The organism is Cocleimonas sp. KMM 6892, from assembly GCF_035798195.1.
In the GTDB taxonomy this organism is placed as follows: domain Bacteria; phylum Pseudomonadota; class Gammaproteobacteria; order Thiotrichales; family Thiotrichaceae; genus Cocleimonas; species Cocleimonas flava.
On the sequence record NZ_JAPFBV010000001.1, the window covers coordinates 461,372 to 519,042 of the forward strand.

Here is a 57,671-nt window from a genome sequence, read left to right on the forward strand (position 1 = left end):
TCCATTTATCGATATTATGTTGGTACTTCTTGCTATTGTCCTAACCACCGCAACGTTTGTGGTGTCTAGTAAATTGAATATTGATGTTCCAAAGTCTTCAACAAATGAAGTGGTAAATGACGATAAAGTGATCGAAATAGCCATCGATAAAGATTCGATTATGTATTTTGATGACGTCGAAATACCGTCTGAACAACTTGAAGACAAACTATCTGGCATCGATAAAATGACACCGATCAATCTGCGTGTTGATCACAGTGTTGAGTTTGGCCAGTTTGTTACCGTCATTGATACATTCAAAGAACTTGAGTTAGCCAAGTTCTCCATCATCACAAAACAGAAATAAGTCCCTTGTTTACCTTCCGCTCTATTATTGGCCTTGCCTTGTCACTTCTCGTTCACGGAGCAGCGGCAAGTTATTTCCTGTATCAGAAGACCCCACCGCCTCCTGCGGAGCCTGAAAGCATAAGCATGGAAATGACCATGTTTAAAACAGAGACTCCGACGCCACCTGTCGTTGAACCTGTCGTTGAACCTGTCGTTGAACCTGTCGTTGAACCTGTCGTTGAACCTGTCGTTGAACCTGTTGTTGAACCTGTTGCTGAACCTGTTGTTGAACCTGTTGTTGAACCTGTTGTTGAACCTGTTGTTGAGCCTGTTGTTGAGCCTGTTGTTGAGCCTGTTGTTGAGCCTGTCGTTGAGCCTGTTGTTGAGCCTGTTGTTGAGCCCGTTGTAGAAACGGTCAAACCAACCCCTGCTCCCCCAATTAAGAAAAAGATCATTAAAAAGGAAGTTAAGAAAAAGAAGATCGTTAAAAAGAAGGTTATCAAAAAGAAAGTCGTCAAAAAAAGACCGCCGCCAAAAAAGAAGCCCGTTGTTAAAAAGAAACCTGTGGTAAAGAAAAAGGTCGTTGTTCAAAAAAAGCCAGTCGCCCAAAAGAAACCACCGGTTCGCCAGGCAGTGAAAAAAGCGCCACCTAAAAAAGTGGTTCGCAAACCAACGCCACCGCGTCCGGCACAACAACAAGCTGTTAAACAGGCTACCAATCAACGCCCATCACAAGCTTCTGCATCAGCGAACCCTAACCTCGAGAAAAGCTATCAGAGAACAATTAGACTTAAGATTGAAAGAAAGAAAATATACCCAAGAAAGGCCAAAAGAAGACGCGACGAAGGTGTGGTAAAAGTCTCATTTACGATCAATAAAAATGGCAGTATTTCTAGCTTACGCATACATCAATCTTCAGGGGTAAAAAGACTGGATGAAGCGGCTTTGTCTGCAGTGAAAAAAGTAGGTCGCTTCCCACCTATTCCGGATGCTTTGAGGAAAAACTCTCTGAGCTATATCATACCTATCGCCTATCGACTTAGGTAAATCACTAGCCCATGAAGCAAATATTCAGCACCCTTTGACCCTTTGCCGTACCTATGATCAACAGATGAAATTTGCTTGAATCCAACATCAGAATTCATATTCATATTTCATATTCATATTTCATATTCAGAATATAGTTAAATAAAAAAGTGCCTATAAGTAGGGGGGTGCCCAAAGAAGTTTGAAGTACCCCTTATTCAGACGTAAATGATAGATTAGTTGATTCGATCTCAAGCAATTTACTATATGCGTCAATTCAAATATGGCTTTATTCCAATTCAGCTTGCGCTGGCAAACCCAGTGATAAAATAGCCGCCATCAGAATAAAAGCAGCGGAAATCCACAAGCAACCTACCAGACCATAGCTTTGATAAACCAAGCCCGACAATACTGTCCCTGCAAGGCGACCACCCGCATTTGCCATATAGTAAAAACCTACATTCATCGAAACTTTGTCGTTATCTGAATAAGCAAGAATCAGGTAAGAATGTACGGCAGAATTAATCGCAAACGCGACACCGAAAACCAACAGACCAATAACCACTATCCACGTTACATTGCTGAGATTATCCGCACTGGACGGAGAAAAAGATGAGCTCATTGCCAATGCTATTGCCGCTGGAATTGAAGCTAAAATTAATGCTAACCATAATGCTGTTCGACCAGTTGGATGATGCCCTTTTAATATCATCGGCGCACTTGCCTGAACAATACCATAACCAATCACCCACAGCGCCATGAAGCCACCGATTTTCATAAAGTCCCAATGCAGCACTTCATAGAAAAATACCGGCAAAGCGACAACAAACCAAACATCACGAGAACCAAACAGAAAGAATCGTGCCGCAGACAACCAGTTTATTGCGGCGATATTAGAGAATACCTGAGTAAATTTAGGCTTTGCTTTTGCTTTACCAATTTCATTCGGTAGCATTATCCAGGTGATGATTAAAATGATAAATAACCCACCCGCGAGTATTGCCAAAGCAACACGAAAACCGGCAATTTCAAGCAATAAAGCACCAAGAAAAAAGCCGACACCTTTGAGCGCATTTTTAGAGCCCGTTAAAATAGCGACCCATTTAAACAGCTTTGAATTTGTATCTGTACCCGAAGACACGAGTGTTTTCACGCTGGCTTTGGCCGACATTTTATTCAAATCTTTAGCGATGCCAGATAACGCCTGTGCTGCCATTACATAAGCTACGGATAACCAGGCGTCGGGCACTGTCAGCATCAGCAACGCTACGACTTGCATTGCCATACCAAGATGCATCGTGACATTTAACCCTAGGCGAGCGGCCATCCAGCCACCAACCAGATTGGTGACAATGCCAAAGAACTCATAAAACAAAAATAGCATTGCCACTTCAAATGGCGAATAACCGAGCATGTGAAAGTACAACACCACCAACATGCGGATTGCGCCATCTGTTAGTGTAAACGCCCAGTACCCTGCCGTAACGACCAGATAGTTTTTAAGATCAGTATTCATGTTATCTGTAATCTATAAGTACTTTTTTATAAATGACTCGCCACTTTATTCGCTATATCCATCATGCGATTCACATAGCCCCATTCATTGTCATACCAGATTAAAACTTTAAGCTGCGTGCCATCTATAACCATTGTCGAAGGCGCATCAACAATGCCAGAGCGCGGATCGTTTTTATAATCTACCGATACCAGCGGGCGTACTTCGTAGCCCAAAATACCTTTTAATTCACCTTCTGCCGCTTCTTTGAAATAGTCATTAACTTCTTCTGCAGTGACCGCGCGAGAAGCTTCTATAACGAGATCAGTCAATGATGCGTTTAACAAGGGAACGCGTACCGCCATTCCGTTCAACTTGCCTTCAAGTTCGGGGAAAATCTGAATAATGGCTTTTGCAGAACCTGAAGTCGTAGGGATTAACGACTCGCCGCAGGCACGCGCACGACGTAAGTCTTTATGGCCTTTATCGATAATGGTCTGCGTATTGGTTATATCGTGAATGGTCGTCATGGAGCCATGAACAATGCCCACTTTTTCATGCAAGACTTTAATCACTGGCGCGAGGCAGTTGGTGGTGCAGGAAGCTGCCGTGATTAAATCATGTTCATTCGGATCATATAAATCATCGTTAACACCATAAACAATATTCAGAGCGCCAGTAACGGGAGCAGCAACAATGACTTTTTTAACACCCTGATCAAAGTACGCTTGTAATTGCTCTACTGTTTTAAACTTACCCGTCGCCTCAATGACAATCTCACACCCTGACCAATCGGTATCCGCGATCGCCTGATTGGAGCTATAAGCAATGGTTGATTCATTAATACTTATGCTCCCAGTACCGCTACTATTGCATTCTGGCCCCCATATTCCATGTACCGAGTCGAACTTGAGCAAGTGTGCCGAGGTTGCAGCATCACAACTAATTTCGTTGATGTGAACAAAGTTAAAATTTAGATTTTCCCAGCCAGCACGAAGACCAAGACGCCCCATTCTGCCAAAACCATTAATTCCGATGCTTGTTGTCATAGTATTACTCCGTCAATAATGCATATAAAAGTGATACATAGTATATTCGCCAAAACAGATATATGCATTAACATATATACTATTGTCATAAAAATTTAATAATCGCGACTATTTACGTCAAGAGTTGCAGCTCTTTACACTATTCTTATCTCACTCTTTATTTAACTGAATGTTACACTCTTGCCACTATGATGACTTCACAGATTACTTCACAAATAACTCCGGAAGAATTTACCAAAGCGCTTTCTGACCCTACCCGTCTGCGCGTTTTAATGTTGCTGATTGAAGAAGACGAATTGTGTGTCTGCCAGTTAACAGAGGCACTGGATATGGTGCAACCGAAGATTTCACGACATCTTGCAGTATTACGAGAAAAGAAAATTTTGCTGGATAATCGCAAAGGACTCTGGATATTTTATCGACTGCATCCTGAAATGCCGACATGGTGTCATAAAACATTACTCGCCTTGTCTTCAGGCTGTTTTGATAACGAACCCTATAAAGCGGATTTAGCAAAAATCAAAAAGACGCTTTTACCCGATGGCGCTAGTGTTTGCATTTAGAGGCAGAGAAAGAAGAAGCACCTGACTCGTCATAAATGTAACTTGTTAAAAAAACTCGCCCAAAGTAGGGGGGTGGCTTTACCCTAATTAATACAGACTAAAACGTACGAATACACAAATATAAGGAGCGGATTTTATGAAGAATCTGGATGACTTCATCAACGCTAGCGTAGCTGCTGCACATTCTGCAAAGCCACTAGAGGCGTTGACAGAATTACTGGAAAAGACTGTAAGTAAGCCAGATTGGTTTGCTGAGATTCTGCCAGTAACAGATGACGACGAAATACTGCTGCATGCGTCAAACGAGCTGACCATCTATTCCATCAAACTAACGCCAGGTTTGCAGTTTCCGCCCCACTCACATGAAATGCCGGTAGTCATTGGTTTTTACGAAGGTTGTGAAACGAATCTGATCTACAAGAAACAGTCAAATGGTGAATTGCTACAAACTGAGCGCATTGATTTTGAAGCACCGTGTGTTGGGCAACTGGATACAGACGTCATTCACTCGATTACCAATTATGGGCAAGCGACTTCACGCGCGATTCACTATTATCTGGGGGATTTGATTAACCAACCCCGAAGCTTATGGAATCCTGAATCTAACGAAAGTATGCTGTTTGATAATTCAAAATATTTTGAATACGCAAAGCCTAATCTGGAATAAATGCCTGATTAGTAGACTAGATTCACCCGATCATCACCCAGGGCTTTTTTCAGTAACTTGATATCTTCGTCTGCCAATGGCGCGCTGACATCAGGCCCAAGGCGCAATTCTGCCTTTTCACTATCCGTTTCGTAGCTAATGAAAACAGGGCACTGACCACCAGCTTCACCATCGTGCGTTTTCGTTGGCAACAACTCATCGAGCTTGTCCAGCAGTCCGTTGGCGGTCTGGCTTTTATCGACACTCAAGGTGAGTCGACGCAAAAAGCTATTTCTCGCACTCTGGATATCGTGCAAGGCCTCGATACGCAAACGTACTGCGCCAGTGGCATAATCGGAATTTAATGAGCCCTCGACAACCAGCACTTCTTCTTTTTTGATCAGATCTTCGTATTGCTCATAGACATTACTGAAGATAAAGATTTCGTAGTAGGAGGTTTTATCATCCAGAGTAACAAAGGCGCGCTTGCCTCTATCTGTAGTTTGAGTACGAATGGCAGAAACCAGACCAACCAGAGTGATTGGTTTTTTCGAATAACGGGTACGCCCGTCGTCTTCCGCCATTTGCTTTAGACTTCGCGAACGAAGCTGCTCAACTTCTTCTTGATACGCATTGATTGGATGACCCGTAATGTACAAACCAATCGCGTCTTTTTCGTAACGAAGTCGAATTTTCTCGTCCCACTCTTCCAGGTGCGGCGTCACTTTTTCATCTTGCTCTACGGCTATCGAACCACCAAACAGATCGTTTTGACCGACATCATCATCGCGATGTTGCTGACTGGCGATACGTACGATTTCTGGTAATCCTTCCATCAAACTACGACGGTTAGTGCCTAATTTGTCAAACGCTCCCGCACGGATTAGCGTTTCTAAAATACGCTTTGAGATCTTTCTCGATTTAACACGCTGGCACATTTCAGCCATCGATTTGAATGGGCCATTTTTATCTCGCTCTTCGATGATCTCAGCGATAGCGCTTTCACCAGCGCCTTTGATAGCACCCAAGCCGAAAATCACATTGCCTTCATCTTCACTGATAAAACGATAATGCGAGCGATTAATATCCGGCGCCACAACATCCAAACCAAATTGCAGACAGTCATCGACGAAGGTCACAACCTTCTCGGTGTTATCCATATCTGCCGACAATACCGCCGCCATAAATGCCGCAGGATAATGCGCTTTCAACCAAATCGTTTGATACGAAACTAAAGCGTATGCTGCCGAGTGAGATTTGTTGAAACCATACTCAGCGAATAACTCCATCAAATCGAATATTTCTGTCGCGTTGGCTGGCTCAACGTTATTTTTGGCCGAACCTTCCATGAAGATTTCACGCTGTTTAGCCATTTCTTCGGGTTTCTTCTTACCCATCGCACGACGCAACATATCAGCGCCACCGAGCGAGTAACCTGCAAGCACCTGTGCGATCTGCATTACCTGTTCCTGGTATACGATTACGCCGTAAGTTGTGTTCAGGAGCGGCTCTAAATCAGGGTGCTGATAGGTAACTTTCTGGTCACCTTTTTTACGCGCAACGAAGTCATCTACCATGCCCGACTGCAATGGCCCCGGACGATACAACGCCACCAATGCGATGATATCTTCAAACACATCTGGCTGAAGTCGCTTGATCAGCTCCTTCATTCCGTGTGACTCCAGCTGGAAAACCGCGGTGGTTTTTGCCGCACGTAATAAGTCAAATGATGCCTGATCATCCAGTGGAATATCTTCTATGCGAATCGGTGCTTCGCCTTTCTTCTCTTTAAGAGTATTAATACTCTTTACTGCCCAGTCGATGATTGTCAGGTTTCTTAGACCCAAGAAATCGAACTTAACCAGGCCCACCGCTTCTACGTCATCTTTATCGAATTGCGAAACAATGCTTCCGCCTTCTTCACAATACAGCGGGGTAAAATCGACCAGACTGCTTGGCGAGATCAAAACACCACCCGCATGTTTACCCGCGTTTCGGGTTAAACCTTCGAGCTTTAATGCCAGATCCATCAGGGCTTTAACTTCTTCATCCTGTTCGTACAGATCTTTTAAGTCTGGCTCTTGATCCATCGCTTTGGTAAGCGTCATCTTCATTTCGAATGGAATCAATTTGGCGATGCGATCGACAAAACCGTAAGGATGATTCAGGATTCGACCACAATCACGTACCACCGCTTTTGCCGCCATCGAACCATAGGTGATGATTTGCGATACTTTATCTCGACCGTATTTTTCGGCCACATATTCTATCGTCTTTTCGCGTTTATCCATGCAGAAGTCGATATCAAAATCGGGCATTGAGACACGCTCAGGGTTCAAGAAACGCTCGAACAGCAAATCATATAAAAGTGGATCAATATCTGTAATTTTTAAGGCATAAGCGACAAGTGAACCCGCACCAGAACCACGACCCGGGCCGACAGGAATATCATTGTCTTTAGACCATTGAATAAAGTCGGCAACGATTAAGAAATAACCGGGGAAACCCATACCATTGATAACGTCTAGCTCAACCTGCAGACGCTCATCATAAGGTTTACGTTTTTCGGCAAACTCTTCAGGGTTGTTTAGTACGCTTTCATCAAAGATATGTGGCCAGCGTTCTTCCAGGCCTTTTACTGATTCTTGTGCAAAGAATTCGCCTTCTGTCATTCCCTCAGGAATCGGGAATTCTGGTAAATAGTTTTTACCCAGAGTCAGCTCAACATTACAGCGCTTAGCGATTTCAATGGTGTTTTCCAGCGCTTCGGGAATATCCGAAAACAACTCTTCCATTTCCGCCGCACTACGCAGGTATTGCTGATCGCTATAGTGTTTCGGACGCGTCTTGTCGTCCAAGGTATAACCGCTGTTAATACACACACGTGCTTCGTGCGCTTCAAAATCATCCTGAGTCAGAAAACGCGCATCATTGGTCGCGACCACAGGAAGTTCGTTTTCAGCAGCAAGCGCTACGGCAGCATGCAAATACTCATTTTCACCCGCTCTGCCGGTGCGCTGTAATTCCACATAATAACGATCGGGGAAAACACTTTTCCAATCATTGATTAGCTTCTGCGCCAGCTCTTTATTACCCGCTAATAGTGCATGTCCCACATCGCCCTGACGACCGCCTGAAAGCATAATAACGCCGTCGCTGGTTTCTTTAATCCAGTCGCGTTGTACACGTGGCACGCCGAGTTTTTGGCCTTCCATATAGGCACGGGAAATCAGCTTCGTAACATTTTTGTAACCCGCATCGTTCTGGCACAGCAGGATCATGTGATAAGTCAAAGTATCGTCTTCTTCATCGACAAGCATCACATCCACGCCGAAGATTGGCTTAATACCAGCCCCACGTGCCGCACGATAAAACTTAACCATACCGAACAAGTTATTCTGATCCGTCATCGCCACCGCAGGCATACCGCCCTCTTCCACGACGGGCATCAACTGTTTGATGCGAATGGTACTATCGACTAGTGAATATTCGGTGTGTAAACGAAGATGGACAAAGGACATTAAATAACTATACCAGCAAAAAAAGGGCTATAAGTAGGGGGGTGTGTTTAGGGAGATAGTATATCTAATTTTAAGTAATTTTAGGATATTAAAAATGACACCCCCCTACTTTTAGGCAGTTTTTATTCGAAAAAAACTGAAACAATCAGGGCTTATATGCTTGATAATAATAACAAACATTAGATCAGGTAAGCGCTATGTCTTTGCTGGAAACTGTTAAACAATTTTTTACCCGATTATTTGGCTTAAACGACACCGCGGTTGACTTAAAACCTCTGAGTAATGAGCTACGAACCTTCCTCTCCCAAAATGTTTCTTTTTACGCTGCCTTGAATGAGACAGAAAAAAGCGTATTCGAACAACGAGCCGGGATATTTTTACAAACCACTCAAATTATAGGTCACGATGTTGAGGTAACTGAGCAAGATAAGTTGCTGGTTGCATCTGCCGCTATCATGCTCGTTTGGCGTTTTCCTGATTGGTATTATGTGAACTTACACACGGTGTCTTTGGTGTCTGGTTCGTTTAATGAGCATTCACAATTCGGTCAACCGGATTCGGGCATTCAAGGCATGGTCGGAACTGGTGCAATGAGAGGGCAGATGATTTTAAGCAAGCCCGCTTTGCATTATGGTTTTTCCAACGATCGGGATAAAAAGAATGTGGCGCTGCATGAATTTTCGCATTTACTGGATACTGTCGATGGTGGTCTAGATGGCTTTCCTGAACGCTTATCGGACAATGTGTACTCTGTACCCTGGTTAGATTTAGTTAGAAAAGAAATCGACAAAATTCATCGCAAGCAAAGCAATATCAGAGACTACGGCGGGACAAACCCAATGGAGTTTTTTGCGGTTGCTACAGAATACTTTTTTGAAAGACCCAGTATGTTATGTCGCAAGCACCCTGAGGTTTACGAGACTTTGAAATCTTTCTATCGTCAGGATGTTGCCGCCATTGCAAAACAGATTAAACCCAGAAAAAAAGCGCCTTGCCCATGTGGCAGTGGCAAACGCTATAAGCGATGTTGTTACGTTAGCAGTCATTCCTAGTTTGATTGTGTAAGAGCACGGATATCAAAGCGCAAGATTATCTAAATCGATGAGATAACGGAGAGGAGATAAAAAAGTGCCCCAAAGGTGGGGGGTGCCTTTTGAACGTTAATGACTGTTAATTTTCCATGACTTGCCTGAGATAGGCATTTATTGGCGGTTAACTTAATTTTTATTTAACCATACAGTAAATAAAATCAACCAAAACATATTGCAAATCTGTTAAAATATAAAGTCTAAACAAGCATTGTCATGCTTGCTGATACATCGTTTTAAATACTTTTTGAGGATTTTATGGCGATAAAGCCATTAATTTTTAAGTCCCATAACATTGTTCTCTCTATAGACAAAGTTACGCATTTTAACGCCCACATTCTATCGGGTTAGAAATAGATTCATGAATCACAATCGAATCAGCGAGCTTTAAGTACTATTTGAGTACTACCCTAAACGGTTAACATCTTTGAAGAAATTCAATGACTGCTCGCATTTTTACAAAACGAGTATCAAATCTTTGAAGGTAAACTCCATTGTTTTCAGCATTAAGAAAGTCTCTATCTAGCAAGCCCACTTATTCCGATTTTCAATCAAATATACTTGCCGGCTTAACGGTTGGTGTTATTGCGCTGCCGCTTTCTATGGCACTTGCCATAGCCAGTGGTGTACCGCCGCAACATGGTTTGTACACGGCGATTGTTGCCGGTATTGTGATCGCCATTAGTGGTGGCTCTAAGGTTAATATATCTGGTCCTACTGCGGCATTTGTCGTTGTGTTACTTCCTATTGTTCATCAATTTGGTATTGGCGGATTGCTGGTGAGTGGTTTTATGGCGGGTATTATTTTGATACTCATGGGTGTCGGCAAGCTGGGGAAACTGATTGAAATAGTCCCTTATCCCGTTGTCATAGGCTTCACCGCAGGCATTGGTGTCGTAATTGCCACTTTCCAGATCAAAGATTTTTTAGGGCTCGATATAGAAGCGCTGGATGGCGATTATCTGGAAAAGCTTTCTCTCATCATACATGCCTTGCCGAGTGTTGACTGGCAGGAACTATTGATCGGTGGGCTCACTATTACCACCTTATTGTTGTGGCCGCGCTTGCATTCAAAAATTCCGGGGCACTTGGTAGCGTTACTATTAGGGTCTGTGGTTGCTTGGTTACTCAGTCAAATGAGTCAGGATTTTTCAGTAGCGACGATCGGCAGTCGATTTCATTATGATACCAATGGCGTGACTGGCAATGGTATCCCTCCCTTTCTGCCTGCCTTTGACTGGCCCTGGAACTTGGCCGGAGCAGATGGCAAACCAATTGGCATTAGTTTTGAACTGGTTAAGCTACTGCTACCTTCGGCAATCACTATTGCGATTTTAGGGGCGCTTGAATCACTGCTATGCGCCGTTGTGGCGGATGGCATGTCGGGTAAAAAACATAACCCGAATGATGAATTGATTGGTCAGGGCATTGGTAATTTAATTGCACCTTTATTTGGCGGTATTCCTGCCACGGCAGCGATTGCACGTACCACCGCCAATATAAAAGCAGGCGGCACATTGCCCTTATCTTCAGTTGTGCATGGCTTGTTCATTTTAGCTTCGATACTAGCGCTCACACCCTTGCTTGCTTATATCCCAATGGCTTCGATGGCGGCTTTACTATTGGTCGTTGCATGGAATATGAGTGAAGCGAAGCACTTTATTAGAACCATAAAAATCGGCCCTAGAGATGATGTTATCGTGCTGTTGTTATGCTTTATTCTGACCGTACTGTTTGATATGACGATAGCCGTTGCGGTCGGCATGGGCTTGGCGGCGATGTTATTTATTCGCAGAAGTATTAGCCTGACCAACACTACCCGGGTGGAGAAAAACCATGAAGCGTTTAGAGAGCATGGCGAGCTCCCTGATAATATTTCAGCCTATGATATTAATGGCCCATTATTTTTTGGCTCGGCGCAAAAAGCGCTACAGGTTATTTCACAGGTAACGCCGGATGTACGAGTAATTATTCTCGACATGTCCAAAGTCAACTTGCTTGATATGAGCGCCATTATTGCCATGGAATCTATCAAAGACAGTCTTGAGAAGCAGAAAATAGGTTTGGTCATTAATAACTTACAACCGAGAATGATTCTGAAACTACGACGCGCTGGCATCCGATATAAGCCTGGGAGAATTCAATTCTCGAGGACGTTAACGGATGGCGTTTCAATCGCTAAGCAAATGCTTGAGAGCACTGAAGCCCACTAACGATCAAAAAGTGCTGATAACGATAAAACCGATGTTTATCGAGACAAAAGTATAATTATTTAATGCAGCCCCTAAGGGAAGGCATATCCGCATAAATATCATTCATAAGTAGAGGGGCGTCTTTTTTACTTCCAGTAACAGTGTTTACTGTAGTTTGGTGTATTTAAATGTCACCCCCCTACTTTGGGGCATTTATTTTAGGGCATTATTTCTGGGAGATTTATTTATGCCCTTTTTCATTAGTCTTGCGTTAAATAGCTTTCGTTAGCAACCATTCTTTTCTTCAACAGCTCCTCAAAACCATCGACAATTGAATCCTTAACGCTTTGTCTTTCACGCACTAAGGCTGACCACTGTTGCAATACAGGAAAGTCTTTTAGAATATCGACTTGAAAATGCGTTTTGAAAAAATCAGCGCGGATGAAGAAAGGAGCAGAAGCAATATCAACCAATGAAAACGCTTCACCGTTAAACCAAGGCTCTGCCTGTTTGGCTTTTTGAAACCCTTCTAAATTTTTAGTCATTTCTGCAATGACTTTATCCGAATCTTCTTTGGTTTTTGCCATCAATAATTGAAATGTGCCAGAGTAAAGTCCCGAGCTGTATTCTATCCAGGCACGGTTCTTTGCTTTTGTTAATGGGTCCGCAGGGTGAAGCGATGGTGGGTAAACTTCATCAAGGTATTCACTGATGACTGCCGATTCAAATAAAACCTCATCGCCAACTTGCAATACAGGCACTTTACCAGTCGGAGAAATTTCTAAAAACCACTCTGGTGGATTATAAACATCGATAAATTCAATATCGTATTCAACGCCTTTTTCCTGCATTAAAATGACACTACGTTGCACAAATGGACATACGTTAAAACTAATAAGACGTGGCTTTGACATAAGTGTGTACCTGTATTTTTAGGTTAAGTATTGATAAGTTAAGAAATAATCTGCCGATTATTTTTCATTGTTAGTTCTGCTGAACCCGACATTCCAAAGCCTCTTTAACTGGCTTAAAACTTTTGCGGTGTTCGATTAAAGCGCCATACTTGATCAACGCTTCTCTATGTTGTTTTGTAGGATAACCTTTATGACGAGCAAATCCATATTCTGGATGCAATAGATCAAGCTCTGTCATTTCTTTATCACGGGCTACTTTCGCAATAATCGAAGCCGCACTGATAGAGGCAACTTTAGAATCACCCTTGATAATGGTCTCCATCGAGATATCCATATCAATGCCTTTATTGCCATCGATTTTGACGTGATCAGGCAGAATAGATAACCCTTCAACAGCGCGTTTCATTGCCAGCAGACTTGCCTGAAGGATATTAATATCATCTATTTCGTCGACTTCTGCTCTGCCTAAAGCCCAGCAAAGTGCTTTTTCTCTGATTTCTATATTCAGTTCGTTACGCTTTTTCTCGCTAAGCTTTTTCGAATCGGCGAGGCCTTCTATATGCTTTTTCGGGTCAAGAATAACCGCTGCCGCAACTACTGCTCCGGCTAGAGGACCGCGACCTACTTCATCAACACCTGCTACGAACCTTATACTCAAGAGTTTACTCCTTCGGCTTTTGTGTCTTGCAACAAATTATATATAGCTTGCGCTGCTTTTTTGCTGGCATCTTGTGATAGTTGCTTATGGATTTCATCGAACCGATTGAGCATGTGATTTCTCTGAGCTTCATCTTGCAAAAACTGCTGCTCAACTTCGTGAAAGACCTTATCCGCAGTGATATCTTCCTGTATCAATTCTGGTACCAGAAATTCATTGGCGAGATTATTAGGCAAAGTATAGTACTTCGACTTAATCATCTTGAATAAACGTATTATTTTAGCCGTAGTCGGCGTAACGCGATAAGCCGCCACCATTGGCCTGCCAACCAACATCCCTTCTAATACAGCGGTACCTGAAGCCATTAAAATTTGATCTGCCGCCTGCATCACAAGGCGTGATTGTCCGTCGATATAAATGATCGGCACTTCAGGTGCAATTTCCTGCTTTAAGTTATCGAATTCTTGCTTCACTTTTTCATTGATCAAAGGCGCGACAAATGTCCAATCTGGGTGCTTCTGATAAATCAACTTCAAGCCTTTAAGAAAATCAGGCGCGATTCGTTTTATCTCGCCCATCCTACTCCCGGGGAGAACTGCCAGAATAAATGCATCATTGGCTAAACCTAGTTGCTCTCTGGCAACTATCGGTTCTGCATCAACAGGGATTTCATCAGCCAGTGGATGCCCAGTGAATTCTGCTCTAATACCGTGTTTTTTATAGAAGTCGACTTCGAAAGGGAAAAGGGTGAGCATTAAACTCATCGCATTCACCATTTTCTTTACACGACCCTCACGCCACGCCCAGAAAGATGGGCTTACGTAATGAACCGCTGGAATCCCGGCTTGGTAGAGTTTCTTTTCTATTTTTAGATTGAAGTCTGGCGCGTCGATGCCTACGAATAAATCAGGTGGATTTGCAATCCAGTCCTTTATCAATCCATTGCGTAATTTAGTTAATTCAAGATATCGAGGCAGTACTTCGCTGAATCCCATCAGTGACAATCGATCCATCGCGTACATTGTTGTGCAACCTGCTTGCTGCATTTCCTTGCCCGCAATACCTTCGAATGTGGCTTGCGGGTAATGGACTTTGAGTGCTTCTATTAAACGCGCACCTAGAATATCACCAGATGCCTCGCCGGCTATGATTGCGATCCGCATCAGGACTTAGGATTTAATAATATGCGAAAGTAGACGCTGAATTTTTGTTTCAGCTCGAATAATCGCAAAAGGCGCATAGTTATTCTATGCAACGATTTGAGATCATTCGAACTGGAGCAAAAAGACAAGTTATAGTTTTGCATATAATTAATACCCTCAGTCCTTAACGAATAATTCCACGCCCGGCTTGGCTGCGTTGACAAAATTCAGCCATCAACTTGGTGTGAGAATCGTCAGCACTTTCTAATTCTGCAATAGCGTCCGTTAATGATAAATTTTTCAGGTAGAGTTTTTTATATGCTTGCTTGAGGTTCGCGCGTTCTTCAGAGCTATAGCCATGACGCTTGAGCCCTTCGTTATTGATTCCACGAGGTATTCCTGGCGCACCTGTTGCCATCACAAAAGGCGGTAAGTCTTTGCCCAACGCTGTTCCCATTCCAGTAAATGAATGCTTACCCACATGACAGAATTGATGTACCAGTGTAAAACCACCCAAAATGGCAAAATCATGAATTGTGACATGACCTGCAAGCGTGGTGTTATTCGCAAAAATAGTGCTATTGCCTACGACGCAATCATGAGCAATATGCACATAGGCCATGATCCAGTTATCATCACCAATTTCGGTATAACCAATATCCTGTGCTGTACCGCGATTAATGGTACAGCTTTCACGAATCACATTACGATCACCTATGATCAGTGTCGTATTTTCACCTTTGTATTTTTTGTCTTGTGGCTCAGCACCCACAGAAGCAAACTGGAATATTCGATTTTCTTTACCAATGGTCGTCGGGCCTTCGATAACCGCATGCGGACCAATCCATGTGCCACTATCTATTGTAACGCCTGCCCCAATGACGGCATAAGCGGAAACTTCTACGTCATCGGCTAACTCTGCTGAGGGATCTATTATTGCTGTTGGATGAATGCTCATTACTTTTCTGTTTTCGTTGCTACACATTTAATTTCGGCTGAAGTCACTACAACTCCGTTTACACGTGCTTCTGTTTTATAGATCCACATAGGTCCTTTATGACGGATGATCTCTGCATAAAGTTCCAATTGATCGCCAGGTACAACCTGATGCTTAAATTTGACTTTATCAATCCCTGCCAGGACATACAATAAATCAGGCTGCGGGTCATCACCCATCGTTTTAAAACCTAGCAGACCGGTTGCCTGTGCCATTGCTTCTACAATAAGCACTCCGGGCATTATGGGTTTTTCTGGAAAATGCCCATTAAAAAAAGGTTCGTTAATCGTTACATTCTTAATCGCAGTAATAGATTGCCCAGGTTCAAGTTGAACAACCTTATCGACTAATAGAAAGGGATAACGATGAGCAAGAAACTTTCTAATCTCATTAACATCCATAACGGTTTCTTGTACGCTGCTGTTACTTTCAGTCATGATCAGTTTTACTCGCTTTTTGTCGTTGTTATAGTCAGCCTTTTTTCAAGCTCTTTGATTGTTTTAGCCATCTCATCTAAATGTCTAAATCTGGCAGCATTACGACGCCATTTAGAGTTAGCATCAGATGGTATCCCGGAAGAATACACCCCCCCACTTTTGATCGATTTTATTACCATTGATTTACCAGTGATAACAACATCATCCGCGATTTCTAAATGGCCTGATATGGCTGATGCGCCGCCTATTTGACAACGCTTACCAATAGAAGTACTTCCACCTACTACAGTGCCTGCAGCCATAATCGAAAAATCGTCAATGGTAACGTTGTGTCCAATGTGTATTTGACAATCTAGTTTGACGCCTTCTCCAATGATTGTTGCGCCTAACGCAGCTCGGTCGATTGTGCAATTTGCACCGACTTCTACATCATTTTTAAGGATCACATTTCCAATCTGGGGGATTTTGTACCAGCTTTTATCTTTAGTCGGTGCAAAACCAAATCCATCAGAACCTATGACTGCTCCGGAATGAATGATGCAATCTCTTCCAATATTAGTATCAGAATAGACGGTCACGTTGGGATTAATGAGTACATTTTCCTGTATATGTGAGCCTTCACCGATATAACTACCTGCTCCTATCTGCGTATCTTTTCCTATTGTCACCCCTGACTCTATGATCACATTAGCTGCGATATTCACATCAGCGGCGATTTCGGCGTTTTCATGAATGATGGCAGTAGGATGAATAAAGCCTGCTAACTTTTCTTTTGAGTAAATTATTTTGAGTACTTTAGCAAAAGTAAGATACGGATCACTGTTAATGAGCGAATTACCCTCGTATTCTTTTGCCAGTTCTGGCGAAAGAATCACTGCCGATGCATTGCTACTCTCAAGAGCGGGTATGTACTTGGGATTACTGACAAAACTAATTTGCCCCTGGCCTGCATCTTGCAAAGATGCAACCGCATTGATTTCGAGAAGTTTATCGCCATTAACCTTTGAGTCTGTCAATTCGGCTAGGCGTTCTAAATTAACCTTCATTTCGGCTTGTTTTCCGCAGTACTTCGAGCTTGTGTCCCATCCAGTTTATTCTTTAAATACTCTAGTACCAAAGGAGTGATATCGACTGATTGGCTCGCAGAAACATAATCCTGCAATACGATATCTATATTTTGTTGAATTCTTACTTCATCAATAGCTTTGAATACTTCTTTTTGGACATCATCTAAGGCGGAATCACGAGCGAAACGAAGTTCTTCTCTAAAGTCCTGAAGTGACCGGCTACGGATACGTTTTCTAGAGCGGAGCTCTTGTTCTTTTTGACGCTGCAGATTCAGATTCTTTTTGGATTTCTTTATTTTCTCTAGCTCAATTTCTAACTTATTTAATTCATCAAGCTCTAAAGCCAGCTTTTGTTCTTGAGGAGAAAATTTACTTTTCAATTGGGCACTCGCCACTTCTGACTGAGGTGCTTTTTCCATTAAGAAAGTAACATTGACAACGCCTACCGATACAAATTCTTTCGCAAACAAATTGCTACCGGCAAACAGTTGCGCACAAAAAACAAAGGCAATAAACGCCAAGCGTTTACTGCCTTTATTGATTCTATATATAAGCTTATCTCTTAACATGAGACGAATTGTACTAGGTGTGCATTGTTTTTTACAGAGCAACTCTCATTATTCGTTACTCTGTAAACCAATATGCATCTTACAATGTTGAAATTGTCCTAGCACATGCTCAAAATTCGTTAGAAGCTTGCACCAATTGAGAATTGAATTTCTTGTTCATCATCTCCGTCTTTTGCATTAAGAGGTTTTGCATAACTTAAAGTAAATGGACCTAGTGGAGACATCCATGTAGCAGCTAAACCAGCAGAATAACGAATATCATCGACTTCAAATGCGTCGTAGTCAGTGTACACATTACCTGCATCAACAAACGCACTCATACGTAAACCTTTCACATCTGAAGCAAAAGGTACCGGGAATTGAAGTTCTGCTCTTGCATCTACAGCAAAAGAACCACCCATTGGGTCATCATTCGAGTCACGTGGTCCTAAACTATTATTTTCGAACCCGCGAACTGTACTGATACCACCTGAGTAGAACCTTTCAAAGAAAGGTAGTTCAGAAGAGTCACCATAACCGTCACCGGTTTGAATACCACCTTTTATTGCAAAAGTAATATTTTCACTCACAGGGAAATACGATGAACCACGGTATCTTAACTTATAGTATTCGAGATCACTTCCAGGCAAACCTACTTCAAGAGAAATATTGTGTCTTACACCTGTAGTAGGGAACAAGAAACGATCACGAGTATCATGAATATAGCTCAACTTACCTAGAATATTGTCGTAGCTGTCACCGTTTTTCGCAATGAAATCAGTAACGTGATCAGGTGAAGAATCGGTTGTTTCTATCTCTCTATGCTCACCACCGATACTGAAACGTAATGAGTTTTCTTCAGTAAGTGGAATGGTGTAGTTTATATCTGCACCAAAGGTTTTACTGGTGTAGTCTGAGATATCATCTTCGTCTGCATCATCTTCTTCTAGATACACGTTAAAACCACGACCTACACCATCAACTGTATGGTAAGGATTGTTATAACTTAGACGGAAATTCTTGGTTGAGTCACTCTTAGAACCTGCAACAGAAAGACTCTTACCGGTACCCATAAAGTTGTTTTGCGATACACCAATATTAAATAGCAAACCATTGCTCTGAGAATAACCCAAACCTGCATTAAATTGATTTGAAGATTGCTCACTGATGATTACATCTAAATCAACCTGATCACTTCTACCAGCAACAGGCGATGTATTGATTTTTACGCTTTCAACATAAGGCAAACGCTGAAGTCGCACTTTTGATCGATCTACTTTTTCTTTAGACAAGAAAGAGCTTTCTAACTGGCGCATCTCACGACGAAAAACTTCATCCTTAGTACGGAAATTACCGCGGATATTAATTCTTCTAACGTATGTGCGCTGACCTTTCTCGGCCTGGAAAACTAGGTTAACACGCTTATTTACTTTATCAACTTGTGGTAAAACACCAATTCTTGAGAAAGCAAAACCATCTTCACCCATTCTCTTTTTCAGATTATTACGGGTTTCGGCGAGTTTTGTTTGTGAGAATACCTGACCTTCTTTTAATGAGGTCAATTTACTCAATTCTTTGCTACTGATACCTGAGTTACCAGCCACATTGACTTTACCAATTCGATATTGGTCGCCTTCATTGATATTAATATTTACAAAAACTGCGCTTTTATCTTTAGAAAGTGAAACCTGAGTAGATACAATTTCAAAATTCAAATAACCACGGTCACGATAAAAAGACGTTAATGTATCAATATCACCCACTAGCTTTTCTTTAGCGTATTTATCTTTAGAGCTAAATAAGGCGAACTTACTTTTTGGGCCAGATTCTAATAACTTGGTTAAAGTAGCTTCAGAATATGCTTTATTACCGCTGATTTTAATGCGCTTAATTTTAGCGACAGCACCTTCAGTCACTTTTATTTTAACCGCGACTCTGTTTCTCGGTAATTTTTCTATATTCGTTGCAACATCTGCTCCGTAATTGCCACGAGCAAGATATTGTTGCTTTATTTCATGTTGAATGCGATTAAGCGCAGATTTGTCTAAAGGTCTTCCTTTTGCAACTCCGGCTTGCTTTAAAGCAGCTAGTAAGGCGTCATCTTTAATTGCGTTATTGCCTGTTACAGTGATATCACCAACAGCAGGACGCTCATGCACTTTTACTAAAAGCACATTACCTCTTCGACTGACTTTTACATCATCAAAAAAACCTGTTTTATAAAGAGAACGTACAAGATCAGCAGTCATCCTGTCATCGAATTTTTCACCAACCCGGACAGGAACATTACTTAAAACAGTCCCAGCTGCTATTCTTTCTAAGCCACTTACTTGAACATCGTTAAGAACGAAACTATCAGCCCATGCACCATGACTTATTGCAAATAAACAGCCCGCCAATGAGGCTTGAAGTACCTGTTTTTTCATATTATTAACCCTAATCTTATTTTAATCGGTCTATTTATAATTCGTTTTATAATTAGTTTATAAGTCTACCAATATCATTATATATAGCCACTACCATTAGAACACCTACCACACTCATCCCTATGCGCATTCCAATAGCTTCTACCCGTTCTGAAACTGGACTTCCCTTGACCAGTTCGATGATGTAATAAAGCAAGTGACCACCATCTAACATAGGTATAGGCAATAAATTTAGCACCCCAAGACTTAAACTTACAATAGCTAATAGCGTCAGAAAGGCAGAAAATCCGATTAACGCGCTTTTTCCCGCATAATTGGCTATGGTAATCGGACCAGAGATGTTTTTAAGTGACGCTTCACCCGTGATCAGGCGCCCCATCACTTTTAATGTCATTATCGACATATCCCAGGTTTCTACAACCCCGGATTGCAAAGCTTCAAAGAAAGGCGCTTCTCTAATAAAGAACAGGTCGTTTACTTCTTTCTCATCAAATTCTCGAGCAAGACCTACACCAATCAAAGCACGCTGTTGTCCTTCGATTTCTGTTAACTTAGGCGTAAGGACTAGAGTCTTCTGTTCCCCTTGCCTATCTATCAGTAACTCTACAGATTTATCAGCATGCCCACTAATGTACTTAGAAAAATATTCAGTAGAAACAACTGGATTACCATCAACCTTAATCACTTTGTCTTTTACCATTAAACCAGCCTGCTCTGCAGGCTTACCTGGAATAACCGTATTTATAATGGTTGCGTGCGGAGGCTGCCAAAATCCCATGCCAGTTTTAGCAAAGTAGTCTCCTTCATCCTCTAGCAACAAAGTATCACTTAGGTCCAGGTCTCTTGTTGCCGTACTTCCTGACTCTGTTTTTACATGAACTTTTAATTGAGGGTTCTTAAGGTATTCATTCAATAAGGTTAAACGAACCTGACGCATAGAATCAGTTTGTATATCGTTTATTCCTGTGATTAGATCTTTTTTCTCAAACCCAGATTGTGCGGCAGGGGTACTTGCCTGTATATCACCAACATACGGCTTAACAGACTCAATACCCATCATTTGAATGGCAGCAAATGCGGCAATAGCAAAAAAGAAATTAAACATAGGGCCAGCGAGAACGACTAAAAAACGCTTCCAGACAGGCTGAGTGTTAAAAGCGCGATGCTTTTCTTCTTCAGCTACATCACCTTCTCTCTCATCGAGCATTTTCACATAGCCGCCCATGGGTATTGCCGCTAAAACATACTCTGTTTTATCTTTATCTTTGGATTTGTAAGTCCAGATTGGTTTACCAAAGCCGATGGCAAAACGAATAATTTTGATTCCTAGTTTTCGTGCAACCCAGAAATGTCCGAATTCATGTATCCCTACAAGGATAGCGATAGCAACAAGGAAAGATAAAGCCGAAATTAATATTGTCATAGTTTGTAAACTTAATTCTGTAGAAAAATTATGTAAGGTTAGTCAGTAAAAAAATAGGATAAGTTTCAAGAAAAACATAACTAAAAGGTTTAATTATTTTTTTATTGCAACCCTTTGATGTAGCTCTTTGCATGTTTTCGACTGACTAAATCTTGATCAAGTATATCATTTAAATTAGTTGGTGTCCCCGATGAAGCCTGTTCCAGTGCGTTTTCTATGATGGGCGGTATATCTGTGAATCTGACTTTATTATCCAGAAAAGCCTCAACCGCAATTTCATTCGCTGCATTTAACGCTATTGTCGCATAGCCACCTGCATGATGTGCATCATAAGCCAATTGCAAACAACGATATCGTTCGAAATCAGGTTTTTCAAAATTCAACTGAGCAACATCGAATATATCCAACTGCTCTACGCCCGATTCAATTCTCTCTGGATAACCCAGTGCATAGGCAATGGGGGTGCGCATATCTGGATTTCCAAGCTGAGCAATCACAGACCCATCATTGTATGAAACCATGGAATGTATCGTGCTTTCTGGATGAATAACCACTTGAATTTGATCTTCTTTAACATCAAACAGCCAGCAAGTCTCAATGACTTCCAGACCTTTATTCATCATTGTTGCCGAGTCTACGGATATTTTTCTTCCCATTACCCAGTTAGGGTGAGCTACAGCTTGTTCAGGCGTTACGTTAACCAGAGATTCTAGTGTTTTCTGACGAAACGGCCCCCCAGACCCTGTTAACAATATCTTAGTAACGCCGGATTTTTCGTGCAAACCATTTACCAGAGGAGGCATTGATTGAAAAATGGCATTATGTTCGCTATCTATAGGTAGCAACTCTGCACCATATTTATGCACAGTATCCATAAACAAAGCGCCTGACATTACTAAAGACTCTTTATTCGCAAGCATAATGCGTTTGCCCGCTTTTGCAGCAGCCAAATTAGGCAACAGCCCAGCAGCGCCTACAATTGCTGCCATAACATAATCAACTTCATCTAGCGCTGAAACAACTTCTAAAGAATCTTTACCTGCTAAAACTTTAGTGGAAATACCTGCAGTCGCAAGACGCTTATGCAAGAGCTCAGCTTTCTCTTCATTAACCATGACAGCATAAAGCGGCTGATATTCTATGCACTGTTTCTCTAAATCATCGGTACTTTCGTTAGCAGTAAGAGCAATGACTTGATAATCATCTGAATGTCTTGAGATAACATCTAAAGTATTTACGCCAATAGTTCCTGTAGACCCTAAAATACAAATTCCTTTTTTAGAATTCATACTTGAATTGCGCCCCAGAAAATCCCCATGGCAAATATCGGAAGTGCAGCGAGCAGACCATCGACCCTATCTAGAATACCGCCGTGCCCCGGAAGAATATTCCCCGAATCTTTTTGCCCCACTTCTCGCTTCATTAGACTTTCAAACAAATCGCCAGCGACCGACATAACTGCCACGACCATTGAGAGCAAGATAAAATATACCCAGTCTTGAACAGGCAATTCAAAATACCATGCACCAAAAATAGATAAAGTTGAAGCACCTAAGAGCCCTCCCAACATACCTTCTCTGGTTTTCCCCGGACTTAGCTCAGGAGCGAGTTTATTTTTACCAAATGCTTTTCCTGCGAAATACGCACCACTATCTGCCATAGCTACCAATGCTATGAGATAGATAACCAAAGATGGATGAAGCTGGTGCAAGCTTATTAATGCGACCCAGGCAGGAATCAGCACAAAGAACGCAGCAACTCTTAATAACCATTTATTTTCTTTATAGAGAGTCGTTCCTTGCTCATAAATAGCCAGAAGAACCAGTACAAAGGCCCACCAAACAAGACCAAGTACCATGGCTAACCAACGGAAGTCACTCCAGCGATAGAGGAGATAAGACAGTAATAACAACCAAGCCACATACAAGCCACGATGAAAATTCTCTAAAGAGACTAAACGCGACCATTCCCAACCACTGATACTGACAAAAACCAACAGCCCTACCACTGCAAACCAAACATTTGGTAACAGTAATACACATACAAAAACTGCAGCAATTAATACAAAGGCAGTAATAAGTCGTTGCTTAAGCACTGAATCCATTATTTAACCTCATCAATCTAATCATTTTTTTCAGAGACACTTTTATCAGCACTGTTTTTTTCTGCGATCACTTGCTCGCTTGTTTTACCAAAACGTCTCTGTCGAGAGGAATAATCTTCTATCGCTAAATTTAACTCATTTGCATCAAAGTCTGGCCATAAGACATCTGTAAAATAGAGTTCTGTATAAGCCATTTGCCATATCAAAAAATTACTAATGCGTTTTTCACCACCGGTTCTGATAAATAAGTCAGGGTCTGGAATTCCATACGTAGATATATTTTCACAGACATCGTCTTCGGTAATTTCGTCAATCTTTAGATCTTTATCAACAACCTTCTGAGCAATTGATTTAGTCGCCTGAGTCACATCCCAACGACCACCATAATTAGCAGCAACGATCAGTTTCAAGCCATCACTTTCAGCAGTGAGTTGCTCAACCTGCTTAATTTTTTTCTGTAATTTTTCAGAAAATTGTTCGAGATCGCCAACAATCTGGAGTTTCACATTATTTCTGGCCAAGGCTTTTGCTTCGCGCTCCAATGCCAGCATAAACAAAGACATTAAATTTGAAATTTCTTCTTCCGGGCGCTTCCAGTTTTCACTACTAAAAGCAAATAAGCTCAGACACTCAACCTTTAATTCAGCACACGCTTTTACAATATCACGAACCGCTTCCACACCTTTTTTATGACCCATAAAACGTGGTCGATGCTTTGCTCTTGCCCAGCGGCCATTACCATCCATGACAATGGCAATGTGGCGAGGAATTGTTAATTGATCAGTCATATCAAGGAAATGAAGGCACTAAACCTTCATCAAGTCTTCTTCTTTGATAGCAACCACATCATCAATTTCTTTAACGTACTTATCTGTCAATTTTTGAATTTCTTCCTGACCCCTTCTTTCTTCATCTTCAGATATTTCTTTTTCTTTTTCTAACATCTTAAAATCAGAATTTGCGTCACGACGAATATTACGAACAGCAATTTTACCGTTTTCACCTTCACCCTTAACAACTTTAACCAAGTCACGACGACGCTCTTCTGTTAGCTGAGGCATAGGAATACGAATAACAGTACCTGCTGAATTCGGATTCAAACCCAAATCAGAATTCATTATAGCTTTTTCAACAGCCTGTACCATTGGACGCTCCCACGGCGTTACTGTTAATGTACGCGCATCTTCAACACCAATGCTTGCCACCTGACTTAATGGTGTGTCGCTTCCATAATAATCAACCATGATATGCTCAAGAAGACTTGGATGAGCACGACCGGTTCTCACCTTCGCCAGCTCGCCTCTTAAAGAATCAATACTCTTTTTCATTCTTGTTTCAGCATCTTTGATAATGTCATTAATCATGTTCAGTCCCTACTTGTTCTTTTATCTTCTAATATTTACGATATTTTGTTTTATATTTAAACGCTGTTATTCAGGTATTACAAGTGTGCCAGAGACTTTATCTCCATTCACAATCTTATCCAATGCACCTGTTTCAAACATATTAAACACACATAACGGCATTTTATTCTCTCTACATAATACCATTGCGGTGAGATCCATTACACCTAACTCTTTAGCGATTGCTTCATCAAAACCCAGTTGATCATAGCGTTTCGCATCTGGATTCTTCATCGGATCAGAATCGTAGATACCATCAACCTTAGTCGCTTTTAGCAACAAATCAGCTTCAATCTCAATTGCGCGTAAGCTCGCAGCAGTATCCGTAGTGAAATATGGATTACCCGTTCCTGCAGCGAAAATTACCACTTCACCTTCAGATAAAAACTCACGCGCTTTAAGCGCAGAATACTCTTCACCCAGCTGATCTATCTTTAGCGCAGACATAACACGGCAATTTACACCCTGCTTTTTGATTGCATCCTGCATAGCCAGAGCATTCATTACTGTAGCCAGCATTCCCATCTGATCAGCACTTACACGATCTATTCCACCTTGTGCAAGACCTGCGCCTCTAAAAATGTTACCACCGCCGATAACTAACGCTACCTGTGTACCAGATTGCTGCTGTTTCACAACTTCTGTAGCCGTTTGAGCCAGCACATCGGAATCTATTCCGAATTCATATTGACCCATAAGAGCTTCGCCACTCAGCTTTAGTAAGATTCTTTTATAGTTTTGGTTCATAGTAGCTCAGCTCCTTTTAATTTTTGCATAGACTACACAATTATATGAATAGTTACCATGATGTATTTCTGCACAATTTGTGCAAAAAACGCCTGATAAAATTAGTTTAGTATTTAAGACTTATTTATTAACAATCATTTTCGTATTAGAAAAACAGACGACACCAACTAAACAGGGACTCAAACCTTAAAGACTCGACAAAAAAACCCCTAGTCACCCCCCCTACTTTGAGGCACTTTTTCTAATAATTAACCATAATCAGAAAAAAGCTGTTTAAATACATAAATCTTAGGCAAAAAAAAGGAGCGTAAACGCTCCTTTTCCAACTAATGAAACATTAGTTTAGCTTCCTTTCACCTGCGCCATAACTTCTGCCGCAAAATCTTCCTGTTTTTTCTCTATGCCTTCGCCCACTTCGTAGCGAACAAATGCAGTAACTTCTGCGCCGGCAGCTTTTAATAATTGACCAACAGTTTGATCTGGGTCTTTTACAAATGGCTGACCAACTAAAGTTATTTCAGCCAGATACTTACGCATACGACCTTCAACCATCTTCTCGATGATTTCCATTGGCTTACCACTTCCTTCTGCTTGAGCGATAAGAATCTCTTTCTCTTTCTCAAGCGTTTCAGCAGGAACTTCTTTCTCTGAAACACAAACTGGACGACTTGCTGCGATATGCATAGCAACGTCTTTACCAAGCGCTTCGTCACCACCAGTCATTGCTACTGCAACACCGATACGAACACCGTGGCTGTATGCATATACCTGGCCAGCGTCTGAAGTAAGTACTTCAAAACGACGAACTTGCATATTCTCGCCAATTTTAGCAACTAGGTTTGCACGTACTTCTTCAACAGTCTCGCCTGAATCCAATGGCATTGCAGACAATGCTTCAATATCAGCTGGCTTATCAGCAAGTACACGCGCACCAACTGCATTAGAGAAGTTTACAAAATTCTCATCTTTAGCAACAAAATCAGTTTCACAGTTAACTTCTACGATAGAACCTTCTTTACCATCTTCAGATACTGTTATTACAACCGTACCATCAGCAGCAACGCGACCTGCTTTTTTGTCAGCTTTAGCCGCACCTGATTTACGCATCAAGTCGATTGCAGCTTCCATATCGCCACCTGTTTCGGTAAGCATTTTCTTGCACTCCATCATGCCAGCGCCAGTGCGCTCACGGAGTTCTTTAACCATTGTAGCTGTAATAGCCATGTCTATTTCCTCAGAAATTAAATAGGGGAAATGCATTCACTTCTGAAACATTCCCCCTAAAATCTAAATTTAAACGTATTGAATGTTATCGAGGGGCTTAAAGGCCACCCATAAGCTCATCTTGTAAAGTCTTAAGCTCGTCCCACTTGCCGTCAGCAGCTAATTGTGCTTGTTGAGGCCAAGTTTTAGGCTCTTTAGACTTTAATGTAGCTACAGTATCAAGGATCGCTTTAATTGCATCGCGTTCCATACCTGCTAATTGAGCATAAGTAGTAACACCTGCTTCGCCTAGAACTTCAGCAATCTTTGGACCGATTCCTTCAATTTTCTTTAGGTCATCTGCTTCAGCAGCAGCTTTAGGTGCTTCTTCTTTAGCTGGCGCTTCTTCTTTCGCAGCAGCAGGAGCTTCTTTCTTTGTAACTTTTGCAGCAGGAGCAGCTGGCTTATCAGCAGCTTTAGCTTTAGGAGCTGGCGCAGCAGCTGCCATTTCTTCAGCATTAGTTGCAGCAGCTAAATGACCTTCAACAACTGAATCAGCAATAGCAGAAGTGTAAAGCTGGATTGCGCGAATCGCGTCATCATTTCCAGGGATTACATAATCAATGTTAGCAGCAGTATTATTAGTATCAACAACACCGATCACTGGAATTCCAAGTGTCTTTGCTTCTTTAACAGCGATGCTTTCATGACCTACGTCGATAATGAAAAGCGCATCAGGCAATGAACGCATGTCTTTAATTCCACCAAGACCTTTGTTTAACTTCTCGTATTCACGAGAAAGCATTAATGCTTCTTTTTTACCACCGCGATTGATTGTTCCGTCAGCTTCCATCTTTTCGATTTCTTGCATACGACGAACAGATTGCTTAACAGTCTTGTAGTTTGTAAGCATTCCGCCTAACCAACGTTGGTCAACGAAAGGCATTTTACAACGAGTTGCTTCTTCACGAATTGCAGTTTGTGCTGCACGCTTAGTACCAACGAACATTACCTTGCCACCTTTTGCAGCGATATTGCCAGCAAAGTTCAACGCGTCGTTAAATAACGGCAACGTCTTTTCAAGGTTAATGATATGAATTTTATTTCGGTCACCAAAAATATAAGGTGCCATTTTAGGGTTCCAGTAGCGGGTTTGATGTCCGAAATGAACACCAGCTTCCAGCATTTGGCGCATAGTAACTTTAGCCATAATAATATCCTCTTGGGTTAGGCCTCCACATATCCAATATAACAACCTGAAGACTTAAACATTTAAGCCACAAGCACCCTGCTATATCTTGGTGATATGTGTGTGAATTTGAAATAAAAAGGCACTACCCTCGATATTCCATTGAATTTCGCGAAAATCTACTCATAAATCTAGCAAATTCTGCGCGGCGCACTTTATATCATAAACAGATACTTCTCACAACTGTTTCACTCTCATTAAAAAAGTAGCATAATCCGCGTTTACCTCACTTACTAGATTATTACTAAAGGTTATTATGGCAATTCAGATCAAATCACCCGAGCAAATAGAAAAAATGCGTGTTGCCGGTCGTCTCGCGGCTGACGTATTAGATATGATTGGGCCTTACGTTGTACCGGGCGTAACTACTGAAGAGCTAGACAGGATCTGCCATGACTATATCGTTAACGAGCAGCAGGCCATCCCAGCACCTTTAAATTATCATGGCTTTCCAAAATCAATCTGTACGTCTGTCAATTATCAAGTGTGCCATGGAATCCCTAGTGACAAAAAACTAAAGAAAGGCGATATCATTAATATAGATATCACTGTTATAAAAGATGGCTTCCACGGTGATACCAGCAAGATGTTTTATGCAGGAGAACCTAATGTTGCAACCAAACGTCTTTGTGACGTTGCTCAAAAAGCACTTTATATCGGTATCGACATGGTTAGACCAGGTATTAAACTAGGTGACATTGGCCACGCTATCCAAACCTATTCAGAAGCACAGCATTATTCTATCGTGCGCGAATACTGCGGACATGGCATTGGCGAAGTGTTTCATGAAGAACCTCAGGTACTTCACTACGGCAAACCAGACACAGGCGTGACCTTGGAAGAAGGCATGACTTTCACCATCGAACCGATGGTTAACCAAGGTAAGCGTCATATAAAAACACTGCCTGATAACTGGACAGTAATAACCAAAGACCACAAACTATCTGCACAGTGGGAGCACACGCTTAACGTAACATCAGACGGCGTAGAAATACTCACTTTACGTGACGAAGAAAAAAACTGGCGCGATCTTTTACCGCGCTAGTTGAACACCAATAGCCACAAAACGACCGTTCAGACCGTAAAATAGCCCTCAAAGCCGCTATACTTGACTAAAAACCTTATTTGTTATAAGTTAATATTTGAGTGCAATGTATTTTTCAAGAAACCACTTAAATAAATATAGTTTAAGTGCGTAAACCTCATGAAACATTGCTTATGCTTACACCCGTTAGGGGTGTCGTGATGCCTTCAATTAAGTCATTTTAAAAATGATGTTAATGCAAGAACTATGGGGACTGGCATCCAATAATTTCTAATGTAAATTTCCAGAGCGAAATAATCATTCAAACTAACTAAGCCGTTATTTTTATTAATAAATACCATATAACATCAGCTATAGAGTAATACCTGCATTTCAAGCAGGGGGGACAAAATTTGTCATTTTCAGACTTTAATTTAAATAAAGACTTCATAAAATCGATTGAAGAGTCGGGCTATAAATCGCCGACAGAACTTCAGACACAACTGATTCCTTTAGTTGCAGAACGAAAAAGTGCGCTCATCTGGAGCCAATCCGCATCAGGTAAAACAGGTGCTTTCTTGATTCCTGCAATGAATTATATTCTTGAAAATCCAGCTCCTGAAAAACGTGGCGCGCGTGTATTGATTTTAACTTCACGCCGTGACCGCGTAAGCCAAATCAATTACACCATTAAACGTTTGAGCAATGACCTTGTGATGCGCTTTGGCTTCATCGTCAGCGGTCGTCCTTATCAAACGCAAATGCGTCTAATGCGACGTCCTTTAGATATCATGATTGCCACACCAGGTCGTCTGAATGATTTGATGAATAATGGTAAAGCAGACTTTTCTCAACTTGAAATGTTAATCATTGATGATCTATCGAGTATTTATAAGAAAAACCTTCAAGGTCTGGTAGAAAATATACTACAACAAGCTGGTCCAGACTGCTCCTCAATTACCTTTGTAAGAGGCGATGAAGAAATCACCCCTTACGCCACTGGCCTTTTCCCCGACGCGGTTCAAATTACTGTCGATGAGGAAGAAGAAGAGGAAGAACAAGACTCAACGAATGAGGTTGCGCAACAAGCAAAACACCCTCAACAAAAAACCGAAACAAACACTTCAGAAGATAACAACAAGAATACAAATAAAAACGTGAATAATAATACTAATACAAACAACAACACTGAAAACGTCAAAAAAGTAGACATAAAATCCGTCATGCCGCAAAAAGTCCATATTGCAGACGACTACACGCATAAAATTGCGATGATGGATTATCTCATGGACGAATTTTCAGGTGAGTCGACGCTGATATACACAGCAACCAATAAAGCGGCTAAAACCTTACAAGAAAATTTAGCAAATCATGGACATACTGCCGAGTTAATCAATGAACTCAATGCAGAAGAGTTCGATGAGTGCGACATCCTGATTTATAGTGATCAGGACAATAACTCATTCAGCAATGAAGAACTTCAAACTGCAGACACTAACATCATCAATTTTGACCTGCCACACAAGACTGAGAACTACCTGAAAAGGCTAGAACATCACAATCAAGACAGAGAAAAACCAACATTACTGATTATTGATGGTTACAACTTTAACGAATTAAAACATCTTGAAAAGACCTTCGGTGAAAAGCTTCCGCAAGCGAACATCCCGGGATTGGAACCGCTAAAACCATTTGTAAATTTGAGCAAACCAAAGCCAAAAGCGAAAGCAAATAATCGACCAAACCAGCCTAAAAGAAATCAAAACGGCAAAAAGAACATCAAGGCTAAAAACCCAAAGAATAATACGAGACGTGCTAAGCCAGGCGCAAAACCAAAAACCAATAACAATAACAATAACAGCAACAACAATACGCAAAAGGCCGCAGATGGCGCATCACGCCGCCAACACAAAGGTCCATTTGGCAGATTAAATGGTGGAACGCACAGAAAGAACAACGGTAAAAAAGTGGGTGTTAGCAGAGTCGGCACCGATGCACCTAAAGATAGTGGTAGAGGCTGGCAATCCGACTTTGCAGAACCAAAGGAAAGATCAGCCGACAAAGACAAGCCAGCTGTAGCTATTCGCTATAGTAAAAAACGCTCATTGAGCGTTAAGAGACCAAAAGAAATCGAATCACCTGATCCCGATTAAGCTTAAAGCTCTAAACAACTATTAAACATCATTAAAAAAGCCCCCTATAGTAGGGGGGTGACTTTTAAAGGTTTCGAGTCATCCACAGATCGACTTTGCCCCACAACCATTCTTTAAATCGCTGTATTTTCGAGCGATTAACCCAGAGTTTATAGTGAATTTCTTCGCAGTTCTGGAAGTCGTCTTCCAGAACTTTACGTGCAATCTCTGCACTTTGCTTACTGCGAACTTCCAGATTAGCCTCCAGATTCCAGCGAAAATTCCAGCGATCCACATTTGAAGAACCGATCGTATACCAATCATCGACTAACACCATTTTAGTATGCGTAAAACGCCCCTGGTATTCGTAAATTCGCACTCCAAAGCGTAACAATCTCGCATAATATCGTCTGCTAGCGTAACGCACAGATGGATGATCCGTAATAGGTCCCGGCAGCAATAAACGCACGTCATTGCCTCTTAGTGCAGCACGTCGCAGTGCTTTCCTGACTTTTCTCGAAGGGATAAAATAGGCGGAAGCAAACCAGACGCGGCTCTGGCATTTATTCATGCGGTTAAGTAGCACACGTTTAATTTCTAACTTTTCACCACCGCTGGTGTAGGACAAACGTCCCAGAATGTCATTATCAATCGAGGCTGGTTCTATTGCTGCCGGGACAGGCTGGCCCGACCATTGACTAAACATATCGAGAAACAAGGTATGCCAATCAGAAATCACCTTTCCTTTAATATCTACAACGGTTTCACGCCAGGCGTTATCGCCATAAAAATGATCTGTAATGCCTGCGCCACCGACAAACACACTCTCGCCATCGATAATCAGATACTTTCGATGGGTCCGTTTTAAATTGTTTTTTAGTCCCTTGAGCGTTTTGAAACTGAGCGGGTTATAAAAAGCCAACTGCACACCAGAAGATGTAAGTCGCTCTCTATCCTTCGAAGATAATGCCTTTGCGCCATAACCATCAACAAGCAACTGTACACAGACGCCTCTCAGTGCCGCGTTAGAAAAAGCGTTGATGAATTTATTTGCCACTTCCCCTGATTCAAATAAATACATCTCCATCAACACATAGTTTTCTGCCTTTTCTATGGCTTTCAACATAGCAGGAAAAAACTGCTCACCATCGATGAGAAATTCAATAGAATGTCCTTCACGCCATGGAAAAGTCTCTTGTGAGTGCTTGTGCTTCATTAACTTAAGCTGACATATTCATGAATAAATGCTCTGATTTTAACCTGTATTGAATGCGACTCAAATAGATACCTATTGAATAACTGTAGTCCAACCCAACTATAGTTTAAAAGCCAATAACAATTTAAGCGCATTCTAGAAAATAACCTTAACAGACTGGCCAACTTTTTGGATAACAGTGTTTACGCACTACACGGTAACAATTTCATGTTCGATTTGATTAGAAAATTTAAAGAAGAATTTATCCTGCGAAAACATTTAGTAGATGATGCTTTGTGGCTTAAGACAATCAATAAAATTCAAGTATTAAAATCATTAAAGCCTAGAGAACTCGCACGATTAAAAAGGCTCAGCAGTCTATTTATTTACGAAAAAACCTTCACAGGCATTCGTGGATTTGTCGTCGATGATGAAAAAAAACTGATGATCGCGGCACAGGCCTGTCTTCCAATTCTAAACCTCAATATGAGCTATTACGAAGGCTGGATAGAAGTTGTCGTCTACCCTGATAACTTTGTGGTGTATCGAAACGTCACCGATAATTTTGGGCTAGTTCACGAAACCAGTTCAGCGTTAAGTGGCGAAGCCTGGTCTAAAGGCCCAGTAATACTGGCATGGACCGACGTTGAACGCGATAGCTTACATAATCACCCCGGGCATAATGTTGTGATTCATGAATTCACGCACAAACTCGATATGCTCAATGGGCGCGCCAATGGTATGCCACCGTTGCACCCGAAAATGCACCGCAAGCAATGGACCGATTCACTCAGTCACGCTTACGATATTTTGTTGAATCAAATAGAAAATTTCGAGCCCACAACAATCAACGAATATGCTGCGACCAACCCCGCTGAGTTTTTTGCCGTGATCAGTGAATACTTTTTTACAGCACCCGAAATTCTCTTTGAATATTGTGCTGAGGTTTACAAACAGTTAGTGCTGTTTTATAAGCAGGATTATTTAAAATTAGATAAGTACTAAAAAAGTGCCTATAAGTGGCGGGGTGGCTATATCCATAGCTCATCCTACAGCAATAATTACGGATTAATCAGTCAGTTTTTTAATCTCATCAAGTAGGCATTTCAACTGCAACGGCTTTTCGGTATTCACCGTAACAGCAGACTCAAGCTCCTCGTCATTCAACGGTTTCCATTGAGCTATTTGATGCTCAAGCACCGCAAGATCAGCATCAGACACATCATTTTTTCTCGCAATAATTCGCTCCCGCAACACATCATGAGAAGCAGTGACTTCGACAATAACAAATGACACCCCCCTACTTTGGGCCAGTTTTTTAAAAGGTTCTCTTTGCTGTTGCTTTAAAAATGCGGCATCGACCAAAACGGTATTGCCAGCATTTATGATTGTCGATGCTAGCTCAAGAAGCTTTTCATAAGTTTGTTCAGATGATTCAGACGTGTAAATGCCTTCATCAACAGCATTCGACGTTTTCGCTGTAACATCAAGAGATACATCAAACATGCGCTTGCGCTCGATATCGGAACGTATTCTTATCGCGCCAGTGTTCTCCAGAATTTGCTGGGATACCGTACTTTTACCCGATGCAGATAAACCCCGCATAATGATTAATGCAGGAGATCGTTCTTTGGCATAGCGTAAAGCCAACGCGATGTAAGAATCAAACTCTGCCAGCGCTGTGTTTTTCGAATCATCCGTTATTTGCTGAATACGTAAGGCATCGACTTTAGCCCGCACCATCGCACGATAACTGAGATAAAAAGGCAGGATTGAAAGCCCTTCGTAGTCGCCTGTAATTTCCAGATACGCATTTAAAAAACGATACGCCAGCTGATCTTGCTTGCGGTCTTGTAAATCCATAATCAAAAAAGCGATTTCGCTGATAACATCAATCCAACGCAAGTTTTCGTTGAACTCTATACAATCAAAAGCCAATGCTTTGTCATTCAACCACACTAGATTGCGTAAGTGCATGTCACCATGACATTCTTTGATGAAACCATCGCGTTTACGCTGGGAGAAAACCGGTTGTAACCGGGCAAATTCAGATTCACTCCATTTTTTTAACGCACTCAACTTTTCGTCATAAGCAGATACTTTCAACGCTTCGCTAATGTGCTCAAAATTTTCTTTGACTGGTTGGGAAATTTTTTCAGGCTCACCATAATCCGTGTGAGTGCCTGCTGCCGCTGTATTTTGATGAAACGCTGCAACCATCTGCGCAATGCTATCGATGTGCTTATTCCCGAGTTTTCCTGCGTGAAGCATATTATCGAGTTGTGCCGATTGTGGAAATTGGCGCATTTTCACCGCGTATTCAAACGTATTATTGTCATTTGAAAGCACAGGAGATTCAGGAGTGCCTGAAATAGTAACAACATCCAGGTAAATATCAGGGGCTAATCTGCGATTGAGGCTTAATTCCTGCTCACAGTATTTCTTTCTTTTCTCCAAGGTAGAAAAATCCAGAAAACCAAAATTCACCGGTTTCTTAATTTTATAGGCATAGTCACCGGTTAACACAACCCAAGAGATATGGGTTTCAATTAACTCAATGTTTTTAACAGGATGATCATAAACATCAGGATTCAACAGCTTCTTAATGTTAAAACTCATTTTCAGAACCTTTAAGTATTTTCACCAGTTAAGTGCAGAATTTTCTTTAATTCTCTTGCTAATAAACCCGTCAAAGAGACCTGATTCGTTGGATGTTTGATGCTGTTACAACTCCAGATATTTAGTACCCCCTGATCTTTAAGCACTTCGGTCGAGCCTTCCATGAATAAAGCATGCGTAACCAAAACCGAAATAGAAGCAGGTTGATAACGTTGAAGTTGTTTTGCCGCCTGAATCAGAGTTTGACCGGAACTTGCCACATCATCAACCAGAACCATATTCCGCCCTTGATAATCACCATCGGGCAAATTGATCTCCACGTTTTTGTCACCACGGCGTACTTTAGTGGCGACACTGCTATCCATTTTATTCGGTAAAGCAATCGCCTCGACCCATTGCCGTGATTCTCCATCAGGGCCAAGCAAAAAGGGCTTATCAACATGATGTTTTAGAAATTCTCCCATGGGCTCAGTTGCGGTTAAATTAATCGCATATTCAACCGGGATGGCTTCAGACAGTTTACTGATGCGATGCAAATGTGAATCTACGGTAATCACGCCCTCAAAGCTTTCTGACAATAGTTTGCCAATCACTTTCTGACTGACGACCTCACCCGGATTAAACGCTATGTCCTGGCGCATATAAGCCAGATAAGGAGCTACCAGTATAATCTTCTTAATCCCGAGTTGCCTTGCGCCTTGTGCCGCCATAATTAGCTCCAAGAGTTTATTATTGGGGTGATCGAGACTGCGATATATGACTATCTGAGTTGTAGATTTCAACGCTCCTGCTGGCAAAGTGATTTTGCTTTCACCATCAGGAAAGACATGGATATCAATGTCCGCATACGAAATTCCTGTGAGTTTCGCCAACTCTTGGGCTTGTCGTTTTGACTCAGGAAAGCCTAACAATAAATACGTTGAGGACGATGTCATGTCTGGCCCGATGTCTGACTCGAAGAGTCGATTCGATAACCATTATTCTTATCGCTAGAGTCTTTGGCAAAATTAAAGTCGGCATTAATTTCAGCGTAGATAGTATATAAAGGATCGCCCTGGCTAACTTGATCGCCTATTTTTTTATGCAAATCAACGCCCGCTCCTTTATCCATTGGCGAGCCTGCTAATCTTGCTATCTTCGCCATTTGTAAATTATCTATCGCCTCTACAGCTCCACTCTCCAGCGCTGTCACGGTATGTTTTAATTTTCCCAGCAAAGCCGGCTCAGTATTTTCACCCTGTGCTTTGATAATCGATTGCATTTTATCCAGCGCACGCCCTGATTCGAGTATATTGCAGGCCAGTTTATAGCCTTCACCGCCTCTAACATCAGGATCAAACTCCAGTATACGACCTGCTAATTGCAATGACTTTTCGCGTAAATCACGAGGCGCTTCAGGATCATTCTGCAATATTTGCATCACATCGCGAACCTCGAGCACGGGTCCAATTCCTTTACCTACAGGCTGTTTGCCATCAGTGATCACCACATCTATTTCAAGCCCCATTCGGTCACCGACATATTCAAACATTTTACGAAGTTTTAAGGCATGAGATTGTGACTTCACTTTTGCACTGGGGCCGATAGGAATATCGATGAGTAAATGGGTTGAGCCAGCAGCAACCTTTTTCGACAAAATAGACGCGATCATTTGGCTCGAAGAATCCAGCGAAAGCGGACGCGACACAGAGATAAAAAAGTCATCAGCAGGTGCGAGTTTAGCGGTGCCGCCCCATGCGATAAATGCGCGCTGGTGGCGTAAAATCGAATGCAGTTTATCCAGCGGTAAATCTACATTAGCCAACACCTCCATCGTATCGGCTGTTCCTGCGGGTGATGTAATTGCACGGCTTGATGTCTTTGGCATCAACATTCCATGCGCAGCAATAATGGGAGTGACAATCATGGTGGTGCGATTTCCGGGAATGCCGCCAATACAATGCTTATCAACAACCAGAGACTCTTCCCAATCGAGCGTTTCACCTGTGGCAACCATAGCCTGCGTTAAATAGAGAATTTCTTCGCGCTCCAAACCTGATTCTGCCGTTCCCACTAAAAATGCGGCAATCTCAATTTTAGAATAACGATTCGCTACGATGTCTTTACAAATATTCAAATACTCATCGGCGCTTAAACTATTACCCGCGATTTTACTGTGTACCGCAAGAATAGAAGCAGGAGGTGTCGCGTGATTGATGCTGACAGACTCACCTTCGGTTACGCCAAACTGGCGAAAAGTACGTTCGCACAATCCTAACTCGTCAGGCGCAACAATATTTTCATCATCTACGATATTTAGTACCGCAATGACTGGGGCTCTTCCATCGCCATCCCAAATCTCGATTTTATTCAGCGCCTGAAAACCTTCCGTGTGATAAAGGGGACAATTACGATGCAGATACGCGACATTTTCCTTGTAGGTATCGATGGCAATTTTACGTAATTTTAAAGTGGTCATATTGAGTCCATAAGTAGCTGAAAAACCAGTTTATTGCATAAATAATAGAGGATAAATCTTACAATTTATTTTTAACCCACCCCCCACCTTTGGCGCTTTTTTTTTAAACCAATTTTTCAGCCATCTGTTGTATTTCCATTATTTTCGTTTCGGTTAATTCCTGATCTGGTTTACTTGCTGCCATACCTGTAAATAAAACCCCTACAGGTTTAGCGCCCACCGTTTCTGCTGATTTTTTTAGTTGCCCAATCGTTCCGAAAAACCACCGCCCTATAAAGCCGGGAGCCGCACTCGAAGACACTAAAATGGCTTTCTTTTTTGGGTGAATCTTAGCTTTTCGAAACAGAGGAAACTTCTCACCCCACGGCCAATAACCATAAACGACCAATCTTTCCATGAAGCGTTTGTATAACGCGGTAACAGAGCCAAAATTCGTCGGTGAAGCAAAAATGTAAGCATCTGCGCTTTCTATTTTTTCTACCAGCTCATTTAAGCCATCATCGATGACACATTTGCCAGGCTTCTCTCCGGCTTGTTGCGTGCACTCTCGGCAATTTAGGCAGAAGTCAATGGGATGATCACGCAGATGGATATGCTCCACTTCAACGCCCCGATTCAAGAGCGTTTGAATGAGTATATCTACCGCTTTATCAGTTACACCATCATCCCGATAAGAACCATTCACTGCTAATACTTTAGTCATGATGTTATTCCTATTTTCGACAATAGTTGAAGGTAAACCTGTCTAATGAAAGCTAAAGCTCATACTCCTGACCGCGCTTACCTATACGCACTTCTGTATCTTCTAAAAGCCCTGCAAATACTTCCATCGCATCCACTTCACCATGCACGAGATAGGTGATTTGAGGTTTATTGATCGATTTGTGCCACGCGAGTAACTCACCTTGTCCGGCATGCGCTGAGAAACCACCGATAGTATAAATTTGTGCATTGACTGCGATTTCTTCACCAAAAATTGAAACGGTTTTAGCACCATCAACAATTCGACGCGCCAGTGTTCCTCTGGCAGCAAATCCTACAAAGATAACACTGCATTCTTTTCGCCAGATATTCTTTTTCAGATGGTGACGCACTCGTCCACCGGTACACATGCCAGAACCTGCGAGAATCAGCGCGCCGCTATGAATATTATTCAACGCCATTGAATCTGATGCCTCATGAGAAAAATGCAGCGATGGAAAATCAAACGGATCATGGCCGCTGGCAAATAACTTTTTGGTTTCGTTGTCATAGCATTCAGGATGACGTGCAAAAATATTGGTTGCTGTAATAGCCATCGGTGAATCAAGAAATACCTGCAATCCTCTGGGTAGCTGTTTTTCTTTCCAGCCTTCGTGCAGGTAATACAAAAGCTCTTGCGCTCTTTCTAGCGCAAAGGTTGGAACGATGATATTTCCACCACGTGATACGGTTTTATTAATCGCTTCAAAAAACTCATCAATAGACGGCTCAAGTTCTTTATGCGCCCTATCACCATAAGTCGTTTCCATAACCACAACATCAGCGTGTGGCGGGGTGTCAGGGTCTCGAAGAATAGCTCTACCGTTGGTACCCAAATCACCAGAGAATAATACGGTGCGTTTACGACCTTCCTCTTCCAGTTCCAGAAAAATACAGGCTGAACCGAGAATATGTCCGGCATCGATAAAGGTCGCTTTGATGCCTTTTGCTACTTGAATGGGCTTGTTATAGCTTGCTCTACGACCGAAGTAATTTAGCGCATAAAGTGCATCTTCTGTTGTGTACAAAGGCTCAATCAGTGCTTTAACATGTCTCTTACGCTTCAGTTTACGATTTTTTCGGCGTACGTCTTCTTCATTTAGATGAGCAGAATCCAGCATTACGACACGAGCTAATTCCTGAGTCGCCATGGTCGTAATTATTTCCCCTTCAAACCCCTGCTTAGCGAGTAATGGGATACGACCACAATGATCCAGATGTGCATGAGTCAATAAAAGGTAGTCGATAGCGGCAGGATCAAAGCCGAAAGGTTTGGCATTATCTTCCTCAACCTCTCTGGAACCCTGAAACAAACCGCAGTCTATTAGTAGCTTTTTGCCCGCTACTTGAATAAGGTGACAAGAACCTGTCACACCTTCTGCCGCACCGTGAAAACTTATCTTCATCGACTTGATTCCTTGTGTTTTTGTTTTATAGATATTTAGGCAAGTGTTCCCTAATTTCTTCAGGCTCCATCATGGTTAGGTCTTTATCGAGTTCTAGCGAAACGACGTTCTCAACGTTTTTACTGAGTTCTTTACGCAGTAGACCTAGAAACCGAGGGGCTGCTATTAAATGCAATTTACCAAACGCTTTCGTGCGTAGGCTTTCATCTAAATAATCGCTGATTTCTTTTGCAAACTGAACGGCATATTGTTCTTTATGAACAGAGTTTTCCTCGAAAGCATGTTTGTTCTGACCTGAACCGCTAACGCCCCTGCCGGGCTTATCAGTCACTAAATCTTGCTCTAATAAGTTCGCTTCTGATGAGGTCATTGTCTGAATTTCTACAATCGGATCTACCGGTTTTTCTGCAGCAAAAATTCTAGCCTTTGCTTCATCTGCAACTACAATCCATATCTTGGACATATCAATACTCCTAGTTAGGTTTATGACGAGTCTTTTATAGAATGACTTGTTTATGATACTGACATAAGTGCTCACTAAGCGTCTTGATATCCATCAGTATTCGTCCTGATAAATCCTTCAAATAATCATCTGAGTTTCCCTCAAACAAGTACCCTATTTCACCAAGACAACCGGACATAACAGCTGATGCAGCAGCTTAACAAGAGGCTCTTGCTCCTGATCCAAGGCAAAATCTCTAGGTGCGATTAACATCTTGATTGGCTTTTTACGTAATGTACTCGCGATATGCTGTTTCGATATTGGCTCCACTATTACTGCAATATCCGCATGATTTTTTAATAGTGTGTTTAACTGATTTCTCTGAAATTCTTCGGCAGAAAAATCATCAGCAAGCAGCAAAATCTGTACAGATGACTTATCTTTTTTGGCGATTTTCAACGCAATCTTTAATGCATTTTCTGATGCTACCGACCCATTAAAAAGGGCTATAAGTGGGGGGGTGACCTTTGTGCAAAATTTAAATGCTTCAAACGATGTATCTTTTAACTGATAACCGCCAATAAACAGAATATCGGATGAATGAATATTCTCTTTAATCCAGTTATCTTTTTCACCGCGAATAACAACAAACGAGTATTTGATGTTTTTCTGCGCAGCCACTTTCTCCAGTTCTTTCTTTTGATGACGCGCATGAGCACGCATTGTCCGATGAATACTTTCGCTATTTATATGCCTTTCTTCCGCAGACCAGAGTGACACTTCACAAGATAGGGATAAATCTGCAGCGCGAATCAGATCCTCTTCTTCAATCAACAATCCCTGTAATTGGACGTTTAAATTTTTCGCTAACGATGCTGCCGATAACAGTGATTCAATCTGATTCTTCTGGTTCTCTAACAGGATTTTCACCCCAGTATCTGGACTGTTCTGTATATTTTGATTAACGCTTTTTTCAGACATCACAACGACCTAGCTTTTATCTGTCATGGCGTATTTACCGTGCAGTTGATGCAGCTCTTCCAGACGCTTCATTACCAGATGATTTATCGTGCCCCTGCGGTAATTGCCTTTGCGATTGGCAACGCCCACTTTCTTTCCCATAAGCAATTCAAGCGCATCATTAACGTCATCAATCGTGTGTACGTGAAACTGTTTTTTCTTTACGGCTACAACGACATCATGCCTTAACATCAAGTGCTTTAGATTAGCACGAGGAATAATCACCCCCTGATGTCCGGTCAGACCTCTGGCATTACAAATATCGAAAAAGCCTTCGATTTTATGATTAACACCACCAATTGCCTGTGCTGCACCATGCTGATTAATGGAGCCTGTCACCGCAAAGCTTTGATTGATAGGCAGTCCAGATAAGGCTGAAATCAGCGCGCAAAACTCAGCAATGGATGCGCTATCGCCATCAACACCACCATAGTTTTGTTCAAAAACCAGTGTGGCAGAGAGCGAAAGAGGTCGATCTTTGGCATAACGATTCGCCAGACACGACGATAAAATCATCACCCCTTTGGAATGAATCGGTCCGCCTAGTTTAATTTCACGCTCGATATCCAATACATTGCCATGGCCCAATCGTGCCGTTGCCGTTATCCGTGACGGTTGACCAAAACTGTCTTCGCCCAATTGATAGACTGATAAGCCATTGATTTGACCAACGCATTCGCCTTCGGTATCGATGAGAATGATGTCGCGTAAAATTTGCTCTCTAACTTGTTCCTGAATCTGATCGGCTCGACGAATACGTGAATCAATCGCGCTTTGTACATGAGTTACTTCGACTTCATCTTTACCATTTTTGCCTGCCCAGTAATCTGATTCAACAATCAAATCTTTGAGCTTTCCCCGATGCAAAGAGAGCTTTTCAGCATCGCCCGTTTCCCTGGAGCAATGCTCAATAATTCTGGCAACACCCTCGCGTTTTATTGGGCGTGTTTTTTCTATGTTGGTAACGATAGAGATAATCTGCGCCAGTTGATTGACGGAATCGGCATCTCGATCAAACGATTCTGAAAAATCAGCGGTCGCTTTGAACAACTCATTGAATTCTGGATCGTAGGTTTTTAATAAATAGTAAAGATACCGATCCCCGACCAATACGACTTTGACGTTTAAAGGAATCGCTTCTGGCTCTAGAGTCACCGTGCTTACGGTACTGAGCATTCTTTCCAGCGATTGCATACGGATTTCTTTGGCGTATAAGGTCCGTTTTAAACCGTCCCATGCGAATGGATTCATTAAAAGATTCTGCATATCAAGAATCAAATAACCACCGTTGGCTTTGTGTAATGCTCCGGGTTTGATCAACGTAAAATCAGTAATCAAAGCGCCATCTTGTGCGATGTGTTCTATCCTGCCGATGAGATTGTTATAGGTAGGATTATTCTCGTATACGATGGGCGTACCCTGGAGCTCGGCATTATTAACCAGCACATTGATTTCATAACGCCTAAGTTCTGCCGATGGTGGTGCCCCCTGCCCTTCAAGTAAGCCTGGGTTCGAGTTTACCGGCAGAAAAAACTGCATATTCTGCACGATATCTTTACTGACAATATCAAGATATTTCTTAACTTCAGGTGTTTTCGAATACTTATCCATTAACGCTTTCAGAAAGGGTTTAACGGATGATTTAGCAAAGCTGGTATTGAGCTCTTTGAATTGCTCTCTGGTTTCTTTTTCCCAAACAGGTACTTCCATCACCAGATCTTTTAGTTTTTCCTTTATCTCGTCTATTTTTTCCTGTTTTGTGTTTTGCTCAATCTCATCCAGTTTTTTGAAATCTTCCTGAGACATTGGCTTGCCGTCACTAACAGGGACAATGGTATAGCCGGTCGGCGTATTGATCATGGTGATGCCTTCTGCATCAGCTTCTTCGGCAAGTTCTGCAAACGCTTTTTCTCTGCGCTCTTCGAAGGCACTTTCTATTTCTTGTATACGAGTGCGGTACTCGTCATTCTCGTAAGCAGCTGGCACTGCCAGTAATAAATCACTCACTAACTGCGCCATGTCGGTGCGCAACTTGGAGCCAACTCCCGCTGGCAACTCCAGCGCTATTGGCTTGTAAAACTCTTCGTAATTGTCGACATAGCACCAGTCCGATGGAGGACTCTCATCTTTGGTATGCTGTTCCAACACTTTTTGCATAACCGCATGCTTACCCAGCCCCTTGGAGCCAGCCAGATAAATATTGTAGTTTTCACGGCGCATGCCAACGCCAAATTCAATTGCCTCTAACGCGCGTGATTGGCCTATGGCACCGTATTTTGAGTGATCGATTTCAGCAGTCGTGTCATATTTTATGTCTGCCGGATTCGTTACTCTATAAAGTTCTTCGGGCTTTAGTTTGATACTACTCATCTTACCCTCGTCTCATTTTTATTTAATGTTTATAGAATTTATATTAGCGGTTAAAACCCTAGGCGTCCGCGCAATTAATACAAAGCGTTGCATACGGTATTGCTTGTAAACGTTGCGGCGAAATTTCTTCTTCGCATTTGGCACAAATCCCATAAGTACCATTCTCGATGCGTTTTATTGCACTTTGCACTTGCACTAATTCTTCTCTGGTATCATTTTCTAACTGGTCGACGACTTCATCATTTTCTCGTTCTACCGCTTGTTCGGATGAGTCAATACTGTGGCTACTTGATCTGTCAGCTGATAAATTTTCCAAGCGCTGCGTCAGCTCCTCTTGTAACTGTGTAAGGTGCTGTAGCGCTTCCTTATATTCACCGTTACTGTTGTTATTAGTTTGATTATTCATATTCCTATCTCCAAAATTAAAGCTATGCTCAATAAACAGGATGCTCACCCGAAAAAAACGCCCTAAAGTAGGGGGGTGGCTTTTCTATTTAGAATAGACCCCCTTAAGCACCAAAGACTTGATGAGTGTCATATTATTCTCAGAACTTATGCTAAATAATAGAAACTAAATGTGATTAATGATAAACAAGAATAAAAAGGATCGATAATTGAAAATTCGTGTTCTCAGTTACAATATTCACCGTGCCATAGGGTTTGACAGGCGCTTTGCCCCTGAGCGGATTGTTGAAATTTTAAGCGAACACGATGCCGATATCGTTCTGCTCCAAGAGGTTGATGAAGGCGTACCCCGCTCTCGTGAATTAGAGCTGGCCAAGGAATTATCCGAAGCGCTGGGCTATCCGCACTACGTCATGGGGCACAACGTCAGTGTAAAAAAAGGCTGGTATGGCAATGCCACGCTAAGCCGTTACCCTATTTTACGCGAACGCAATATCGATTTAACCATCGGTCAGCGCAAACGCAGGGGTTGCCAGCACTCTACCATTGAAGTCGAAAGCAGTAGCGGCAAAACCTATCCTTTGGAAGTATTCAATTTACACTTGGGACTGTCTGCGAAAGAACGCCAAAAGCAAGCGGGGGTGTTATGCCGATCGAAAGAATATGAAGATTTAGACAAGGATGCCGCATGCCTTATCGGCGGAGACTTTAACGACTGGCGCTCTCTATTACGCTCATTATTTATTGAAGGTTTAGAATTCCAGTGTGCCACCGATAAAGAAAGCAAAACGGGTTCACCCAAGGCGATTAAAACCTACCCTTCGTTCTCGCCAAAAGGTGGATTAGACCGCATCTATTATCGCGGCGGATTGCGACTACTTTCAGCGAAACGCTGTCGTTATAAGCTATCAAAAATAGCCAGCGACCACTTGCCGATTATTACCGAATTTGAGTTATTTGACTGATCGTTACCGATATTTATTAATCATTTTCAACAGCGCATTGCTCACTTATTTCACTGAAAATGCTTCACTGTTGTTACAGCTTTAAAGTAGAAAATTATGGAATATAAAGACTATTACGAAATTCTCGGGCTGAAAAAAGATGCCCCTCAAGATGAAATCAAGCGTGCTTACCGCAAACTTGCGCGCAAATATCATCCGGATGTCAGCAAAGAATCAGATGCCGAAAAAAAGTTCAAAGAAGTCGGCGAGGCCTATGAAGTCCTTAAAGACCCAGAAAAGCGCGAAGCGTATGACCAATTAGGTGCGAACTGGAAAGCGGGTCAGGACGGATTTCAACCACCACCCGATTGGGAACAGAATTTTGACTTTGGCGGCGGTGGCTATACACAAGGTAACGCTGAAGATTACAGTAGTTTCTTTGAAGACTTGTTTGGTGGCGATCGTGCCAGCAGTGGTCGTTACTATCGTTCGGGCGGCGCAACAGGTGGTTTTCAGGCTAAAGGTGAAAACGTACGCGCCAAGATCATGATCGATTTAGAAGACTCATTAAACGGCACCAAACAATCCGTAAAAATGGCGATTCCCGAAGTCAATGAACAAGGGCAAGTCGTCAGCAAACATAGAACCTTGAGCATAAAAATCCCCAAGGGAATCAAAGAAGGTCAAACCATTCGCCTTAGCAAACAAGGTAACCCCGGACATGGTGGCGGCGAGCCAGGAGATTTGCTGATTGAAGTCGCCTTCAACCCGCATAAACTCTATAACATCAACGATAAAGATATCTCCTTGAATGTCCCTGTTGCACCATGGGAAGCCACCTTAGGCGCCAAGATAAAAGTACCTACGCCGGACGGCAAAAAAGTGGATATGAAAATTCCACCAGATTCCCAACAGGGGCGTAAACTCAGATTGAAAGGCAAAGGTCTGCCGGGTAAAAATGCTGGAGATTTTTATGTAGTGCTACAAATTACACTACCACCTTCTTCAAACCCTAAAGTGAAGGAATTCAATGAAAAAATGCGCGACGAGATCGACTTTAATCCGCGCAGTTATTTATTCTAAAATCGGTAAAAGCCAATTATTGAAAACCTTATTTATTACTTAAAAATCTAATAAATAAGCGACAAACAAGAACATAGAGAAAATACGATGAGTACAAATGTGATGAATATTATATCTGGAAGCATACTCGAAGAAGAACCAACCTTAAATCTTGCAGAGCTATGCCAGTGCTGTCAAACCCCTGCCGAATTTATCATTCGGCTGGTTGATCAAGGTGTTATTGCACCGCTTGAAGGCGAATCCACCCGTCAATGGCGCTTCCATCAAAGCGCACAAATACGCACGCACAAAGCACTACGCTTAAGACAAGATTTAGGTATTAACCTATCCGGAGTGGCATTATCTTTAGAGCTAATGGATGAAATTGATAAGCTGAAAAGAGAACTAAATCACCTCAAACACATTGCAGAACACGAATTATTTGACGCTTGAAATTGAAGTTATACTTACCCCTCTGCTTTGTTGATTTACAGAAAAAATGGCTATAAGTAGGGGGGTGTCAAAATAATGCACGAAGGACAGGTAACAATCACTTCCCGTTTATGGAAAGAAATCCTTTGGGATAGAGCCTAAAGTTATACCCTTTGGAAGTATTTAAAGACGTACCTGATCATTCTTATTGCTGCAGCTTCTGGGATGCTATCAGTGTACATTTTGAATAAAGACAAAACGCTACTTGAGCTTATCTATATAAGTATCGGGGTTTGGTTTATTCTACTTTCGTATAGAGTATTGAAAATATTCTTGAGTATTCGCGCGATAAAAGAAGATCGCAGTTTTTATGTAAGCTTGAATCTGCAAAGTGTACAAATATCCCAAAAACTAACCCCTTGGGAACATTATAAGTTTTATATTGAGCACGATAACTATCTGGAAATACATGATATTGAAAACAATATTTCTTTTCTACCAAAGACCAGTGATATTGATGAAATCATCAGTTTTACGAAAAAGCGCATTACTAAGAAAATCTAACAGTATATTCCAGTAAATATTGTGCTCACTCTATAACACTAAAAAATTTACTGCTCGCTCTTCATTAAGCAATATGTTTTAACTTCGCCCCTTTCGTGCTCATTGTAACCTCAACTTCTATCAAGAATTACTTACGTCTTACTCCATAAGGATGAGCCATGCTGGCTAGTTCATCATGAAGCGCCAAAATTGCCGATTGACGAGAGCTATTTGTTTGTTCAATGAGACCCATTTGTCGATAGGTCTGAGGTTCGCCGAAGCTAGTACAGACAAGCTCTTTATGCGACGCTTCACGGAGGGCAATATTCGGAACAACTGCGACACCTAACCCTTCTGCAACACAAGAAACAATTGCGCTGATGGTGTCTATTTCCGCGATCACATCGGTGATAACTCCCATATGTGCAAGTTCGGTTTCGATAATATAAGACAGAGAAACATTCCTACTAAAACGAATAAATGGATGACGAATCAGAAGATCTTTTGCGGGCAATACCTCGCTACCTGGGGGGGCGATGACCATTAGTGGATCATTGAGAAAAGGGCTCCATTTGATTTTATTAGAGATATTACTATGCTCTGCAATAATGGCAGCGTCTAATCTTCCAGCGATCACATCAGCTAATAATGCTTCAGACGAAGAAACACGTAATTTGACTTTTAACTTTGGATATTTTTCTTTGAGTCTCATCATAGCCCGCGGTAAAAGGTTCAAAGCGCTGGTTCGCACTGATCCTATATTCAAAGTACCGATTACTTCTTTGCCTGAAAAAGTACTTTTGGTTTCCTCGATTATTTGGATTATCTGTTTGGCAGATTCAACCATTTGTAAACCATTAGAATTTATATGTGGAGGACGCGTTGTTCGGTCAAATAACGTTACTCCAATTTCTGACTCAAGATTTTTAATTTGCTGACTTATTGCTGCTGGAGTGAGATAAATGAGTTCAGCTGCTTGTGCGAAAGTCCCTACTTCAGCAGTAACGATTAATGTTTTCAGTTGTTTAATATCCATTTTTCCCTTGTTTTCATTCACTTAATTCTAATGATTTTTCGCCAAACATTAAGGCATGACTGCGTTTAACAAACAGGATTGCTATTTAATTAACAATAAAATCCGACTAAGAAAGCACACTTTAATCAAATAATATTTTTGTAAAATACAATTATTCATTGCTTTTGTTAAGAAAAATTGTCTGATAAGGTGATTTTTTTTAACAAAGACGTTTCATATGAAGCAAAAAGTTGTAGTGAAGAAGTACTTCACCACAATATTTTCGGACTAAAAGGAGAATGAAATGAGAATGATGGTATTTATTAATAATAATTTTACAAAATCTACTGCGATTGCTTTGGGAAGTATGCTGACCATGGTATTACTTTTAACCTCTTCGTCAGCCAGAGCGGAATACCCAGAAAAACCTATTGAGTTAGTGGTCGGTTACGGTGCAGGCGGAGGCACTGATGTAATGGCACGTTTAGTGGCGCCATTTATTGAGAAAAACCTAGGTGATGGTGCCAGCATTATCATTAAAAATGTACCAGGTGCCAGTGGTCAAATTGGAATTACTAAAGTGGCTAATGCTAAACCAGATGGCTATACCTTAGGTACTTACAATTTACCAGGCATGATGGCTCGCACATTGGATCGTAAGGCAGGATATTCAGCAGATAGCTTCAGCTATCTTGCTAATGTTGTTGGAGATCCCAATGTAATAGTTACGCAAAAAAGTAGTCCAATTAACTCAACTGAAAAATTAATTTCCGCTGCTAAAGCAGCCCCTGGCGAGCTCACTGTCAGTGTTTCTGCTTTAGGTGGAGATGATCAATTTGCATTAATTTCATTATCTGAAGAATTAGGAACTGAGTTTAACCTTATCCCATTTAAAGGATCTGCCAAGGCTAGAACAGCGGTCATGGGCGGGCATGTTTCAATGAGTATCATGAACCTTAGCGAGGCCATCAAGTTTTCTAGTGAGCTCAATATATTGGGAGTCGCAATGGAGAGCCGTTCTCCTTTAGCGCCAAACTTACCTACCTTCAAAGAACAAGGGGTTAACTTAATTGGAGGCTCTCAACGTGGAATTATTGCCCCTAAAGGTCTACCAGAAAATGTTGAGAAAAAACTCCTCGCGGCCTTTGAAAAAGCATTTCAAGACCCAGCCTTCACCAAGTCACTAGAAAATTCAGGTAATCCACCAGGTTTTCTAATTGGTGACAAGTTTAAAGAGTTTAATAATTTACAGCTCGAACGTGCAACGAAAAACTGGAAAGTTTCTCCCTGGAAAAAATAAAGTATTTTAATTGAGGCTGTACCATGTCCATAAATAATTTTAGAAACTATCTAAGCGCAGAGCTAGTTGCAATGGTGCTGATTTTTTTTGCGGGAGCTATTTTACTGCTAGACGCTAAAGATCTTCCAAAGGAAAGTGCGCTACTACCTATTGCTATGCTTGTTTTTATGATGTTGCTAGCGCTGGTATTATTTTTTACCACATTGCGCAAATTACATAAAAAAGAAGAACAGAAACCCTTAATTGCCAAGCCAGCTCGTTTTTTAGGCGTAATAGTAACTACAATTTTTTACGCTATTGCAGTGGATAATCTCGGCTTTTACACATCTACCGCGATAATGGTGCCACTTACGTCTTGGGCATTTGGTTATCGTCGCTGGGCCCATTTATTGATAAGTGCTGTGGTTTTTGTTGGGATTCTTTTTTTGATTTTCCATGTAGCAATGAACCGACAATTTCCAACTGAATTTTTCTTACGATAAGCGAGCGACATATTTATGTATGAAAACCTATTTGATACGTTGCCGCTTGTTCTCGAATGGCAGAATTTTTTAGCACTGATTATCGGAGTGTTCTCTGGAATTATGGTTGGTGCTTTACCCGGACTTTCGGCAACCATGGCTATATCGGTCTTGATTCCTTTTACATTCGGTCTTGAGCCACTTATTGCTTTAAGTATGATGGCTGGCATTTACAACGGGGCCATGTTTGGCGGTGCTATACCCGCTATTCTCTTGCGCATTCCCGGAACTCCAGCTGCGGTAGCAACTTGCTTTGATGGCTACCCTATGGCACAAGCAGGCAAGGGAAGTTTTGCTTTGCAAGTAGCTGTTATTTCTTCTGCTATCGGTGCGATTGCTAGCGCATTGGCACTTATGTTGCTGGCACCTCCCCTTTCTAAATTAACGTTACTTTTTGGCCCTGCAGAAATATTTTGGGTAGCTGTTTTTGGTATGACGAGTATTGTCTTCCTACTAGGTGGAAATATTTTAAAAGGATTGATTAGTACAGCTTTTGGAGTGCTAATTTCCCTTATTGGTTTAGATCCGATTACCGGCTATGAGCGTTTTACACTAGGCCAATTAGAGTTACTTGACGGTATTAATATTGTAGTGTTATTGGTTGGTTTATATGCATTACCACCAATGATTGGTTTGTTTGAAAATCCAGATATTACCGTAGGAAAGAGCTCCAAAACTTTGGGAAAACAAAGTGTCTGGACTACTTTTATGGCTACTCTGCATTTCTGGAAAACCTGGCTACGCAGTTCTGTAATTGGAATTTTGGTAGGAATCTTGCCTGGCGCGGGTGGTTCAATGGCTGCTTTTTTGAGTTATAACGAAGCGCGTCGTGCGTCTAAAACTCCAGAAACATGGGGCAAAGGCGAACCAGAAGGTGTTGCTGCCGCAGAAACTGCGAATAACGCAGATACTGCTGCAGCTATGATTCCAGCACTCACATTAGGTATTCCTGGTACCGCCGTTGCTGCAGTAGTTTTGGGTGGGTTGTTGATTCATGGAATACAACCTGGCCCCCTACTTTTTCGTGAACATCCCACTATCGTATTTGGATTTATGTGGCAGTTTCTGTTCTCTGCTTTTTTAGTTGTTTTAATCGGCGGCACGATGACAGGTTTTTTTGCCAAGTTACTAAAGTTACCTCGGTTAATTCTTGGACCACTGATCATTTCGTTGATGGTGGTCGGAGTTTATTCCATCCATGAGAGTATGTTTGACGTATACCTGATGATTGGCTTTGGCATTATTGGTTACTTCATGGAAAAGCTTAATTTCCCCCTACCACCAGTAGTATTGGGACTTATTCTTGGCGGATTTGCAGAAGAAAATCTGCGTCAAGTGTTACGTATTGGGCGTGGTGATTGGAGTACGCTTTGGCAGAATAACGCTAGCATTGCAATTATTATGCTGATTGTAATCGTAGTGGCGATGCCTGTGATACGAAGCTTGTTCAACAAACCTAAGCATAACGAGGCTGATGATGGCTAATACCCCCCGTGTTAATCGATGTTATATGAGAGGCAAATGTCTAAGTGGCTTGTCTTGGTTACTGTTTTTATTTTTTATTAATATATTTTAAGAGGTCTTCATGTCTACCGGATTTCAAATACTCAAAAGGTCACGTATCGCAAGTGCGGAGCTAGTCGCTGCTTTTTCAGCATTACCTGTAGCCAATGTGAGTGACGCGATGTGTCGCATGACTGCCGGTGGTGCCGCTTTGCGTCCGATGCATCGATCAAGCACAATGGCTGGCGTTGCAGTTACAGTCAAAACCCGTCCGGGCGATAATTTAATGGTACATAAAGCCATCAACATGTCAGGTGCTGGGGATATTATCGTAGTTGATGCTGGCGGTGATCTTACCAATGCCTTAATCGGAGAACTCATGCTGGCTTATGCAATTAAGCGTGGAATAGAAGGAATTGTGATAAACGGTGCAATCAGAGACTCAGGTTTTATCAGAAAAGAAAATTTTCCAGTATATGCGGCGGGAATTACTCATAGAGGTCCACTAAAAGACGGCCCAGGGGAAATCAATATACCTATTGCAATAAGTGGTATGGTGATTGAACCAGGCGACATTATTATTGGTGACGACGATGGTTTCCTCGCCGTCCCTTATCATGATGCGGAGAATATTTTACAGTTAAGTCAGAAGAAATATGAGGCAGAAAAAAAACTGGTTCAAGCGATTGAAAAAGGCACGAACGATCGCTCCTGGGTCGACAAAGCACTACTTGATAAAGGTTGCGTACTAGAATAAAAGCTGGATTCCAACCTTAATAATAGAGCTTATGTATATTAAATCCTTTGAAATAAAGAAATTGCTCAGGCATTAGAAGGCATCTTAGGTCGCTGATAAGAATCTATATCAGCGATTTAAGGCCGATAAACCTCTTTTGCTACCCGCGTTAATAAAGTCATAAAAAACGCAACATCATCTGCCTTCAAATCTTGATGGGATTGAAGAAAGTCTCCCGTTTTCGAATCATCTTTTTTGCTATGAAGCTCGCTATCTTTTAACACCAGAGATGTGCGAACAAATTCCGCTGCTCTGTTATGGCAGGAGCTACATTCATCTTTAAAACGAGGCGGGGTTTCTGTTTCTGCGAGTAGCATGTCGTATATGGCACTTTCCTGATTTTTTACCAGATAATGGTTATGCAGAAATAGCTGAAAACTTTCTTTATGTAGCGGTCCTTGTAACTTGCCATCAACCACTTTTAGAAAGGTTCGTGCGAAATCACCTGAGTGACTATGACATTCTGAGCAATTTCTATCCCAGAATTTATGCAGATCAGGACCTGTTGGTTTCTTTTCAGTCGCAGCAAGCGTTTGTGGTAACAGCAACGAGAATACAAACAGCAGAAGCAATAAACGCGCAACATTAAAGCTCATAAGCACGTCGAAAAAGGAACGGAAACTCTGATTCATTGTGTTTTTCATATTTATACCTGTTTAAAGTCTGATTAATGCAACTTTGTTTACACCCCCCCACTTATAAGCACTTTTTTTGCCATATCACATAGGCCGTAATGAAATAATCATTCGCATCAAGTCAGAGAGTGTTCGTGCCTGCATTTTGTCCATGACTTTGGAACGATGTGCTTCTACTGTCGATTGGCTAATATGCAGTTCACTAGCGATATTTTTATTCTGCATGCCGGTGACTATCAGCTCCATGACTTCCTTTTCGCGATCGGTGAGGTTATCTACTTTGGCTTGAATTTCGGCAAGTCGTGAGGCTCTGCCTCGCTGTTCGGCATCTTTTTCTATGGCTACATGAATACTGTCTAATAGTTCTTGTTCGTTAAATGGCTTTTCAAGAAACTCAGAAGCGCCAGCTTTTACCGCCCTGACCGCCATTTGCACATCACCATGGCCTGTGATTATGATGATCGGTGGGCAGATAGGTTCTTTGCTAAGCTGCTCTTGCAAGGTGAGGCCGCTCATTCCTTTCATGCGAACATCAAGGATCAGACAACCTGCTCTTGATCGATCAAAACTATCCAGGTAGCTTTGCGCGGAATCAAAGGTTTCTGTTTCCAAGCCAACGGATTCTATTAATAGTTTTAAAGAATCACGAACTTCTTCATCATCATCTACAATAAAAACTGTTATTTGCTCACTCATGCGACTTCCTTGTTTTTGGTTTTTCTTATGTTGTTTTCTTTCTCTATTTTAGGGCTTTTGACAATAGGTAGTTTAAAACTAAAGCAAACGCCACCCTCGACGTTATCTTCAATGATTATCTTGTCATCGTGTGTTTCGATAATACCCTGACTGATCGATAAACCTAAACCCATACCCTGTTCTTTGGTAGTAATAAATGGGTCGAAAAGCTGCTCTACTACCTCCTTATCAATCCCTGAGCCGGAGTCTGAAATGCTGATTTTTAACTTACCGTCTTGCTGGTTTTCGGTTTTGATAATGAGGTTTCTTCGGCCTTCTGGCGTATCTTCCATCGCCTCGACAGCATTTCTCACCAGATTAATAATAACCTGTTCTATTTGAGTATCTTGCGCTAAAACCCATTCTACTGAATCATCAATATCCAGTTGAAGCGTGACCATCTTCCGCTCGATTTCCATGTGCGTTAGCTCTAACACCACATCTAACATTTCAGACACTTTAACGGGCTTTTTATCTGGCAGGTCTTTATTCACGAAGTGCCTGATTTGCTTGATTACAGCACCTGCTCTTTCTGCCTGTTTAGATATTTTTTCCATGACTTCAGAACATTGATCTTGCATCGATTCATCTGTTGAATCTTTAGAGCCCAACATGCGGATACAAGCACGAGAATAGTTATTTATCACGGTTAATGGCTGGTTTAACTCATGCGCAATTCCCGATGCCATTTCACCCAAGGTACTCAAGCGCGCAACATGGAACAGCTGCAATTGATGTTCGATGGTTTTCTTTTTTACCAGCTCACGCTGTGTTATATCTCGAAACACAACCGCGCTGCCGATAGTTGTGTTTCTAGGGCCTTTTATAGGTGTACAGCTGTATTCGACTGAAATCGTTGAACCATCAGCCTTCCAAAATATATCGTCATCTATAAAACGCGGCAAACTATCATTGGTTGTTTTATAAACAGGACATTCTTCAACTGGATAATGCGTACCATCGGCATGCGAATGATGCAAAATAGTGTGCTGATTATTACCGACCAATTGAGCGGTTTTCCAGCCTGTTATATTTTCGGTCGCTTTGTTTGCGAAGGTGCAATTGCCGTTAAGGTCGACGCCATAAATTCCATCGCCGACCGAATCAAGCAATCTTTCATAGTGCCGCTCCATACGCAGTTGAATACGTTTTAAACGCTTATTTCTGCGAACCACCGCTGACGTTATAACCCCCATTCCTAGCAAAACGATTGCCGCGGCGACTCCCCAATACCAGTATTTTTTAACGACATCTTTGACCGTGAACTTCCCAATCTGGTCGTAAGGCGGCAGCCTCAACTCCTGAAATAACTCGTGTACTTGTTGATAATCTAAAGGTAAATCCCACACCGCATATTTGCCTGCTAATGCAGCTGGGTGTTCTTTCGGCATGGCAAATAAAGCCAAGGCTACTTTTTTCGCTAACTCGTCAGAGGTTTTTTGCAACTTGCTAAATGGCCACTCGGGATATAAGCGGGTACTTAATCTAAAAGGAAAGTTGCTATCAGTTTGCGGGTTGATAATTCGGACCTGAGTTAAATCTAAGCCAGCGGTATTCGACATGCGTTCTAATATATCAGTACGTACCGTTCCAGCATCTATTTCACCATTGATGACAGAGCGCACCACATGATCGTGAATACCACCAAATTCTAGCTTCGAGAAGTCCTCATAAGGATTGATACCTTTCGCTTGCAGCTCTCTCCATGCCATTTGAAAACCACCTAAAGAGGTCGCATCAACCGCCATAAACGATTTACCGTGGAGGTCTTCCAGCGTTTGAATGTCTTCGCGATCTTTTCGGGTAAAAATTACCCCGCCAAAAACTTTATACGCATCGTCACCACGCAGGTTGTACATAGTCCCCAGTCGGGAGACACGATATTTGTATTCCAGATTTACATAGATACCCGGATTAACCAGAATGAAATCAACTTCGTCATTTTTAACCGCGCTATCGACTTCATCAAAATCCAGAGGAATAATTTCAAAATCGTAATCAGGAAGTTTGTTTGTCAAATAACGAGCAGTGGGCCCCCATGAATTCAGAGTGAAGGTGTCACCACGATGACTCAACACCCCAATTTTTATAAATGGGTCTTCAGCATAGGCCAAACTATTTGTCATCGACAAAAGCAGTAACCACAGTAAAGAAACAATTCGAATCATAAGTAAAAATTAGCGGGGTCAGTAGACACAGTCTATCCTATTTCTGACATTTGAGGGACTGTACAATCGTTTTAGCTGTCTTTCAAACCGCTCTTTTTCAAAGTTTTTTTCAATACATCAATGAAATATTCTGGTATTCCACAATAACGATCAAGGTAAACACTAGTCCACTGCATACAAACTCGCCTAGTGAGTGTGGAACTGCGGTATTGCCCATAATACAGTTTATTAGATTTAATAATGAGCTAGACTTTCTTTACCCATTTCAGTAAATTCCAAGGAAGACTATTCAAGTTAATAACAATGAAAAGGCACGTAGAAGTGCCAGAAAAGTTCAAGAGGAGAGCTTTTAAGCCACATCCAATCGTGGTGGTTTTAGTGTATTCCCCAAATTTTTTTGAGCTTAAGTTTATAGCACTTGAACAGGCTTCCTTTACGTATCCTCATACTAAAAAACAGGAGTCCTCCATGCCTACTATGGATAAACGAACCTTTCTTAAAATACTTGCCGCAGGCACCGCTAGTGCCGGATCTTTACCGTGGATTATGCATCAGGCACAGGCTGAAAATATCAAACAGGCGCCGATGCCAGAAGGTTATTATTCGATACCCAAGAAAGGTCAGGCACGCATCCTACATACGACTGATGTGCATGGTCAGTTACTCCCCGTTTATTTTCGTGAGCCCAATGTCAATTTAGGTGTTGGACCAGCATTAGGTAGACCGCCACACATTGTCGGCAAAAAGCTTCTAGAAAAAATGGAGCTCCCCTTGGATGGCCCTGAGGCTTATGCCTATACCTACCTCGACTTTTATAATGCGGCAAAAAAATACGGTAAAACCGGGGGCTATTCACACCTTAAAACGCTGCTCGATTCCTTACGCAAAGATGCCGGCGGCAAAGATAACACCATCACACTGGATGGTGGCGACTTATGGCAAGGCTCTGGTACATCACTTTGGACTCGCGGAGTCGACATGGTTGAAGCGTCAAACATACTTGGTGTAGACGTAATGATTGGCCATTGGGAATTTACATACAACGAATCAGAAGTACTTAGCAACGTGGCTTTATTCAAGGGTGATTTCATCGGTCAAAATGTTCGCGTTAAAGAAGATTCTTTGATGGATGATGCCTATGCAGAACTCGTAGAAGAAAATGATGGTCGCGGACTGTATGACGAAGATGAAGGCTATGCTTTCCAGCCTTACGTTATGAAGGAAGTTGGCGGCAAACGCATTGCGGTAGTCGGACAAGCATTTCCGAGAACAGCGAATGCTAATCCTCCAGAGTTTTTCCCTGACTGGTCATTTGGTCTGCGTGAAGAAGACATGGCAAATCTGGTCAAGAAAATTCGTAGCGAAGAAAAACCTGATGCCGTCGTAATGCTATCTCACAACGGCATGGATGTAGATATCAAGATGGCTGAAAACGTCGGTGGCATTGATGCGATCTTCGGTGGTCATACGCATGACGGCATGCCAAAACCAATCGAAGTAACGAGCAAAGGGGGTAACAAGACCTTAGTCACCAATGCCGGTTCTAATGGAAAATTCGTTGGCGTGATGGATTTTGACATATCCGATGGCAAGACCAATATGCATTATCACATGAAGCCCGTAATCACGAATTGGTTGCCTGCCGACAAAGAAATGGAAGCCTATCTGTCACAAATGCGTAGCACCAAATACGATGAAAATATTGTTGAAGCACGTAATGAAAATTTCAAAGTAAACAAAGATCGTTTAGGTAAAACCTACGATGAGATTCTCACTGAAAAATTAGCCATTGCCGATCGCACGTTGTACCGACGTGGTAACTTTATGGGTACCTGGGATCAGGTGTTGTGTAACGCGCTTCGTCACGAATACAAAGCAGACATTTCATTCTCTGCTGGCGTTCGCTGGGGTACAACCACCCTGAAAGGCGACTGGATTACCATGGAAGATGTCATGACCCAATGCTCCATGACCTACGCA

At 41.8% G+C, this 57,671-nt stretch carries 51 protein-coding genes and 1 pseudogene (2 of these 52 running past the window's edge); 18 read left to right on the forward strand and 34 right to left on the reverse strand.

Features of this window, described 5'->3' with window-relative positions:
- Positions 1-346, forward strand: partial view of an ExbD/TolR family protein gene (locus OO007_RS02095; protein WP_165874598.1) — the 3' portion only. 29 nt of this gene lie to the left of the window's left edge; only the last 346 of its 375 coding nucleotides appear in the window; the start codon falls outside the window, past its left edge; its stop codon occupies positions 344-346.
- A gap of 38 nt (positions 347-384) precedes the next feature.
- Positions 385-1,374, forward strand: a complete 990-nt coding sequence (locus tag OO007_RS02100; protein ID WP_325807553.1) for an energy transducer TonB — start codon at positions 385-387, stop codon at positions 1,372-1,374.
- A gap of 268 nt (positions 1,375-1,642) precedes the next feature.
- On the opposite strand, the gene arsJ is transcribed toward OO007_RS02100, so the two are convergent.
- Entirely contained in the window at positions 1,643-2,869 is a 1,227-nt protein-coding gene (gene arsJ / locus OO007_RS02105; protein WP_325807554.1) for an organoarsenical effux MFS transporter ArsJ, read from the reverse strand.
- A gap of 26 nt (positions 2,870-2,895) precedes the next feature.
- Entirely contained in the window at positions 2,896-3,897 is a 1,002-nt protein-coding gene (locus OO007_RS02110) for an ArsJ-associated glyceraldehyde-3-phosphate dehydrogenase (RefSeq protein ID WP_325807555.1), read from the reverse strand.
- Positions 3,898-4,085: 188 nt separating this feature from the next.
- On the opposite strand from OO007_RS02110, the gene OO007_RS02115 reads away from it, so the two are divergent.
- Positions 4,086-4,460 (forward strand): metalloregulator ArsR/SmtB family transcription factor, encoded by a 375-nt coding sequence (locus tag OO007_RS02115; RefSeq protein ID WP_325807556.1) that lies wholly within the window; start codon positions 4,086-4,088, stop codon positions 4,458-4,460.
- A gap of 136 nt (positions 4,461-4,596) precedes the next feature.
- The gene (locus tag OO007_RS02120; RefSeq protein WP_325807557.1) at positions 4,597-5,127 is read left to right on the forward strand and encodes a hypothetical protein; all 531 of its coding nucleotides are present in this window, start codon (positions 4,597-4,599) and stop codon (positions 5,125-5,127) included.
- Positions 5,128-5,135: 8 nt separating this feature from the next.
- Here the strand turns inward: OO007_RS02120 and dnaE are convergent, their stop codons facing one another.
- Positions 5,136-8,627 carry a DNA polymerase III subunit alpha gene (dnaE, locus tag OO007_RS02125; RefSeq protein ID WP_325807558.1) on the reverse strand — a complete coding sequence of 1,164 codons (3,492 nt, stop codon included), beginning with the start codon at positions 8,625-8,627 and terminating at the stop codon, positions 5,136-5,138.
- A gap of 197 nt (positions 8,628-8,824) precedes the next feature.
- On the opposite strand from dnaE, the gene OO007_RS02130 reads away from it, so the two are divergent.
- Positions 8,825-9,679 carry a zinc-dependent peptidase gene (locus tag OO007_RS02130; protein WP_325807559.1) on the forward strand — a complete coding sequence of 285 codons (855 nt, stop codon included), beginning with the start codon at positions 8,825-8,827 and terminating at the stop codon, positions 9,677-9,679.
- A gap of 530 nt (positions 9,680-10,209) precedes the next feature.
- Complete coding sequence (gene dauA, locus OO007_RS02135; protein ID WP_131904385.1) at positions 10,210-11,928, forward strand: C4-dicarboxylic acid transporter DauA; 1,719 nt, start codon at positions 10,210-10,212, stop codon at positions 11,926-11,928.
- Positions 11,929-12,167: 239 nt separating this feature from the next.
- Here dauA and OO007_RS02140 read toward each other — a convergent pair whose 3' ends face one another.
- The 17 genes and pseudogenes from OO007_RS02140 to rpsB form a co-directional block, all read right to left on the reverse strand.
- Positions 12,168-12,821: a glutathione S-transferase family protein gene (locus tag OO007_RS02140; protein WP_325807560.1), complete on the reverse strand. Its 654-nt coding sequence runs from the start codon at positions 12,819-12,821 to the stop codon at positions 12,168-12,170.
- A gap of 70 nt (positions 12,822-12,891) precedes the next feature.
- The gene (gene rnhB, locus OO007_RS02145) at positions 12,892-13,473 is read right to left on the reverse strand and encodes a ribonuclease HII (protein WP_325808049.1); all 582 of its coding nucleotides are present in this window, start codon (positions 13,471-13,473) and stop codon (positions 12,892-12,894) included.
- 2 nt (positions 13,474-13,475) lie between these two features.
- Positions 13,476-14,642 (reverse strand): lipid-A-disaccharide synthase, encoded by a 1,167-nt coding sequence (lpxB, locus tag OO007_RS02150; RefSeq protein WP_325807561.1) that lies wholly within the window; start codon positions 14,640-14,642, stop codon positions 13,476-13,478.
- A 163-nt stretch (positions 14,643-14,805) separates the two neighbouring features.
- Entirely contained in the window at positions 14,806-15,606 is an 801-nt protein-coding gene (lpxA, locus tag OO007_RS02155) for an acyl-ACP--UDP-N-acetylglucosamine O-acyltransferase (protein ID WP_325807562.1), read from the reverse strand.
- Positions 15,579-16,055, reverse strand: a complete 477-nt coding sequence (fabZ, locus tag OO007_RS02160) for a 3-hydroxyacyl-ACP dehydratase FabZ (RefSeq protein WP_243651445.1) — start codon at positions 16,053-16,055, stop codon at positions 15,579-15,581. Before fabZ ends, lpxA begins: the two co-directional genes overlap by 28 nt.
- A gap of 8 nt (positions 16,056-16,063) precedes the next feature.
- The gene (gene lpxD, locus OO007_RS02165; protein WP_325807563.1) at positions 16,064-17,101 is read right to left on the reverse strand and encodes a UDP-3-O-(3-hydroxymyristoyl)glucosamine N-acyltransferase; all 1,038 of its coding nucleotides are present in this window, start codon (positions 17,099-17,101) and stop codon (positions 16,064-16,066) included.
- Entirely contained in the window at positions 17,098-17,691 is a 594-nt protein-coding gene (locus OO007_RS02170) for an OmpH family outer membrane protein (RefSeq protein WP_325807564.1), read from the reverse strand. Before OO007_RS02170 ends, lpxD begins: the two co-directional genes overlap by 4 nt.
- Before the next feature lie 119 nt (positions 17,692-17,810).
- Positions 17,811-20,096, reverse strand: a complete 2,286-nt coding sequence (gene bamA, locus OO007_RS02175; RefSeq protein WP_131904392.1) for an outer membrane protein assembly factor BamA — start codon at positions 20,094-20,096, stop codon at positions 17,811-17,813.
- A 52-nt stretch (positions 20,097-20,148) separates the two neighbouring features.
- On the reverse strand, positions 20,149-21,519 hold the full coding sequence (gene rseP, locus OO007_RS02180; protein WP_325807565.1) for an RIP metalloprotease RseP: 1,371 nt from the start codon (positions 21,517-21,519) through the stop codon (positions 20,149-20,151).
- A 101-nt stretch (positions 21,520-21,620) separates the two neighbouring features.
- A complete protein-coding gene (ispC, locus tag OO007_RS02185; protein ID WP_325807566.1) occupies positions 21,621-22,808 on the reverse strand; it encodes a 1-deoxy-D-xylulose-5-phosphate reductoisomerase in 1,188 nt (395 codons plus the stop codon).
- Entirely contained in the window at positions 22,805-23,623 is an 819-nt protein-coding gene (locus OO007_RS02190) for a phosphatidate cytidylyltransferase (protein ID WP_325807567.1), read from the reverse strand. The genes ispC and OO007_RS02190 overlap by 4 nt, the downstream gene beginning before the upstream one ends.
- A gap of 17 nt (positions 23,624-23,640) precedes the next feature.
- Positions 23,641-24,411, reverse strand: coding sequence for an isoprenyl transferase (locus OO007_RS02195; RefSeq protein ID WP_325807568.1), 771 nt, complete (start codon positions 24,409-24,411; stop codon positions 23,641-23,643).
- A gap of 18 nt (positions 24,412-24,429) precedes the next feature.
- The gene (gene frr, locus OO007_RS02200) at positions 24,430-24,987 is read right to left on the reverse strand and encodes a ribosome recycling factor (protein ID WP_131904397.1); all 558 of its coding nucleotides are present in this window, start codon (positions 24,985-24,987) and stop codon (positions 24,430-24,432) included.
- Between the two features lie 66 nt (positions 24,988-25,053).
- Complete coding sequence (pyrH, locus tag OO007_RS02205; protein WP_131904398.1) at positions 25,054-25,773, reverse strand: UMP kinase; 720 nt, start codon at positions 25,771-25,773, stop codon at positions 25,054-25,056.
- A gap of 342 nt (positions 25,774-26,115) precedes the next feature.
- Complete coding sequence (gene tsf / locus OO007_RS02210) at positions 26,116-26,997, reverse strand: translation elongation factor Ts (RefSeq protein ID WP_131904399.1); 882 nt, start codon at positions 26,995-26,997, stop codon at positions 26,116-26,118.
- A gap of 97 nt (positions 26,998-27,094) precedes the next feature.
- A complete protein-coding gene (locus OO007_RS02215; RefSeq protein ID WP_279388031.1) occupies positions 27,095-27,484 on the reverse strand; it encodes a helix-hairpin-helix domain-containing protein in 390 nt (129 codons plus the stop codon).
- Positions 27,467-28,186: pseudogene (gene rpsB, locus OO007_RS02220) on the reverse strand (30S ribosomal protein S2); the annotation flags it as partial. The pseudogene rpsB and the gene OO007_RS02215, both read right to left, overlap by 18 nt.
- A 295-nt stretch (positions 28,187-28,481) precedes the next feature.
- Between rpsB and map the strand changes: the two are divergent.
- Positions 28,482-29,270: a type I methionyl aminopeptidase gene (map, locus tag OO007_RS02225; RefSeq protein WP_131904401.1), complete on the forward strand. Its 789-nt coding sequence runs from the start codon at positions 28,482-28,484 to the stop codon at positions 29,268-29,270.
- 392 nt (positions 29,271-29,662) lie between these two features.
- Entirely contained in the window at positions 29,663-31,402 is a 1,740-nt protein-coding gene (locus OO007_RS02230) for a DEAD/DEAH box helicase (RefSeq protein WP_325807569.1), read from the forward strand.
- A gap of 64 nt (positions 31,403-31,466) precedes the next feature.
- Here the strand turns inward: OO007_RS02230 and OO007_RS02235 are convergent, their stop codons facing one another.
- Positions 31,467-32,597 carry a phospholipase D-like domain-containing protein gene (locus OO007_RS02235; protein ID WP_325807570.1) on the reverse strand — a complete coding sequence of 377 codons (1,131 nt, stop codon included), beginning with the start codon at positions 32,595-32,597 and terminating at the stop codon, positions 31,467-31,469.
- 207 nt (positions 32,598-32,804) lie between these two features.
- Here OO007_RS02235 and OO007_RS02240 point away from each other — a divergent pair, with 207 nt between their 5' ends.
- Positions 32,805-33,581, forward strand: coding sequence for a zinc-dependent peptidase (locus tag OO007_RS02240; RefSeq protein ID WP_325807571.1), 777 nt, complete (start codon positions 32,805-32,807; stop codon positions 33,579-33,581).
- A 63-nt stretch (positions 33,582-33,644) separates the two neighbouring features.
- Here the strand turns inward: OO007_RS02240 and OO007_RS02245 are convergent, their stop codons facing one another.
- From OO007_RS02245 to OO007_RS02285, 9 genes are all read right to left on the reverse strand, one after another.
- A complete protein-coding gene (locus OO007_RS02245) occupies positions 33,645-35,195 on the reverse strand; it encodes a bifunctional aminoglycoside phosphotransferase/ATP-binding protein (RefSeq protein ID WP_325807572.1) in 1,551 nt (516 codons plus the stop codon).
- An 11-nt stretch (positions 35,196-35,206) separates the two neighbouring features.
- Entirely contained in the window at positions 35,207-36,130 is a 924-nt protein-coding gene (locus OO007_RS02250) for a ribose-phosphate diphosphokinase (RefSeq protein ID WP_325807573.1), read from the reverse strand.
- Positions 36,127-37,653, reverse strand: coding sequence for a thymidine phosphorylase family protein (locus OO007_RS02255; protein ID WP_325807574.1), 1,527 nt, complete (start codon positions 37,651-37,653; stop codon positions 36,127-36,129). The genes OO007_RS02250 and OO007_RS02255 overlap by 4 nt, the downstream gene beginning before the upstream one ends.
- A gap of 103 nt (positions 37,654-37,756) precedes the next feature.
- The gene (locus tag OO007_RS02260; RefSeq protein ID WP_325807575.1) at positions 37,757-38,356 is read right to left on the reverse strand and encodes a flavodoxin family protein; all 600 of its coding nucleotides are present in this window, start codon (positions 38,354-38,356) and stop codon (positions 37,757-37,759) included.
- Between the two features lie 52 nt (positions 38,357-38,408).
- Complete coding sequence (locus tag OO007_RS02265; RefSeq protein WP_325807576.1) at positions 38,409-39,800, reverse strand: MBL fold metallo-hydrolase; 1,392 nt, start codon at positions 39,798-39,800, stop codon at positions 38,409-38,411.
- Positions 39,801-39,825: 25 nt separating this feature from the next.
- A complete protein-coding gene (locus OO007_RS02270) occupies positions 39,826-40,263 on the reverse strand; it encodes a host attachment protein (RefSeq protein ID WP_325807577.1) in 438 nt (145 codons plus the stop codon).
- Positions 40,264-40,416: 153 nt separating this feature from the next.
- Positions 40,417-41,223 carry a hypothetical protein gene (locus tag OO007_RS02275; protein WP_325807578.1) on the reverse strand — a complete coding sequence of 269 codons (807 nt, stop codon included), beginning with the start codon at positions 41,221-41,223 and terminating at the stop codon, positions 40,417-40,419.
- Between the two features lie 9 nt (positions 41,224-41,232).
- Complete coding sequence (locus OO007_RS02280; RefSeq protein ID WP_325807579.1) at positions 41,233-43,632, reverse strand: ATP-binding protein; 2,400 nt, start codon at positions 43,630-43,632, stop codon at positions 41,233-41,235.
- A gap of 58 nt (positions 43,633-43,690) precedes the next feature.
- Positions 43,691-44,038 carry a TraR/DksA family transcriptional regulator gene (locus tag OO007_RS02285; RefSeq protein WP_325807580.1) on the reverse strand — a complete coding sequence of 116 codons (348 nt, stop codon included), beginning with the start codon at positions 44,036-44,038 and terminating at the stop codon, positions 43,691-43,693.
- A 208-nt stretch (positions 44,039-44,246) separates the two neighbouring features.
- Here OO007_RS02285 and OO007_RS02290 point away from each other — a divergent pair, with 208 nt between their 5' ends.
- From OO007_RS02290 to OO007_RS02305, 4 genes are all read left to right on the forward strand, one after another.
- The gene (locus OO007_RS02290) at positions 44,247-45,002 is read left to right on the forward strand and encodes an endonuclease/exonuclease/phosphatase family protein (protein ID WP_325807581.1); all 756 of its coding nucleotides are present in this window, start codon (positions 44,247-44,249) and stop codon (positions 45,000-45,002) included.
- 96 nt (positions 45,003-45,098) lie between these two features.
- Positions 45,099-46,064: a DnaJ C-terminal domain-containing protein gene (locus tag OO007_RS02295; RefSeq protein WP_325807582.1), complete on the forward strand. Its 966-nt coding sequence runs from the start codon at positions 45,099-45,101 to the stop codon at positions 46,062-46,064.
- An 87-nt stretch (positions 46,065-46,151) separates the two neighbouring features.
- Positions 46,152-46,496, forward strand: coding sequence for a chaperone modulator CbpM (locus OO007_RS02300; RefSeq protein ID WP_131904416.1), 345 nt, complete (start codon positions 46,152-46,154; stop codon positions 46,494-46,496).
- A gap of 222 nt (positions 46,497-46,718) precedes the next feature.
- Complete coding sequence (locus tag OO007_RS02305; protein ID WP_325807583.1) at positions 46,719-47,039, forward strand: hypothetical protein; 321 nt, start codon at positions 46,719-46,721, stop codon at positions 47,037-47,039.
- Positions 47,040-47,166: 127 nt separating this feature from the next.
- Here OO007_RS02305 and OO007_RS02310 read toward each other — a convergent pair whose 3' ends face one another.
- Positions 47,167-48,054, reverse strand: coding sequence for a LysR substrate-binding domain-containing protein (locus OO007_RS02310; protein ID WP_325807584.1), 888 nt, complete (start codon positions 48,052-48,054; stop codon positions 47,167-47,169).
- Between the two features lie 289 nt (positions 48,055-48,343).
- Between OO007_RS02310 and OO007_RS02315 the strand changes: the two genes are divergently transcribed.
- From OO007_RS02315 to OO007_RS02330, 4 genes are all read left to right on the forward strand, one after another.
- Complete coding sequence (locus OO007_RS02315) at positions 48,344-49,333, forward strand: tripartite tricarboxylate transporter substrate binding protein (RefSeq protein ID WP_325807585.1); 990 nt, start codon at positions 48,344-48,346, stop codon at positions 49,331-49,333.
- A 23-nt stretch (positions 49,334-49,356) separates the two neighbouring features.
- Positions 49,357-49,815 (forward strand): tripartite tricarboxylate transporter TctB family protein, encoded by a 459-nt coding sequence (locus OO007_RS02320; RefSeq protein ID WP_325807586.1) that lies wholly within the window; start codon positions 49,357-49,359, stop codon positions 49,813-49,815.
- A 15-nt stretch (positions 49,816-49,830) separates the two neighbouring features.
- Positions 49,831-51,339 (forward strand): tripartite tricarboxylate transporter permease, encoded by a 1,509-nt coding sequence (locus OO007_RS02325; RefSeq protein WP_325807587.1) that lies wholly within the window; start codon positions 49,831-49,833, stop codon positions 51,337-51,339.
- A gap of 100 nt (positions 51,340-51,439) precedes the next feature.
- Positions 51,440-52,114 (forward strand): RraA family protein, encoded by a 675-nt coding sequence (locus OO007_RS02330; protein WP_325807588.1) that lies wholly within the window; start codon positions 51,440-51,442, stop codon positions 52,112-52,114.
- A 116-nt stretch (positions 52,115-52,230) separates the two neighbouring features.
- On the opposite strand, the gene OO007_RS02335 is transcribed toward OO007_RS02330, so the two are convergent.
- The 3 genes from OO007_RS02335 to OO007_RS02345 form a co-directional block, all read right to left on the reverse strand.
- Positions 52,231-52,797, reverse strand: coding sequence for a hypothetical protein (locus tag OO007_RS02335; protein ID WP_325807589.1), 567 nt, complete (start codon positions 52,795-52,797; stop codon positions 52,231-52,233).
- 75 nt (positions 52,798-52,872) lie between these two features.
- Positions 52,873-53,484 carry a response regulator transcription factor gene (locus OO007_RS02340; RefSeq protein ID WP_131904418.1) on the reverse strand — a complete coding sequence of 204 codons (612 nt, stop codon included), beginning with the start codon at positions 53,482-53,484 and terminating at the stop codon, positions 52,873-52,875.
- Positions 53,481-55,691 (reverse strand): PhnD/SsuA/transferrin family substrate-binding protein, encoded by a 2,211-nt coding sequence (locus OO007_RS02345; RefSeq protein ID WP_325807590.1) that lies wholly within the window; start codon positions 55,689-55,691, stop codon positions 53,481-53,483. The genes OO007_RS02340 and OO007_RS02345 overlap by 4 nt, the downstream gene beginning before the upstream one ends.
- Before the next feature lie 468 nt (positions 55,692-56,159).
- On the opposite strand from OO007_RS02345, the gene OO007_RS02350 reads away from it, so the two are divergent.
- Positions 56,160-57,671, forward strand: partial view of a 5'-nucleotidase C-terminal domain-containing protein gene (locus tag OO007_RS02350; RefSeq protein ID WP_325807591.1) — the 5' portion only. Its footprint extends 408 nt past the window's final position; 1,512 of the gene's 1,920 nt are visible here — the first part of the coding sequence; its start codon is at positions 56,160-56,162; its stop codon lies off the right edge, out of view.

What these genes read in the sequence shown, in the direction of transcription:
- OO007_RS02215 (WP_279388031.1), bottom strand. Translation starts at nt 27,484, where the DNA reads ATGGCAGCTGCTGCGCCAGCTCCTAAAGCTAAAGCTGCTGATAAGCCA.
- OO007_RS02335 (WP_325807589.1), bottom strand. Translation starts at nt 52,797, where the DNA reads ATGAAAAACACAATGAATCAGAGTTTCCGTTCCTTTTTCGACGTGCTT.
- lpxD (WP_325807563.1), bottom strand. Translation starts at nt 17,101, where the DNA reads ATGAAGGTTAATTTAGAACGCCTAGCCGAATTGACAGACTCAAAGGTT.
- OO007_RS02345 (WP_325807590.1), bottom strand. Translation starts at nt 55,691, where the DNA reads ATGATTCGAATTGTTTCTTTACTGTGGTTACTGCTTTTGTCGATGACA.
- map (WP_131904401.1), top strand. Translation starts at nt 28,482, where the DNA reads ATGGCAATTCAGATCAAATCACCCGAGCAAATAGAAAAAATGCGTGTT.
- frr (WP_131904397.1), bottom strand. Translation starts at nt 24,987, where the DNA reads ATGATTAATGACATTATCAAAGATGCTGAAACAAGAATGAAAAAGAGT.
- OO007_RS02285 (WP_325807580.1), bottom strand. Translation starts at nt 44,038, where the DNA reads ATGAATAATCAAACTAATAACAACAGTAACGGTGAATATAAGGAAGCG.
- lpxB (WP_325807561.1), bottom strand. Translation starts at nt 14,642, where the DNA reads ATGCGGATCGCAATCATAGCCGGCGAGGCATCTGGTGATATTCTAGGT.
- tsf (WP_131904399.1), bottom strand. Translation starts at nt 26,997, where the DNA reads ATGGCTATTACAGCTACAATGGTTAAAGAACTCCGTGAGCGCACTGGC.
- OO007_RS02265 (WP_325807576.1), bottom strand. Translation starts at nt 39,800, where the DNA reads ATGAAGATAAGTTTTCACGGTGCGGCAGAAGGTGTGACAGGTTCTTGT.
- OO007_RS02340 (WP_131904418.1), bottom strand. Translation starts at nt 53,484, where the DNA reads ATGAGTGAGCAAATAACAGTTTTTATTGTAGATGATGATGAAGAAGTT.
- OO007_RS02235 (WP_325807570.1), bottom strand. Translation starts at nt 32,597, where the DNA reads ATGAAGCACAAGCACTCACAAGAGACTTTTCCATGGCGTGAAGGACAT.
- ispC (WP_325807566.1), bottom strand. Translation starts at nt 22,808, where the DNA reads ATGAATTCTAAAAAAGGAATTTGTATTTTAGGGTCTACAGGAACTATT.
- OO007_RS02295 (WP_325807582.1), top strand. Translation starts at nt 45,099, where the DNA reads ATGGAATATAAAGACTATTACGAAATTCTCGGGCTGAAAAAAGATGCC.
- OO007_RS02170 (WP_325807564.1), bottom strand. Translation starts at nt 17,691, where the DNA reads ATGTTAAGAGATAAGCTTATATATAGAATCAATAAAGGCAGTAAACGC.
- fabZ (WP_243651445.1), bottom strand. Translation starts at nt 16,055, where the DNA reads ATGACTGAAAGTAACAGCAGCGTACAAGAAACCGTTATGGATGTTAAT.
- OO007_RS02275 (WP_325807578.1), bottom strand. Translation starts at nt 41,223, where the DNA reads ATGTCTGAAAAAAGCGTTAATCAAAATATACAGAACAGTCCAGATACT.
- OO007_RS02130 (WP_325807559.1), top strand. Translation starts at nt 8,825, where the DNA reads ATGTCTTTGCTGGAAACTGTTAAACAATTTTTTACCCGATTATTTGGC.
- OO007_RS02195 (WP_325807568.1), bottom strand. Translation starts at nt 24,411, where the DNA reads ATGACTGATCAATTAACAATTCCTCGCCACATTGCCATTGTCATGGAT.
- OO007_RS02120 (WP_325807557.1), top strand. Translation starts at nt 4,597, where the DNA reads ATGAAGAATCTGGATGACTTCATCAACGCTAGCGTAGCTGCTGCACAT.
- OO007_RS02245 (WP_325807572.1), bottom strand. Translation starts at nt 35,195, where the DNA reads ATGAGTTTTAACATTAAGAAGCTGTTGAATCCTGATGTTTATGATCAT.
- OO007_RS02190 (WP_325807567.1), bottom strand. Translation starts at nt 23,623, where the DNA reads ATGGATTCAGTGCTTAAGCAACGACTTATTACTGCCTTTGTATTAATT.
- OO007_RS02300 (WP_131904416.1), top strand. Translation starts at nt 46,152, where the DNA reads ATGAGTACAAATGTGATGAATATTATATCTGGAAGCATACTCGAAGAA.
- OO007_RS02115 (WP_325807556.1), top strand. Translation starts at nt 4,086, where the DNA reads ATGATGACTTCACAGATTACTTCACAAATAACTCCGGAAGAATTTACC.
- lpxA (WP_325807562.1), bottom strand. Translation starts at nt 15,606, where the DNA reads ATGTGTAGCAACGAAAACAGAAAAGTAATGAGCATTCATCCAACAGCA.
- OO007_RS02320 (WP_325807586.1), top strand. Translation starts at nt 49,357, where the DNA reads ATGTCCATAAATAATTTTAGAAACTATCTAAGCGCAGAGCTAGTTGCA.
- pyrH (WP_131904398.1), bottom strand. Translation starts at nt 25,773, where the DNA reads ATGAACCAAAACTATAAAAGAATCTTACTAAAGCTGAGTGGCGAAGCT.
- OO007_RS02140 (WP_325807560.1), bottom strand. Translation starts at nt 12,821, where the DNA reads ATGTCAAAGCCACGTCTTATTAGTTTTAACGTATGTCCATTTGTGCAA.
- OO007_RS02110 (WP_325807555.1), bottom strand. Translation starts at nt 3,897, where the DNA reads ATGACAACAAGCATCGGAATTAATGGTTTTGGCAGAATGGGGCGTCTT.
- OO007_RS02255 (WP_325807574.1), bottom strand. Translation starts at nt 37,653, where the DNA reads ATGACCACTTTAAAATTACGTAAAATTGCCATCGATACCTACAAGGAA.
- OO007_RS02250 (WP_325807573.1), bottom strand. Translation starts at nt 36,130, where the DNA reads ATGACATCGTCCTCAACGTATTTATTGTTAGGCTTTCCTGAGTCAAAA.
- OO007_RS02325 (WP_325807587.1), top strand. Translation starts at nt 49,831, where the DNA reads ATGTATGAAAACCTATTTGATACGTTGCCGCTTGTTCTCGAATGGCAG.
- dnaE (WP_325807558.1), bottom strand. Translation starts at nt 8,627, where the DNA reads ATGTCCTTTGTCCATCTTCGTTTACACACCGAATATTCACTAGTCGAT.
- OO007_RS02280 (WP_325807579.1), bottom strand. Translation starts at nt 43,632, where the DNA reads ATGAGTAGTATCAAACTAAAGCCCGAAGAACTTTATAGAGTAACGAAT.
- rseP (WP_325807565.1), bottom strand. Translation starts at nt 21,519, where the DNA reads ATGACAATATTAATTTCGGCTTTATCTTTCCTTGTTGCTATCGCTATC.
- OO007_RS02330 (WP_325807588.1), top strand. Translation starts at nt 51,440, where the DNA reads ATGTCTACCGGATTTCAAATACTCAAAAGGTCACGTATCGCAAGTGCG.
- OO007_RS02260 (WP_325807575.1), bottom strand. Translation starts at nt 38,356, where the DNA reads ATGACTAAAGTATTAGCAGTGAATGGTTCTTATCGGGATGATGGTGTA.
- OO007_RS02315 (WP_325807585.1), top strand. Translation starts at nt 48,344, where the DNA reads ATGATGGTATTTATTAATAATAATTTTACAAAATCTACTGCGATTGCT.
- bamA (WP_131904392.1), bottom strand. Translation starts at nt 20,096, where the DNA reads ATGAAAAAACAGGTACTTCAAGCCTCATTGGCGGGCTGTTTATTTGCA.
- OO007_RS02270 (WP_325807577.1), bottom strand. Translation starts at nt 40,263, where the DNA reads ATGTCCAAGATATGGATTGTAGTTGCAGATGAAGCAAAGGCTAGAATT.
- OO007_RS02240 (WP_325807571.1), top strand. Translation starts at nt 32,805, where the DNA reads ATGTTCGATTTGATTAGAAAATTTAAAGAAGAATTTATCCTGCGAAAA.
- arsJ (WP_325807554.1), bottom strand. Translation starts at nt 2,869, where the DNA reads ATGAATACTGATCTTAAAAACTATCTGGTCGTTACGGCAGGGTACTGG.
- OO007_RS02310 (WP_325807584.1), bottom strand. Translation starts at nt 48,054, where the DNA reads ATGGATATTAAACAACTGAAAACATTAATCGTTACTGCTGAAGTAGGG.